A 57671-nucleotide genomic window follows, 5' to 3' on the forward strand; every position below is an offset into this window, starting at 1 on the left:
AAGTGGCAGCATCAACAGCCGTAATCTGGTTCACATAGCGAGCGGCCTTACACACCACCCCACCATATTGCGCGATGAGTTTGCCCTGTACGAGCCAAGGGCGCAGTTCGTTGATGAGCCACGGATTTTCGGTATTGTTGAGCAGGAGGTCGCAGGCAGTGCCGAGTTCAAAACACGTTTGGGAGAGTTCTTGAACAGCCTCTCTGTCCACTTCTCCATCGGCAACAGCCTTGATGCGCTTTTCGAGGGCTTCAAGTTGTCGGCTTTCATCGCGTCGGAAACCATGGCCGTTCGGACCGAGGTCTTCGTTGTAGGAAGCAAAAGTAAGCAGCGCGATGGAGTCGGACGGCAGCAGGTCAATAATGGCACGCCGCCACGATGCTTTCCAATCGTAGTGCTTCATGTTCCACGTATAGTCGGCAATACTGAACAGGGCTATCTTCGACGATTCGGCATACTGCATCGGATTGCTCACAAAGCCGCTCAAATCGTCGGCAATGTCCAAGCCATTACCATAGGTCGGGCCGAGGAGGATGTGGTCGCGCACAAAGTCGTTGACGGGGAAGTTAAACCAAATGTAGCCCTTGCGTTTGATGCGTTGGTTGATCCATTCCATACCCTCTTTGTCGATGGTATGCACCACGGAGTTGCCCGTCCACATTACTTCGATGCCTTTGTTCAGCCCATTGCCCAGTGCGGCAAGGTAGGGGCTGTCATTGCGGCTCCAAGCGCGGTTGTACTCTGTAGGACAGAGAAGGAGGGGGGCAATGTCGCCATGTTTTTTGACAAACACGGAGTCGACATAGTTAAGCAAGGCGGCTTGCTTTTCGCCTTTTGCCCCTTCGCCCCAGATATCATCGAAGAAGACGGCAAAGGAGCGAATGCCGAGGCCGTACATCCGTTCGAGTTTCTGAACAAGGTTTTGGCGGTCCTCGTCGTTCCACTTGATGTCCACCCCGGGGTGAATGGCCCAGTAGAAATTGACGCCCCGCAATTTCGCACGCTCATTGAGCTCTTGCAGTTGCTGCGCTTCACGCGTGGGGTAAGGATCGCGCCAGTGGTCGCGGTGATAGGGGTCGTCCTTCGGGCCATAGATGTAGACATTCATCTTGTTGTGGCCGTAGAAATCGAGTTGGCGGAGGCGGTGCTCATGGCTCCAAGGCTGTCCGTAGAAGCCCTCAATCGCCCCTCGGAAAGGCACATCCGGCCAGTCTTGGAGCGTGCACGTTTCGAGTTTGCCCTTGGCAGCCATCCGGCGCAGGGTCTGCACGCCGTAGTAGAGGCCGCGCTCATCACGACCGGCAATGACGATGCCCTTAGGACCCACGGCCATATAGTAGCCTTCGGCCTTCTCCGGCACCAGTTTTTGCACTTTGCTCACCGACTTGTCGCCCACCACGCCCAGCGTGACGCGAAATTTGGCACGCGGCGTCAATTCTACACCCAATTCGCTCACAGCCGTGAGGGCATAAGAACTTGTTCGGGCACGGTCGGACGTAATGCGCCACTGTTTGGGCGCTTCAAAGAAAGTGCCGGTGGTGGTTACGCTCTGCGGGATGGGCGACACGTTGGCCACTTGTGCCATCACCCCCATCGTCAGGAGAGAAAAGAGGGAGAACGTGAGAAATCTCTTTTTCATGGTCATCATTTTGAGGTGTTTGATGCGCAAATGTACTCAAAAATGCGCGAAAAGCCAAAAGAATGTAGTATTTTTGTCGTTGGAACGCCTTTCTGCTTATGGCAGTTCCACTTTTCTTCACACCCCAAAAACCAACTGCAACATGACTTCCATTGTAGACCGCTTTCTGAAATACGTGAGTTTCGACACGCAAAGCAACGACAACAGCGATAGCTGCCCCAGTACCGACAAGCAATTTCGCCTTGCCGAATATCTCGTACAAGAACTCCAAACCCTCGGTCTTTCCGAGGTGGAAATGGATGCGCAAGGCTATGTTTATGCCACCCTGCCCTCGAATGTAGCCCACGAGGTGCCGACCATCGGCTTTATCGCCCACATGGACACCAGCCCCGACTGTTCGGGAGCCAACGTCCGTCCGCGCATCGTGCGCAATTACGATGGCACAGACATTGTGCTCGATGCCGAAGCGGGCATCGTGACCCCTGTGGAGAAATTTCCCGAACTCCTCCGCCACAAGGGCGAAGACCTCATCGTTACGGACGGACACACTCTCTTAGGCGCCGACGACAAAGCCGGCATTGCCGAAATCGTATCGGCCATGGAGCACCTCCTGTCCCATCCCGAAATCAAGCACGGCCGCATCCGTGTCGGTTTTAATCCCGATGAGGAAATCGGCCGCGGTGCACATCGGTTCGACGTGCCCAAATTTGATTGCGCCTGGGCATATACTATGGACGGCAGTGAGTTGGGCGAACTCGAATATGAGAACTTCAACGCTGCCACGGCACGAATCGACATCACCGGCGTGAGCGTCCACCCCGGCTATGCCAAAGACAAGATGATCAATGCCGCCCTGCTCGCCACTGAACTGGCACGCCGCATGCCGCTGGAAGAAGTGCCTGAAAAGACGGAAGGCTATGAAGGCTTCTTCCACCTCATCGGCATAGAAGGGGGTGTGGAGAAAGCCGGCCTTACCTACATCATCCGCGACCACGACCGCACGCGCTTTGAAGAGCGCAAGACCATGCTCCGCAGTTTGGTGCGCGGCATGAATGCCCAACTCGGGGAGGAGCGCATCCGTGTGGACATCACCGACAGCTATTATAATATGCGTGAGAAAGTGGAGCCTCAGCAGCACATCATCGACATTGCCCACGAAGCGATGCTTGAAGTGGGAATCACTCCCATCGTTCGCCCCATTCGTGGCGGAACGGATGGAGCGCAACTCTCGTTCATGGGTTTGCCTTGTCCCAACATCTTCGCCGGCGGCTTGAACTTCCACGGCCCTCACGAGTTCCTGCCCATTCCCAACCTCGAGAAGGCTGCCGAAGTGATTGTGCGCATCGCCCGTCTCACCGCCGAGCGCTACGCAGTTTCTTGAGGCAGCGCCGACGTCCCGCGGTTTCTCCTCGCGCGCGTATACACTATTATAGGTCGTGCTTTTTGCCTTCACTCCTTCACCATCCGTTGCAACCTCCTGAAAGATAACCTTTTGCGGGTGAAGGCAACCGTCCCTTTTGCCTTCACCTCCGGCAGGACCTTCGAGGACACACGGCACGATGTTGCCTTCACCCACAACCCTCTGAGGATGAACACTTTTCCAACAAAGGTGAAGGCAATGAAGGAAAAAATAGCAACATATAGTGTAGGAGAATACGCGCACGAGGCATTTTCCGGATGATTTCGGATGATTTGCACGTCCTCACTCAATCTCCTCATCCGGTCAGAAAAAACTCAGAGATAGTTTCATCTGCATGGGAGATAGAAAAAACCACCTCTGAGATAGATTTGCTTTCTTCCCATCTTCGTCCCTCTTTCTCCTCTTCGTCCTCCGAAGTGTTAAAGTCGTGTTAAACCCGAGGTCAAGTGGCGGATTTTCAGGGTGAGATGTCTATATACTATTGCCCCCCAGCACATACAACATTTTTTAGCAAAAAATCTATCATTTAGGTTCAAATGATTGGCATTCAATAGCCTAATGAGTTATGAAATGCAGTAGGTAATGATTTAGCGACCTATCTTCAACAATGATATACAACGCTTTGCATAACTCGAATAACCTGTTGCAAAGATAAGGGTATATCGTGAGAAAAAAGAATTTTCTCCAAATTATTTTTGTAGAGCCGTCCGTTGGGGTGGCTTTTTGTTTTCCGAGTATTCTATTCTTATGATGAAATGCAGTCTCCGAAGACTGCGTTTTTTGTTCTCGCCCTGCTTCTCTCCTTGCACATCCTCCACTTATGCCCGTGTATCATGTCGGGATCGGTTGTTCGTTGTCAGCGGCAAAGGTAGTTCCGGGCTTTTACGGACAAAAAAGGTCGGGGCGGCAAGCCGTTTAGACGACAATCTCCACACTTCCATTTCATTGCAGGTAGTATTCTCGCCGTAAAACCTTGTTTGTCCTAAGCCCTACCTTTTTACGCCACTGAAACGAAAACGACCGACCCGACGGAAAGACGCATAAAAAAAATGTCGGATATGCGAGAAGCAGGGAAAAAGAAAAAGTTGAAACTCAAACTCCCTCACCTCTGGAATCCGCATAAAATCAAAAAAAATCAGACAAGATGAAACTGAGATACAAAATATCAATTTGGGTGGCACTTGCACTTGCAGGCTCTCTCCTTTGTGGCGGAAGCGTTTGGCTTTGGCTGGCAGGGATATGTGCAGGAAAATTCCTCGTTCGGTTACTCCTTACCATCGCTTTGGCTATCGCAGTGTACATTCTGACTTATGCCCTCATCATCGGGGCAATACTTTGGTTACTCATTTCTTAAATACGCTCATATATGAAAAGAAGAAGCAAAACTATCGCACAGCAATGCAGATACTATGAGGTGGACAATATCTTCGAGTATATGGTATCGGTTTACCTCAACGGAAATATCTCCGCCTTTGGAGAATTATTCAAGGAACTCAATCGGAGAGACAGAAAGGAATTTATCTCCTATCTCTTTTCAGAGGTCGAACCTATTCATATCCAAGAAATCATTTTAGCAACCATCTAAAAGTAAGAATAATGGAAAAATTCAATTTTTATCAAGACAGAAAGGTTACTTGTTGGGAACGTACCCACTTTGATGTAAAAGCCGAGAGTTACGAAGAAGCCGTTGCCATTGTCAAGTCGTGGCAGGGAGAGGACGTGCTTTGCTTTGAGGATGATGAGAATATCATCATCACAGACGGAGAGACCTTGTATGACACCTCCGAAAGTCTATCCGTAGAGGAAAACGGAGGGAAACCGACTATCGAGGTGTTTACGGACAATGGAGAAGACATCATCAACAATAAACCCGATAACACTGAACAGATATGAGAACGGAAACAAGAACATACGAGGTATATAACCTCCACGAACTGACAAGGGAGGTACAAGCAAAGGCACACAGCCATTGGGCAGAACATTGCGACTATGCTTGGGACAGAGAGAACCGAGCCACATTGCAAGCCTTTGAACGGATTTTCAATATCAAGGCGGAAAGATGGTCATACGACAGTTGTACCTACACCTATCGTTTCATTTCCCATTACAGCGAGGAGGAAAACAATATGAAAGGGACAAGACTTCTGAAATACCTTGTCAATAACTATTGGAACGACTTGTATCCACCCAAGACTTATTGGAGCGGAAACTACAAGAAGAAACGCAAGAGCCGTGTGTTTGTTTCGGACGATTGTGTGCTGACTGGCTACTGCATAGACTATGAAATCTTAAAACCCATATATGATTTTCTGAAAGCCCCCGATGACACCACCCTTTACGAACTTATGGACAGGTGCTTGGACGGATTTTTCAAGGCTTGCAGGGACGATATGGAATATCAATTCAGCGAGGAAGCCTTTGCCGAGAGTTGCGAAGCAAACGATTATGAGTTCCTATCAGACGGAACATTATTCAACTGATTAAAACATAAAAGACAATGAAAGGTACAGAACATTTCAAAAGCGTAATCCAATGTTATTTGGAGAACCGAGCATCATACGATGAACTCTTTGCAGAGAGTTTCCGTAAGGAAAACAAGAACATAGACGAGTGTGTAACCTATATCCTCAGCGAGGTACAGAAAAGCGGTTGTTCGGGATTTTCGGACGATGAAATCTATTCTATGGCAGTGCATTACTATGATGAAGACGACATAGAGGTCGGCAAGCCCAATTCCTGCAAAGTGGTGGTAAACCACACCATCGAACTCACGGAGGAGGAGAAGGCGGAAGCCAGACAGAGAGCCGTAGAGCAGTACCAGTGTGAGGAACTTTCTAAAATTAAAAGCCGAAACGCAAAACCGAAGAAAGCGGAGACAACGGAAATCGCATCACAACCCTCACTATTCGAGTTTTAACTCCTTAAACAACGAAAGGAAAATGGAAACAATGGATTTAAGCGAAGCACGCATCTATGTAGGCACTTATGCCAAGTACAACAACGGCTCATTGCAAGGCGAATGGGTGGAACTTTCGGACTTTTACGATTTGGATGACTTTATGGAGCGTTGTGCCGAGATACACGAGGACGAGGAAGGACCCGAATATATGTTCCAAACGTGGGAGGAAATCCCCGATGGTCTGATAGACGAGGGGTATTTGGAGGAAAACTTCTTTGAACTTCGGGACGAGTTGGACAGACTGAACAACACAGAGAAAGATGCCTTTTGGGTATGGGCGGACGGAAACAACATCAAACTAACCCAAGACGCATACAGCCTTGTAAAGTCTTTCCAATCCGCCTATATGGGCAGTTATGCAAGCAGGGAGGATTTTGCGGAGGAAATTGCAAAAATGGAGAATGAATTATCTGATTTTGCACTGATATACTTTGACTTCTCAAAATATGCCGATGACCTTTTCGACACGGACTTTTGGTATAAGGACGGCTATGTATTTCGCAACGAATAAAACAAGGAGGATAGATTATGAAACCAAGAAATAAGTTTGAGAAGGTAGTCCTTGCCGAGAGCAAGCACCTTCGCCCGATAACCAAGACACAGAGCAAATGGGCATTCCGTGAGTGCATAGACCATTTCGCCTACCGACTGCCCAAAGGTCGCACAACGTGTATGGATTGTGGGCATAGTTGGACAATGGAAAAGGCAACGGACACTTGTACCTGCCCCCATTGTGGGGCAAGATTGCAGGTCAAGGAAACCTTTGAACGCAAGATTAGGCAGAAGCAGTACTTTACGATACTTACCGCTTGTGGAGAATACCAAGTACTAAGAATGTTTCTTCTTTCTGTGGAAATGGAGAAAGGCTGCAAGGCTATGCCCTATGTTATAGAAATCGGTCAATATTGGTGGAACGCACAAGGACGGCAATCAGTAATAGCCGTTCAACGAACATTAGGCAGATACATTGACACCTTTTCTTTCTGTTCGCCTATGGCAGTACGCAACGATAACGAAGCCTACCGCCATATATCGTACTCACAGATATATCCCAAGTTCAAGGTTACAGACACACTCCGCAGGAATGGATTTGAGAATGATTTTCACGACATAGCTCCGACAATCTTTATCCCCTCCATATTGTCCGACAGCAGAGCAGAAACCTTGCTGAAAGCAGGCAGAACCGAGCGTCTGAAATACTTCCTCAACAATTCAAGGACATTTGACACTTGTTGGCAGTCCTATAAGGTTGCCACTCGAAACGGCTATGACATAGAGGACATTTCTATATGGTGCGACTATGTGGATATGCTCCGCAGATTGGACAAGGACACACACAGCCCGAAATATGTTTGCCCCACCGACCTGCATAGGGAACACGACCGCAGACAAAGCGAACTTCGCAAACAGAGAGAAAAGGAGGAAATAGAGAGGAAACGCAAAAAGGCAATGGAGGACGAGGAGCGTTTTCAAGAACTCAAATCCAAGTTCTTCGGTATCCGTTTCACGGACGGCATAATCCAAGTCCACGTATTGGAGAGTGTACAGGAGCATTTGGAGGAGGGAACGGCAATGCACCATTGCGTATTCTCCAACGAGTACTACCTCAAAGAGAACTCGCTGATACTTTCGGCAACCATTGAGGGCAGACGGATAGAAACGATTGAAGTCAATTTGGATACGCTCAAAGTGGTGCAAAGTCGTGGCGTGTGCAACAAGAACACGGAATATCACGACCAAATCGTGAGCCTTGTCAATGCCAACCGCAAATTGATAAGGCAGAGAATGAGGGCGACAGCATAAGCAACAATCACCAAAACATCACAGATATGAAAGCAGAAATAGAAAGCATCGTATGCAACTGGGCGGACGAGATACCTAATATCCTTGTAAGGGTAATCAATGCCATTACCCTATCCGCCAATGAAGAGGAACTGAGGGCTGCTGTCAAGAGGATAGCCGAAGAAACGGAACTTGACAAGTTCTTTGCCTATGGTTACGGCACACATCATTTTTGGCTTACCCACCGCAGGTTATCGAATGGTGAGCCAATGGAACACAGATTATTAAAGGTTGAGTTTTGAGAATATGAAGAAGAGAGTTTACAGAGTACGGACACAATACATTTTCGAGGGAGTGTTTGAGGTGGTTGCCGAGAGCAGGGAGGAAGCACGGCAAAAGGTCATTCAAAATTGCGGATTGGTAATGGGTGGAAACATTCACAGCACCCTGCCCGATGAGGAGGTAAATTGGGCTTTCTCCACTCACCCCGAAGTCAGGACGGGATGGATAACTGTTCAAGAAAAACTGACGGAGTAAAGCGGTCGGCAGATTTGCCGACCGCTCCTTTCTTTCGTGAGCTTCGGGCGGACAAAGAAAGGAGCAAAGAAACCCTAATGAAAAACACCTCGTTACTTTTGACAGTGAGTTGAGACGGCTCAAAAGTAACAAAAAGCCATTTCTAAACGAGATTTATTTTTCGTTATTAGTGTTTATTTTTTTCTCCTTTTTCCCATGCTTTTGCAATATCCTTGTATGCTGGAAAATCATCAGATGGATTTTGAATCCAATTCTCAATGAACTTTGGATTATTACTATTGGGTCTGGGATTAGCTGTATTCATTCGAACTTGTACAGGAGTTCTTACTGCATCTCCCATTATAATCGCATGTTGTTGTGGCAATATCGGCAATTGTTGTAAAATATCGTTATTAGCTGCTGAAACTAATTGTCGCACATAAGTCTGGTCATCAGGATTTTGTAAGCGATGTACGACAAAAGAATTACATTGCGATAATACTGTTTTAGATAATTCTGATGGTCTTTGACTTGAAATCAATAATGAGACACCATATTTTCGTCCTTCACGAGCTATTCTTTCAAAAACTTTTTTAGAAATAGACTCCTTATCTCCTCTATTCCTTTCTGGGATGTAGTTTTGCGCCTCCTCTAAAGCTATAACTATGGGCATTTTCCCGCGTTCTTCTTCGGGAAAACGAGAAACAAACTCAAGTATGAGTCTCCCTACCAATCCTGTTATTGTTTCCAATACATCAAAAGGCAACAATGACATATCTATAATGGTGATTTGATTTGCCTTTTTGGTGTCATCCGCCTTTGTTTTGTCCTTGTAAAATAGCGTAAAAAAGTCATCATCTTCTTGTGAATACACTTTACAGAAATCTCCAAGTACAAAAGCTATAAATTTTGCAAGAGAGTTTTCTATTTCTGCAGTTTGATCCATCATTAAAGGTTGACACAACCTTTCGTCTCCAAGGTAAGATTGTAAACGTAATCTTAGAGTGGATACAAACTCTCGTAGTTTATTCCCTGAATTTTCTTGTTCAATGATTGCTTCTTCAAAATAACGATTTATTAATTCCTCAAAGTTAAAATAAATCGGCAAATCAATATTACGTTCTTCAGCTGTTTCTTGTGAACGGATTGTTTGATTGTAAGTAGACAATTCTTTTTCTATGTTTTCGCTAAACTCCGATAAAACCTGTGAACTTACACAACCATTTAAATAGTTGCCATTTTTACTAAGTTTAGATTTCTCCTCTAATAATCTCTGCAATGATGATATGATGTTATTTTTATCAAAATCTGTTTCTAAAGAGCTGAACTCATTTATAAAATCCTCAAGCTCTGAATATATCGTGTTTTTTATCACGAAATTATTAGTTAAACACTCATTCCTAATAATCTCCAGTTTTGATAGATATGTTTGTGGAATATTTCTTTTTATTACAGCGACACTTTGATTCTTTGATAAGGATAGTGCCCTCTTGAAAATCGGTGTCTGCGTACCGGCAGTAGGAGTAAACAAATAATCAAAATCTGAAAAGTTCATAAACCAAAAAGGAACTTTCAATCCATCCTTATCTATATGAAATGGATTTACCTCTTTTAATTTGGCATAAGGAACTTCTTTTGTCCCCATAAAAGCTTGTTTATATTCTCCATTTGTATCAAACACAACGAAATGAGCACTCTGTAGCAACTGTCCATTGTATTTAAAACTAAATAAACTTTGGATAATAGATGCAAATGTACAGGACTTTCCTGAACCAGTATTGCCTAAAATGGCTGAATGTTTCCCAAAGAATTTATCAGGATTAATTTTTATTTTATAGTCGGTGAAAGATGGTGAGGTCCCTATCGGGAGATAATAATCTTCAGAAAAATCTATATTATCCTTAGGTTGCTGATCGAAAATAGCATCTAAATCTTCTCGAACTACATACCAGACAGGATTATCAAGAATAGGATAATTATAAACTCCTTGAATATACCTTCCGTCATTTTCTATAGTTCCTATCATTGTGGCAATAAGAAAACGAGAAGATTTAGTCAAGAATATAGCTTCTTTATTTTTTCCTAATTCTGTTTCATCTATAGCCCTTACGCTTGTTACCATAGCAACAATTCTATCTGCTCCAATAGGTATTATCACATAGGAATTAATACGAGCGACTTCGTAGATGTCCTCATATCCACTTTTATATAAACTTTTTAGGTCATCATCTAATCTGATGAATACCCTAAAGCTATCTACGGAAATAACCTTTCCTATATTTCTGTCTGACATTTTTTTCAGATTTTCATTTTGTTGTTAATAAAGAATTCAAGGTCGTTGCTATATTTTCTGCGGAAGTATGGGAGTAGAAAGCAGAAAATGGCATAAAACTCATATCTGACTGAAATACAGCGGATATTGCTTGTTTCTTCTTAGGGTTGCATCATAGGAAACAGGCAGAAAAGGGAGCGAAAAGGAGGGAGTTCAGTTACCAAATCGTTCGAAAAACGATGAAAGGAAAAGGACGGCTGAAAGTGGTAACTAAAACGGAGTTTTCTCTTTCATTATCAATGTTTTGCATCGTTCAAAGTTCCTCAAAGAAGTGTAATTTTGCAAGTAAAAAACAATGGAAAAAGAAAAATTCAAGCTGCTTTTCTACCTCAAGAGAGGTACGCAGGACAAAAACGGAAAAAGTCCCATCATGGGACGCATCAGCGCAGGACGCTCTATGGTACAGTTCAGTTGCAAATGCTCGTGTACTCCTCGTTTGTGGGACAGTCGCAAAAACCGACTGCTGGGCAAGAGTGCCGAAGCCGTATCGGTAAACAAGGAACTTGACCGCCTTCAGGTGAGCATACACAAGGTTTATGAGTCTCTTTCGGGTAAATCCGATGCTCCCATCACGGCAGAGCGAGTACGGGAGCTTGTATTCGGACTGAACAGTGAGTCACAAGGACTGCTGCATCATACAGACGAGTATATCGACCGCTTCCGTGAGCGTGTGGGCATAGACCGCAGCGAACGCAGACTAAAATGCCTGTTGCTCTTTCACAAGCATCTGGCAAACTTCGTCAGGTATCGCTACCGTGTGGAGGATATTCCCGTGCAGAAAGCCGACATCGCCTTTATCAAAGACTTGGAGGACTACTTCGCCAAAGAAAAGGGATTCAAGCTCAACACTTCGGCTGGCTATCTCTCCATGCTGGCTTCCTTGCTCAAAGACCTGCATAAACGGCACATCATTGACACCTATCCCTTCATCAACCATTCCATTCGTTGGGAAGTGGGTACTCCACGTTACATCACAAGGGAGGAGGTAGGTCTTATCGCAGCCTTGGGAGAAGATAAATTGCAAGGCTATGAAAAAGTGTCGAGGGATATGTTCCTTTTCTCCTGCCTGACGGGGCTTTCCTATACCGACGTGTATCACTTGACGGAGCAGCACGTCTTTCACGAAGCGGGAATGACTTGGATACGCAAGCCGAGAATAAAGACGGGCAACGTGTGCCACATCCCCCTACTTCCCGAAGCCACTGCCATTATCGAGCGTTATCGGGGCATTCACACGAGGGCTTTCCGACACGAACCGCCCAAGGGGTATCTGCTGCCCATACCCGGATGCGACACGGTAAACATACACCTCAAAAAGATAGCACGGCTTTGCGGTATTCAGAAAACGCTGACCTATCACATGGCACGGCATACCTTCGCATCTCAGATGACACTGTCGGAGGGCGTGTCCATTGAGAGCGTTTCCAAAATGCTCGGACACAGTCAAATCAAAACCACGCAAGTGTATGCGGAGACATCTCCCGAGCGTGTCTTTCTGGACATAGAGAAAATACTTCCACAACTCGCACATTATCAACTGACCAACTAAAACCGCAGAACAATGAAAAGTACATTTGCCATACTATTCTACATAGATAGAAGCAAGACCAATGAAGACGGACTATGCGTAATCCGTTGCCGTATCACCTGTAATGGAACGTCCTCATCGTTTTCCACGCAGTTGCAAACTTCCCCCGACGAGTGGCTTGCCCGAAAAGGGTGCATCAAGGCGACAACAGGTAATTCAAGCGGCATCAATCTGCAACTGAACTCAATAGAAGAGTGCTTGCATTCACTCTATGAACGTACATTAAGGGAAGAAAACTATATCACGGCGGAATACCTCAAGGAGCGTTATATGCAGCAAAGTCGCCCCATGCCAACACTTACGGAGCTATATCAATCCGTTTGTGAATACAAGGAGGAATTGCAGGGCAGAACATTAAGCAAGGCAACTGTCAGGGCTTTTAAGGACAGCTACAAGAGTTTTGTTCATTTCCTGCAAGTAAGGGACAGGGCAGACTGTATGCCCACAGAGGTGGACAAGACTTTGCTTGAGGACTATCGCCTTTTTATGCTTCGGGACTTGGGAAACAAGGAAAGCAGTGTCGGCAACCGCCTACGCCACTTGCATCAGGTCATTCGCAAGGCATTGCAGGAGCGATACGTTCGTGAAGACCCTTTTGAACTCATAGACATAGAAACGCCTACCTACGAGCGCAATGCACTTACGGCGGACGACCTGCAAAAACTCTTGGCTTACCGTCCGCACCGCTCGACAGATAACCATTGCAGACTTATTTTCCTCTTGGGATGTTTCACGGGGCTGGCATTCTCAGACTTAAAGAAACTCCGAATGGACGATGTTTATACATTCGGGGATGGGCGTAGGTACATATCGCTCTGTCGAACAAAGACACAGAACAGAAGTATTGTCCCGTTGCTGCCCGTTGCCGAGAAAATACTCGCCATTGTGAGCCACGGACGAAGGGAGGGGCTTTTCTTTCGAGAGTTTCCCAGCAACAGTAATTTCAATAGAACTATTCAGGAGATATGTATTAAGGCAGGACTGCCACCGCATACTCAAGCGACCTCGCACACCGCACGGCACACCTTTGCCACGACCATCTGTCTGGAGAACGGACTTCCGATAGAGACGGTGAGCAAGATGCTGGGGCATCGCTTCATCTCCACGACCGAGATTTATGCACGGGTGACCAAGAGCAAGATTGCCAAGGAAATGCAACCCCTGATGGGTAGTGAGCATACAAGGGTACTGCGTAAAGCCTTACGGCTGTGTCCGTCAAGAACACCGAAAAAGTCAAGTCCCATAATTGGGATGTAACAGCCGTAATGAATGATTCAAAAAAAAGAAGTCCAACTTTTTAACAAGAAAAACAATGAAACAGAAGAACAAAAAGGAACTTTCCTACTTCCGATTGAAGTTAAGAAGTTACATGAGTGAGCATCACCCCGAAAAGTTGCAAGATACGGAGTTTATCACTGCACGGGCAGATATGGCTCTCACAGTTTACTGCGATGCTGTAGCACAAGGCTTTACACACATTGAAGCGGAGAGCATGGCAAGCGAGGCATTGTATCAAGGCTTGCACTTTTCCAAGTACGATACGCTTATATCCGTGTTGGAAAACGAGTTTGAAAGGGAACTTCCTGCACCGCTCCCAGAGAAACTCGTACCTATACTGTTGTCGAACAAGGCTGTTCAAGCCACATTCGACAAGTTCGGTTTGACGGACACATTGGCTTCTGACGAGCAATACGGCCGTCTTTACACCGAACTGACAGGCACGATAGTGCTGCTCATCGAGAGCAACAATCTGCCAACGGTCAGACTGACGGAGGAAGCAAGCCTGAAGGCGTTGTAGGCAAAGGCGGCGCACGCAAAGTTCCTGATGCCGTTTCTTATCGTGCAAAGGTACAACGGCAGCCTGTCTGCCCTGACAAGGTCGAGTCCTGCGGATGGAGAGAAGAATCTCCACCGCAGGATTTCTCTGTTTCAAGGTGGTATTGCCATTTTCTATATCCATGCGGTCGTATTCATCTCTCCCAACCTTGCAGGGCTGGGCTGCCGTAGAGAGTATAGGCACGACAAGAATACGGCATACTCAGGCTCTTTGGACGCAAGGCGTAACAACTAACAACAGATAGGACTGACGATAATACGGACAATCTATTGTTTGTACAATTTGTTGTCATGACTATCTGTTGTCAAAACTATATATCGTCAAAATAATCTATCGATAAAACTATCTATCGACACTTCGACATCTCGATTTGTCGAACTATCGAATTATCGATAAAACAACAAGATAATAAAAGGAACGAGCCGGCACCTCATCTCATTACCGCAATAACACAGACGGATTTCCTTTGTTTTTCTATTGCTTTCTCTCTATTTCCCTGCTTATCCTCATTTCTTGCAGTGGTGCTTCCGAGGGGTTACTTTTGCACCCGAGAAGTACGGCAATGGACTGCATAACAGTTTGTTTGCTGAGTAACAATAAAGTAATCAAAACAAAATTAAGGCAATGAAACTCATTATCATCGACCGCAAAGCGTGGGAGCGACATCGCTCCGAATTTGCAGACTTTATCCATCGTGTGGAAAAACTCATCGGTAATCCTCCCAAGACCGAGCAATGGCTCGACAACGAAGCCGTGTGCAAGCGTTTAGGCATCAGCAAGCGTACCCTACAATCATACCGAGATACGGGCAAAATCCCTTTCTCCATGATTGGACATAAGTGTTATTACAAACAGACCGACATCTGTGAAATGCTGAATGCAGTCAAGGATTGAAATCAAAGAATGAATGAATTATGGCAGAGAATGAAATCATTACGCGGGAAGACCCTCAGATGCAGTTGTTTTCACAACTGATGGAAGGCACTTTGAAGAAGTTGGAGCGGTATTGCTCTACCGCCCGTCCGATGCTGAATGGTGAGGTTTACCTTTCGGGTGAGGAGGTTTGCAGCCAATTACGGCTCAGCACACGCACGCTCCAAGAGTACAGAAACTCAGGAACGCTTCCTTTCTACAAAATCGGAGGGAAGATACTCTACAAGCAGAGCGACATACAAGCCATGCTTGAAAAACACTATAACCCGATACCCAAGAAATTATGGCAAGAATAGATGAAAAAAGGAAACAACGCTTGGAACAAGCCATTAGAGATATGGGAAATTATGGCGTTAAGCTCCGCAAGCCCGAAGAGTTACCCGATTTTGACCAGCCCTTCGATTATGAAGAGGAAAAGAGAAGGTTTGAGCCTGTTGATAAAGTTGAGGAACAAAATGACAAGGAGAGTAACAAGGATTTTTCTCAACCGTCCTATCAAGAAACAGCGTTGTCGCCAACAGAAAGGGCTACTTCTACCGAAGAATTTCATCAAAGAATGGGAAAAACAAAGGACAGAAAGCAATTATCCGAGTTTCAGGGGAAATATCTCCAGCCCTTTCGCAACAGCCACCGCAAAGCCGTGTATGTATCAGAGGAAACCCAACGAAAGTTAGACTTCGTGGTGCGGAGAATCGGTGAGCATGGAGCGAGCGTTTCGGGATATGTCGAACAGGTACTGCGGGAACACCTCGACCAATACAAGGAAGATGTGGAAAGATGGAGGAAACTCTGAATTACTGCATTCCTCGAATGCAAGCCTACGCCGAGTTACTGTATTCAATGAATGCAGTAACACAGCAGGGGCTTATAATCCCATTTTCTACATCAGCAAGGTGTGTCTTTGTACCACAAATTGCCATTTGTACCACAAAGACCCTTGCCCCGAAAGGGGATTAAATCACTCCAAAGTCGTGATTAGAAAGCAATGAAGAAGCAAAAACAAAAGAAGCCAGACGGCAGATGTGCCACCTGCCCACGATGGGACAGATGGCACATCAGAATACCTAATTCCGAAGACCAGCAGAAACTTATCAGACTCTATCGCAAGTCGGGAGCAAAGACAAAGAGCGACTTTGTCCGAGCAAGGCTTCTTGGTGAATCTTTTAAGGTCATCACCCAAGACCCTGCAAAAGAACCTTACTTGGAGAAACTCTCAGAAATCGTTGCCTTGGCTCATAAGATAGGAGTTCTGTACAACGAAGTCGTGAAAGTCCTCAATACTTATCATTCTGTTGCCACTGCTCAACAACTGCTCGGCAAACTCGAAACCTATTCCCAAATTCTCATCAGACTACAACAGCAAGCAGTACAACTGACAAAATCCTTTGGGAGTAGAGAAGAATGAATGCTGATAAATCATAACACCCATACTCGTATCGTACCGCGAATGTCCAATCCCTCTTTGGATGATACAAAAGGGTCACTTTGAACGATTACATAGGACCAGTTTCAACGATTTTTCCACTCTGCCCTAATACTTTATCTTTTGGAAAGTACATTGATAATCAGATAATTATTTCAATAACTCCCGATTTGGAGTATTACCCCACATTTATTATTTTTTTATTTTGACAATTCCCGATTTGGGGCATTACCATGACCATTAACAAACACAAAGTCTGTATAATCCCCTATAACTAACGTATCTTTTGAAATTTTCCGTATTTTGTAATCAACATATGGATAGAGCTTTTCCACAGGATGTGGAAGTTTCCAATAAATAAAAACTCGCATGCCATCAACATCAAACACTTTAGGGAATAAAATGTCCTGTTGGGAAGTAAATTCTTCATCTCCTTTCTTATTATAAGCTGAATTCAACTTGCAAATGCAACAGAATTCTGATTAATAATTTGTTTAAATTTTTCGTTTGGCGTGAGGTATCCAAGTCTTTTACGAGGTCGATTATTGAGTTTATTTTCAATCCACTTAATCTGTTTGTTGGTTACTTCACTAAAGTCCTTACCCTTTGGGATATACTGCCTGATAAGCCCGTTGGTGTTTTCATTGGCACCACGTTCCCATGAGTGGTATGGTTTGCAAAAATAGAATTTTATTTCCAATTTTTGCGCAATTTCCTCGTGCTTTGCAAACTCCTTTCCATTGTCAGCCGTAATTGTGTGTATTAAGTTTTTCACTTTCCGCAGTGCCCATACTGCAATCTTAGCTACCGGGATGGCTTCTTTTCCCGACAACTTGCGTATCCAGACCCTGCTTGTTGCTCTGTCGTTAATGGTAAGAATGGCACCTTTGTGGTTCTTACCAATAATTGTATCTATCTCTAAATCACCAAATCTCTCCTTCAGTTCCACTATCTCGGGACGCTCATCAATATCCACCCTGCCTGGGATAAATCCTCGCCCTGCATTTTTAGAACCACGTTTGGCATACCTGCGACCTTGTCTGCGAAGATATTTGTGCAGTTTGCCACCCCGCCGCTTATCCTCCCAAATCCAGCGATATATCGTTTCGTGAGATACCATCGCAATTCCCTCCAAGCGGCTCCTGCCGACAATCTGCTCCGGGCTGAATCCTTTCTTCAACAGCTTTATTATCCGTTTTCTCATTGCCGGTGTAAGCACTTCCTTGCGATGTTTTTGCTGCTTGCGCCTGTCTGCTTTTCGCTGGGCAAGCTCCATGCTATAGCTACCACTTCGGGCGTCGCAATTGCGCTTTATCTCCCTGTAAACAGTGCTTTTATCTACTCCGATAGCTTCCGCTATTGCTTTTTTGCTCATCGGTATTTGCAACATCATAGAAAATTGCATACCTTTGTACCTCGGTTATATGTTTGCTCATCTGCAACTTTTTTTTCTTTGGACGGACAATTAAAGCAAAGATAGCAAACTTTATCCATTCAGAGTGAGAGAAAGGGGGACATTGTCTCTCTTTCCTCTCTGAAAAATAAATGTTTTTATTGCTTATTATCCGCACCCAAAAAGTTGCATTTATAAGTTGAACTCAAGAAGTATTCACCTGTAAGAAGTTACTAATGACAAAAAAGAAATTGCCCGTTCGTTTTACGGGTCAGCACTTTACTATTGATAAAGTGCTAATAAAAGATGCAATAAGACAAGCAAATATAAGTAATCAGGATACGGTTTTAGATATTGGGGCAGGCAAGGGGTTTCTTACTGTTCATTTATTAAAAATCGCCAACAATGTTGTTGCTATTGAAAACGACACAGCTTTGGTTGAACATTTACGAAAATTATTTTCTGATGCCCGAAATGTTCAAGTTGTCGGTTGTGATTTTAGGAATTTTGCAGTTCCGAAATTTCCTTTCAAAGTGGTGTCAAATATTCCTTATGGCATTACTTCCGATATTTTCAAAATCCTGATGTTTGAGAGTCTTGGAAATTTTCTGGGAGGTTCCATTGTCCTTCAATTAGAACCTACACAAAAGTTATTTTCGAGGAAGCTTTACAATCCATATACCGTTTTCTATCATACTTTTTTTGATTTGAAACTTGTCTATGAGGTAGGTCCTGAAAGTTTCTTGCCACCGCCAACTGTCAAATCAGCCCTGTTAAACATTAAAAGAAAACACTTATTTTTTGATTTTAAGTTTAAAGCCAAATACTTAGCATTTATTTCCTGTCTGTTAGAGAAACCTGATTTATCTGTAAAAACAGCTTTAAAGTCGATTTTCAGGAAAAGTCAGGTCAGGTCAATTTCGGAAAAATTCGGTTTAAACCTTAATGCTCAAATTGTTTGTTTGTCTCCAAGTCAATGGTTAAACTGTTTTTTGGAAATGCTGGAAGTTGTCCCTGAAAAATTTCATCCTTCGTAGTTCAAAGTCGGGTGGTCTACATCAATGCCACTGTTTATCTTCCATTGCTTACCCTTATAATCCATTCTCAGGGTGAGTTCCTGCCCACATATAGATAGTGTGTTCTCATAACTTAGGCTATCTATGTATGGTCTATTCGGTATAGTATAGTCGTAAGTGTTGCTTGTGTTTCTATCCTCTTCGTGATGCAGTCCGTACCCTGTCTGCAATTTCAACTGTTTGCCAAAAGGATGGGTATATTGCAATGATATTCTGCTTTCGTTGCGCAGGGTGGGCAGTTGTTGGCAAAGATTGCGCAACAGTAGTGAATCTCCGCCCACAGCGTTGCGCAGGTGGTGGAATTTCGTCAGTGAAAGGCTGGTATTATTAGTTTCATTCGAGTTACCGCCAAGTGTCGCCTTCACGGTAAATGATGCCCCAGCCTTGCCAATCCGCCGTGTGAGGTCGGCAGATACATGGTAATTCTTTCCATTGCTTTTTGTGTTATTTCGCAGCGTTCCCGAGGTCAGCGTGTCCGCAGCCGTATTGCGCTCATATAGGTATGTTGTGTTGTCAGTCAGGTTGTCTGACCGTCCGAAGTTTCCATTTGCACTTATATTCAGCAAAGTCTTTTTGTCTATGTTATACTGCAGATTTATGTTTGCGGCATTACTGTGATTCTTGCTCAAGGAAAGCAGCATTGATTCCCGATATTTTGTTCCCGATGAAAGATATTGCTCATCATAGTCATGATTCTCGCTTCCATTGTGGAAGGCATTGAGTGAGAGGCTTGCATTGAGCGTAATTTTCTTACCAAATTTCTTCACGATATTGCCCGACAATATGTTTTGGAAATTGTTTCCCCCAATGTTCATATTACTAAGATTGTCAGAGCGCAAAGTCAGCGAGGTGTTTTCGCCATCGGCATTGAATAGATTGCCCTGTACCTCATCCCTGCGTCTGTCGCGATTGCCGTGTTCAGCCGTTAGTGTTCCTGTCAGGCTGCCATTGTAGGTAGATTTGGTCTTGATGTCCAGCACATAATTGTCGGCACCATCATCTACTCCCGTCATTTTCTCCAATGCGCTGAGCATGTCATACAGTTTCAGTAGTTCCACTGCATCGGTTGGCATATTCTCCAACGCTGCGATAATGTCGTTGCCCATAAAGGTCTCGCCATTGATGTTTACGCCGTTCAATGGCTTTCCTTTGAATGATAGTTGCCTGTTCGCCTTGTCGTATTCCATGCCCGGAATATTCCTGATTAAGTCTTCCAAGTTAGCACCTTTCCTTACTCGAAGGCAATCAGTATTGATAAACGTGGTGTCTTTTCTTATGGAAAACAATTTCCGCTGTCCAATAACTTGAACTTCATCGAGTTCTATCGTTTTATGTAATGAAGAAACATGTTTTCGAGTAGGGTATATAGTATCACCCACAACTAAATTCAAAATAGTAGCATTAGCAGTGGGAAACAGCAGAAGTAGAATGATGAAGATTAAAAGAATTCTTTTGATTATCATTTTGCAAAATTACCATTGTTCATAGATATATGCAATACCTTAAAATGGCGATTTTATAGAATTAGAAATGTCTAAGGTTGATTTTCATTGAAAAAACAACGTAAATACTTTGCTTATATGAATTATATCGCTATCTTTGCAACATCAAACAGAGAGTTCTTTGAGACTTTGCAGAATAAAGAAAGGGAAAGAAACTCGCTCGTTTCTTAGTCGTTCACCTTATCAGATTATATATTCTGCTTTTTATTAGTAATCAGTCGATTACATTCACCCCCATTACTTTTATGCGGAACTTCCTTCGTTAAAATTGGGCATTAATGTATCTGCAAAAGTCAGAAAGTCACCAAAGAACTCGCCCTCAAGGATGATAATCCGTGGGTCATTTAAGTCCTTCAGTCGTTGTATTTCCAAATTCTTTGTCCCTGCAAAATCTACAATAATGAGTGTAAAAGTAGGATTTGATAAAGCTTGATATATAATATCATTAAAATGCTCATCATAAAATGAGTATCCTACTGTGATGAGCACAGATTGAGGCTGTGTAATAGTTGTTGCAAATTGCCTAAACAATTCAGAGTAAGGCAAATCTAATGTGTAGGTTTTTTTTACAGCAGATGGGTAAATGATAATCTCGCCTTTCTTATCCAACTTATCAATAACATCTAATGTTTTTTCTTCAATGCCATATAGGTTGTTAGAATCTCTTTGTATAGAATTTATCCAAGAAAGAGAACCATGCAATTTGATGTATCGAACTACCTTTTCAATTCTTTGTACTTTTCCAGAAGTTGTTGAACCTGGATAAAAAATATCATACTCAAAAGTCTCTGGCTTGAAAAATCTTTTATGGAATCCTGTAAAACCATCAATATAATGAATCCCCAAATTATCAAAAGCATACTCAAAAGCCAAATCATAATTTGATGTAAAGATATTCGCTCTCCTCAAATTAAGAGGTCTTTGCAACAAAGATTTTAAGAATAATTGATGAAAATGATATTTGTTTTTTAGGGCACTCTTAAAAGCATTCTTTTTACCTCTTTTGATAATTCTCCGTAATTCAGAAATAGGAATTTTGCGCTTATCTACATTGCAAACCTCAAACAATCCTTCCTTGATAGTACTTATAAGCTCTCTTGTCTGTTTGGCTTCTTCTGCCATATTAGTCAAAGATTGAAGAAATTCTGTAGCCGTCAGATAATTGAGTACGCTTTCATACTCTGTTGCTATTTCTCCAGATAGACTATCTCTAATGATAGAGTCCTTTATTATAAACTCCCATCCTTTTTTGTCTTTAAAAGTTGAGCCTTCTTCCTTATCCTTCAGTTGCTCTTTCTGCAACTTTTTTATCATCGAATAAAAAGCATCACCTCTCTCTCTTCCTAAAATATATTTTTCAACTTCAATAGGAAAGTTTCTAATAGAAACTGCCCCAAGATGAATAGAAGTACCTGAGCCAAATAGAAAACTAACATTGTCCAATTCCATATAATTTTTCAATGTCATTTTTATTTTTTCTATGATTTTTGCTTGCGATATTTTGCCATCATTCCAGTCGTGTAATTTATCAACATTTCCAAAGAACAGCTTATTCTTCGTTATATCGAAAATCGCATTTTTTTCTTTTTCTTCCATATAGAATCTGTTTTTTGCAAAGTTACTCATTCATAACGAGAAAAGTGAATAAAACGGCAAGAAAACGCCCCTTGTGAAGCACAAAAATGTCGCAAGGAGCGTATCTGATAATCAGGGTATATAAAACAGGGTAAACTCTACATTTCGTCGTTTGACAAGTCCTCGCAGGACTTTGCCTTTGTATCGGCAAAAAGAGACAAATTCACGGTAGAAATCCCTGTCGCCCGACTCTATCTTTCGTAGCAGTCGGCTCTTGGGATGCTTGCCATATCCCAGCAACCTACCCGCTCCAACATTGTAGGACAGAACGGCAAGCAACAAAGCATCCTTTCCGTAGTCCTTGAACATCATCAGACGCTTCATCAAGTCGGCACGCAATAGGGAGTCCGCCTGCCTTTCCGTCATCGCTGCCGTAAACTGTTCGCCCGGCAAGAGCTGATGCCCGTATCCGACATAGGGAGCATCTTTGAACCCGTGTAAGCCCTCAAAATGCTTAATGCAGACGACGGCACGCTCAAAAGGTGGCAACGAAAGAAGTACATTTCTTCTTTCCTGAGCGGAAAGCCGTAAGCAGGAGAGGCAGACAAGACACAAGACGACAAGCTTACTTCCTATCCTCATCCTTCTTCTCCTTTTCCTCGTCTTTCTGACTGTTGAACTCAAACGAGAGCTTTGCTGTCTGCCCGAAGTTGTCCTCCACATACACATCTATTGTCTGTTGGTCTGTGGATGCGGAAGTATAGTATAGCCTGAACTCTTCTTTCGTGAGCGGATAACGGTCGTTTGGCTTGAAGACCATGCCGTTATCCATCTTCAATCTCCCCCTACCATCGGGTTGGAAATAACGGATGATATAGCGTGCATCTTCAAATCTCCCCTGCCGTTTGAGCGTGCAGCGTATTTCCGCCGTCTGCCCCTTGGCGATATGCTTCTGCACCGGCATTGTCTCTACCGTGAACGGGTACGCCTGCTGAATATCCAACTCGTGATCACAAGCAGATAGACAAAACACGGCAAAGGAGAGCACCCCCATTACCCAAATCGTATTCAATATTTTATTCTTCATTTTTCGTTACATTTTAATATTATACTCTCACACCTGCCTTTGAGATAGCAGGTAGTCATTCAAATCTTTGTAGTCGGCATATAGGGAGGAACGGTCGATGACCTTCTCTCCGAAGCACTCGTACAACCTCTGAAAAGTCCTTCGCCCCGCCTCGTCGTTGTCGAGAAAGCATTCTATCCTTTCATAGCCCTGCAAGGCTTTCACAGCTTTCTCCACATTGGATACGGAATTAAGCACAAGCCAATCCGAAACGATGATGCCTAACTGTATAGCCGAGAGATAATCCATAAAGCCCTCGAATACGGCACATACGTCCGAGCCGTTATGCTTCAAGGATATGTCCTTCGGTGGAATGCAGCCCTTGAAGAAGCGGTTGCGAAGCTCCAATCCTCCTGCATCGTTACGAAAGCCGATGGCATAGTATCGTTTGCCACGCACACGGTATCGAACCTCCTCGCAGTTGGGTATGGCTGTATCGGCAAGAATGCCCCGTTTCTTTAAGTAACCCAGCAGTTTGGCATCCTGCAACGGTCGCACCCAAATATCCTCAAAAGCGGGTTCTTTCTTTTCGCTTCTTTGCGGTTGCTCCAAAATAGGTAACGGACACGTTCCGCTCTTTGCAATGAAAGCTGCCCGCAGGAGAAAATCACCGCTTCCGATAAACTCTCCCGCCAAGTCGAAAATGTCGCCCCCTTTGCCGATGCCAAAGTCGAACCATACATTTTTGTTCGTATCGACCTTGAACGAGGGTGTCCGTTCCGTGCGGTAAGGGGCATTGTACCAAAGAATGCCGCCTTTTTGCTTTTGGGGCTGAATCCCCATCGCGTTCAGGAAGTCCGCAATGGGGATTTCTCTCATCTGTCGCACGTCCATCAGTCCAGCATGATTTTCAGTCCGACACCATACTGGGCATGGAAACGCTCCGTAGAGCCACCCCACAGACAACGTTCCCTGCCATAGAACAGCAACACCAATCTATCCGTCAGATAGGTCTCCGCCTGCAAGGTAACGGCACCACCATAAAGAAAGCCATCCTTGTTGCGTAGCGTCGAGCCGTCAAAGAGCAGCTTCTTTCCACCATTGACCGTCTCATATCCCGCCACGGCGGAAACACCGGCGGAGAGGAAGAAGGTCTTGCTTCCGTCAGAAAGCACGCCAAAGAAGAAACCTCCCTCGCCCGTGAACTGCTCCACAGGGATACGGCTCTCCCGATAAGGGTGGTATCTGCGGAGATACTCCGCCCCGAGTACCCATTGATGTCCTCCTTTGGTATAGGTGGCAAGCGAAGCCCCGAACGAATAGCCCGTGTTGTTATTTGCAGACTTGGCATAAAAACCGTCCGCCATGCCTGAGGTCAGACGTATGCCCCTCATCTTGGGCAGACAGCGTTGGGCGTGTGCCTGCCCTGCAAAGAGGGCAAGCATCACGACAAACAGGAAAAACAGAGACTTTCTCATATTACTTCACTTTGAGTTCGTCAATCTCCCTTGCACGCACAAGGTCCTCATTCTCCACGATGAAGGACTGATGTCGTCCACCGTTCTTCTCGTGCATCTCCACAACGAGTTGCTTGTCATCGGGGATGGTGAACTTCTGGAGCGTGAACACCGTGCGACCGCTCTTCTGTCCAGACACACAGGTAACATAGTTGTAGGCACGCAGCGGAAGCAGTACCTGCTCCTGCATGGCGGTCTGCTTGGCAACCTTCTTATCCACGATTTTGAACGTAATGAAGTCGATGTCGAACGGCACGTTGGACTTGTTGCGCAGTTCGGTGTGGAAGTACAGCAACCCATTGTGCGAGTAGAGACCTCGAAGCAGGTACTGAATACCGAACGCCTTATTGCCGATGTGCTTGACGGTACGCCTATTCTCCTTATGGATGGACTTCATGATGAGCCTTACCAGCATCGGACTCTCGCTGCCGAGTTCCTTCAGATAGACCTCCATCGCATTGTTCGGGCGGTTTACGCTCGCACCGTCATGAATGAAGTCCGTCATCTCCACGTTCAAAAGCAGCGGCTCATCGGCATACTTGACATTAAAGGTGTAAAAAGCACCGTCCTCCGTGATCACACTCATGTTTGTCTCCTCCTGGAAGTTCTTGACCGTCGCTTTCACACGGATGACGTTCTCCGCTCCATCTGCCTTTCCTGCAAAGAGGTTGGGCGAACCCAGATCCACATAGCGTACAGCGGAGGGGAAGATGATGTGCACCGTCTTGTCGTAGGTGATTTCTAACCCATGGGGCGGTATCATACGCTCAAAGGAGATTTTGCGTGTCAGACCCTCATAGAGATCTCCGCTTGAAGTTGTTTCCTGTGCGTTTGCACAGACTGCGCCCAGCATCAGGGCGATGGCTAAAACTGTTCTTTTCATTTTACTTTGGATTAAAGTGGTGAATAATAAATGTGAATTACTTGTTCTCGGGCTGATAGAGCAGCACCTTATAACCTGCTTTCAGATGCACCTTGACAGTACGCATCTTCTCGGCAAAGTATTGACTCGTCCCCTGTATCAGCCCCTTGCCAAAGTCGGAGGCAAGCTGCGCTTTTGCGTCGGTGGAGATGTTCACGCTGCTGCCCACGGATGTCCCCATGTTAGCGGCAATCTCTTTGGCGGCACTGCGCTCCATCGAGCCGGGAATGAATATCCCCGCCTGTCCGTCCGTATCATAAACCGATAGCTCTACGGGAATGATGTTTCCCCGATACTCCAATGAGGAAATGACAATGGCGAGCCGTTCGCCCTGTAACTTTGCCGCTCCCACGACAAGGGCATTGCGTGGAATCTCCCTGCCCGATACCGACATCGGCTCCAAGAGACGGAAACGCACCGTCTGCCCATCCATAACCGTCTGATTGTTATACACACAGGCTGATATGGTGTTTCTCTCCGTCTGCGAGATTGTCCCGATAGCCGTTTGAAACATATAGTTCCTCTCCTTGACATATTCGGAGCGGAAAGTCGAGTCGCTCATCGGCTGTGCCAGAGCCGACACCACTTGACCGCTCACCTGCCTGACAGGAAACGCCATTGCCTTTCCATTGCGACTGGAAGAGACCGCTTTCCTTTCGGAAGCCGTCTCATTCCCTAAAGTCGAAGGGCGAGCAGCGGGAACAGATTGTCCATTACCTCCTGCGGGCATATACTTGGCTGCCAGCTGATAGGATTTTTCGAGCAGTGCCATCTGGTCGTTCACGGTTATAGCGGGCGACTGCTGCTCGCTACTCATACGACTTTCCAACTCCTTCAAACGGGTACGCATTTCCTCCTTTTCCGGATCTTCTCTCGGCATCTCATAGAAACTGCCGAGCGTGCGGTTGATGTCCTGGTAAGCGGAAGCCGAAGCATGGAATCCCTCTTGCGGAGCAGTAGTACGAGAGCCGAAGCCGTTGTCTCTTTCCGACAAATCCGTCTTCAAAGCCAACTCTTCGGAAGCCTGATCTGGTTGTCCTCCCGTCATCTCCCCGAACATGGAACTGAGGCTTTGCATGGCACGGCTTCGTTCCTGTTCCTTCTGTTCCATCATCTCCTTTTCGTAGGCTTTCTTCTTGTCGCCGATGAGTTCCGAGGCTTGCGGATCCGGCACTTCCGTATTGAAGCCTTGGCTGTCCTGCTCCTCCTCTTTCTTCGATGGGGCAAAGATGAGCCACATACAGCCTGCAAAGAGCAGGAACATCAAGGGATAGATGACAAACTTCTTTCGCCTTTGTTTTTCTTCCTCCGTCAGTTCAGGCGAGGTACTCCCGTCGGAGGCTGTCTTTCTTTTGAATGGGTACATAATCGTAATACTTTAATGGGTTGATACTGTCGTTGGGATAGAGCCGCTTTACTTCAGGCGTTTCTATATGCTTGATAGCCGGTATGTTCCCCTCATTTCCCCTTTCCTCGAAGAAGATGTGGTATATCCCCTGAAAGAAAAGGTAATTGGAAAGAAGAGCGAATACCGCCAGCATTGTCAAAACGACATAGAGCCTTGCATGAAGTGGAATACGTCCGCACAAATGGCGAAGCCTCTCATTGACCTCTTCCCGAACCTTTTGAAACACACGCTTCTTTTTCATCGTTTACGGGTATTGATGTCCTTGTTTTCCATAATCTCAAATCCCTCGATGTTGAAACCGTTCGGGTTGTCGTCGCTTCGGTTCGTGTTCAGCAGGCGGCACTCCGTAACGAGGCTACGTTCCGTGACGTTGCTGGCACGGATAATCAGCTGTCGGGCATACGTCCTTGCGGAATACGGATAGCGGTCGAAGTTGCATACCACGCTGTCCACCTGCACCACTTGGTTGATGTTGCCCGCAATGATACGGTTGTAATATCCCTTCTCCGAGAAATCCCGATAATAGTTGTAGGCACTCTTGTCCGCCAAGAGCAGTGCCCGTGAGATATTGCTCTCAATGGCATTCTTGTCGGGTGAAAGCGTGAAGAACAGTTCGTGGAAGCGGCGGATATGTTCCTTGGCTTCCGCCGGTCTGTTCTGCGACAAATCCTGCGAGAGTGCGAGCATGAGCGACTTTCCGCCGTCCAGCACATAGATTTTCTGCCGCTGGGCTTCGGCAAAGGAGTAGGCACTCCACACCGAATAGCCCGCAAGGGCGGTACACAGGCAGACGACCACCAACGTAAAGAGCCTTATCTGCCTGAAACTTGTTTCGATATTCTTTAATGACTTAAATTCCATAGCTTTTTAATTTTGTTCCGATGGTTCGGAGGATTTGTTTCCTCCCCGATGAAATAACTTCCCGGCTATCTCCTTGCCCTTGCTACCCGCATAGTTCATCGCATTTCGTGCATGTCCTCCGGCGAAACCGCCGACGGCTCCGCCCACGGCACCTGCGATACCTGCACCCTTTGCAGCAGCAAGTCCCACATTCTTGCCATAGTTTCCTGCACCTCCCGCTTGGATAATCCAACCGGCAACGGTAGGAACCGTAAAGTATCCGATGATACCGATGATCATAAAGACCAAATACACACCGTTCGAGGCATCTATGGAATAGGTCGGGTCGTTCTGTAACTGTGTGATGTCGTGCTTGAGCATCAGTTCTTGGATTTTTGCCAGCATCGAACTGAACAAGTCCGCCACGGGCAGCCACAGATAGATGGAGACGTACCTCGTAATCCATTGCGTGAGGGTACTCTGAAAACCGTCCCATACGGAGATGGCGAAGGCTATCGGTCCCAAGATGGAGAGGACAATCAGGAAGAAAGTCCTGAGCGTGTCGATGAGCAGGGCGGAAGCGGCGAAGAGCAGTTCCAAAAACTCCCGCACCATATTGCGGAACCATTTCTTGAAGTTGTACATGCTACGTTCCACATACATACCCGCCATTGTTGCCATATCCGAAGGCGAGAGACCGAGTTCATCTAATTTTTTATCGAACTCCTCGTTGCTCACCAAGTAGGCGGTCTCCGGGTCACGCACCATTGACTCATACTCTATCTTGTCCCGCATCTTGCGGTATTCGTCCATCTTGAAGGTCTGTGTCTCCATCATCTTGTGCGTTCCCTGTACAACGGGACTGAGCACGCCGTTGATGGTGTCCAAGACCATCGGGAAAAAGAGAATGCAGAGACCGAGGGCGAACGGACGGAGCAGCGGATAGACGTCGATAGGCTCGGCACGGGCAAGCGTCTGCCATACCCTGAGTGCCACATAGAAGAGAGCACCCAAGCCCGCAATCCCCTTTGCAACGGCAATCATATCGCCGCACATGGGCATCATCTCCGTATAAAGCGAACGGAGTACCTGATGCAGATTGTCAAATTCCGCTCCCATGACTACCAGTATCTTTCGTTGTCCGTCCCGTACAGGTCAAGTACCCTGTCCGCATCCTTCTTCGCCTTGGCTCGGAGATAACTCACGGAGATGTTCTTGTTGGTGTAGTAGCGCACGAGGTTGCGGTAGTCCCTCACCTCCTTGTAGCAGCGGTCCACCACGTCCATACGCTCCTTGTCGGTCATCTTCAGCGTGGTGATGTTCACCACCTGCTTCAGTTCCTTGAGCAGGTTGTTGCTCTCGCCAAGCAGTTTGGTATAGCCGTTGGCAATGGCAATCAGCTCCTCCGGTCGGAAGTTCGGGTCAGAGAGCATCTTCTTGTAGTTGTTCACATAGATGTCGGAGATTTCTCCGACCATCAGAATGGTCTCTTTCACTCGCTGGGCGTCCCTGACGAGGTCGTTCACCTTTTTCAGGGCATCGTAGTATTTCTTGCTCTCATTGTAGAGTTTCTCTACCTCCTTGAAGTTGTCGAGCGTGTTCTTGACCGTCTTCGAGGTCTGCACGATTTCCTTGGTGGTGTTGATGATACTCTGTGCAAGGTTGGTGGGGTCTGTGACCACCCACTGGGCGTGTGCGCTGCTTGCCAAGAGGCAACCGCACGTGATAAGCATTAAAATTTTCTTTCTCATTTTACTTTGGATTTTAGTGAATGTTACTGTTGTCTAATTCTCTTCGGCGAGTTGCCTGACGGCAAGCTCCATGTTGCCGCCAAGTTTCTCGGCTCGGGCAAGCACGCGCATCTTCTCCGTCTCTTCCGTCGTATAGGTGAGGTATTCGGCTTTCGACACTTCCGTGGCATAGACGGCGGACTGTACGCCGCCCAGCCCGATCCACACCTCCTTGTATGACCTTGTGGCATCGTTGCTCTGGTTGATGGAGAGTATTTGCCCCCGTTCCTTGTCCGTCAGTCCCAAGAGTTCCTGTATCTGATCGAACTTGTTCATGTACTTGCGCTGGTCGAGCAGTATCTTGCAGTCGGAATTGTTGATGATGCTTTCCTTGACAATGGGCGACTGGATGATGTCGTCCACCTCCTGAGTGACCACAACCGCCTCACCGAAGAACTTTCTTACCGTCTTGTAGAGGTATTTTATATAACCCGCCATGTTTGCGGACGCAATCGCCTTCCATGCCTCCTCGATGAGGATGACCTTCCGTATTCCTTTCAATCGTCGCATCTTGTTGATGAAGAGTTCCATAATGATGATGGTCGTGATGGGGAATAGGATGGGATGATCCTTTATCGCATCAATTTCGAAGACGATAAAGCGTGCATTCAAGAGGTCGAGTTGCTTGTCCGAGTTCAGCAGGTAGTCGTATTCGCCACCTTTGTAGTACGGCTCTAGCACGTTGAGAAAATTGGCCAAGTCAAAATCCTTTTCCCTGACCTTTTTCTCATGGAGCAGAGCCGAGTAGTCGGTGGTGAGATACTCATAAAAGCTGTTGAACGAAGGTACGATGCCGTCGTCCGTTTTGATCCGCTCGATAAAAAGTGACACGGCATTGGAGAGGGCTACCTCCTCCGAGCGTGTGGCAGGCTCGTTGTCCTTCTTCCACAGCGTGAGCAGCAATGTCTTGATGCTCTCCCGTTTTTCCACGTCGAACACCTTATCCGGCGTATAGAACGGGTTGAAGCTGATGGGGCTTTCGTCCGTGTAGGTAAAATACACCCCGTCCTCGCCCTGCGTCTTGTGGCGTATCATCTCGCACAGCCCCTGATAGCTGTTTCCCGTGTCCACCAAGACGATATGGGTATTCTGCTCCCAGTACTGCCTTAAGAGGTGGTTGGTAAAGAACGACTTGCCACTGCCCGACGGTCCCAAGATGAACTTGTTGCGGTTGGTGATGATACCTTTCTTCATCGGCAGGTCGGAAATATCCAAATGAATCGGCTTGCCACTGCGGTCTGCCATCTTGATACCAAACGGCGAGAGCGAATCTTGGTAGTTGGTCTCCTCGTTGAAGAAGCAGACCGCCTGTTCGATGAAGGTATAGAAACTCTCTTCGGCGGGGAAGTCGGCTTCATTGCCCGGGATGCCTGCCCAAAAGAGCGTAGGCACGTCCACGGTGTTGTGCCGTGGCTTGCACTCCATCAAGGCAAGCTGACTGCCCACGTCGTTGCGGATACGTCGGAGTTCCTCACCGTCCTCGCTCCATGCCAGCACGTTGCAGTGGCAGCGGACGGAGGTAAGTCCAAAGCTGTGCGCCTCGTTCAGATATTCGTCAATCCATTGCTTGTTGATCTGGTTGCTTCGGCTATAGCGGGAGAGCGAGTGCATGTTCCGTGCGTTCTTCTCAAAGCGTTGCAGGTTCTCCGCACTGTCGTCAATCAGCACATACTGGTTGTAGATATGGCTACACGGCAGCAACAGTCCCACGGGAGCGGCAAATGAAAGACGGCAGTCGCTGCGGTCGGTGGACAGGCGTTCGTAACGCATATCCGTCCCTACCTGTCCCGGCAGGTCTTCCGTGTCGGAAAGCGTATGCAGACAGAGCCGCTTATCGCCGATACGCATCCGGTCGGCTCTCAGGTCGATGTCTTCCAATACCGTCGTGTCGGAGAGGGAAAGCGAGAAGTATTTTTCTATCAGTCCCGGTTTCTCTTCCGTGCCGACAATCTCTTCGTCGCTCAATCGCCTCAGGCGGACAAAACCGCACTCGTTCATAATCCGCTCAAACTGCTCGGTGGCTTCGAGGAACTTGCGAGCGGTATCCTTGTCGCGTACTTCCTTGGGAATGATATGCCCGCGGCAGAGCGTGGAAAAATTGCTCTGTTGTCGGCTTCGGTTCTTGGTTGTCTTGGTCAGGAACAGGTAGCAGGCGTGGTTCAGGAATGGACGCTCGTTGAAGTGCCGCTCGAAGCTGCGGGAGAGAAAACTCATCTCCTCCTTCTGCAAATCCGGACGGTAGCCCTCCCTGACAAACCAGTCCTGCTTGTGCACGACGCTGTAAGTCGGCAAGACCTTGATCGCCTTCACCCAAGCTGAGTGGATGGCGGCATACTCCGCACTCGTCACCGTATAGAGTTCGGGCAAATCCACACGGAAGGCGACCGTGATGTCGGCGTCCTTCGAGAGGATGCACCCCTCTTCGACGGCAAGCAGCGGGAAGCGGTTTTCCAGCGTGGTGGCTTTCAGTACGTTTCTCATTCTTTGTCCTCCTTTTCTTTGTTTGTTTTTTTACGATCTGTTCTCTTTCGTCTTGGCAGCTCCTTGTGCCGCAGCAGACGGGGAATGCGTCGTCGGTTGATGAGGTATCGGGGATGGCTGTGCAGCGCGGAACGCTTCATCAGCCCGTGTTCCCCGTACTTCCTGTTCAGGGAGAAGGTTTGCCACACCAAGATGGCTGCGGCAGTACCTCCGAATCCGATACAAATCCATTGATTGACGCCCGCCATGTAGAGGATGACAAACAGTACGAAGAGGGCGAGCAGCCCTCCTGCGAAGATGAACAGGTATTGGCTTTTGAGTCCCTGAAACTCAACCGAGCGACCGATCCCCTTGTTGATGGGATAGGTCTCCATAGGCTTAGAGGAAGAAACTTCTTAAAATGGTGGCTGCCACGATAAGGAAGATACAGGCTCCAAACCAGCTTGCAGCGGTCTTCGAGGTGTCCGGGTCGCCGGACGAGAACTTTGAATAGACCTTTACCCCACCGATGAGTCCCACGACTGCGCCGATGGCGTAGATGAGTTTCGTGGCAGGGTCGAAATAGGACGTTACCATGTTGGTGGCTTGGTTGATGCCCGACAAGCCGTTGCCTTGGGCAAAGGCGGAATAGGCGGAAAGCAGCAGAACGGCTGCGATAAGAAAATGTCTTTTGGTCATAAATCTTTGTTTTGTGCCGAGAGAATTGGATAGGTCCTCCCGACGGGTGAATACTGTTGTTACTTTCGGATTTCAGTAGTGGCTTCTCTCGTATGTCAGCCGTACTCTTTTTCTTTCATCGTCTTTGACTGTTTAATGGGTTTGTTACTGTTTGTCCCTGCCGTCAGAGGGAACATAAAGTTCTTCAAAACGGCTGCGGACAATATCGTCTATCGTGGAAGAACGGACAGTATCGCTTCGGAGTGTTTCCATCAGACGAGTGCCTTCCAATTCGGTCAGTGTCTCACCGGCTCTCTGCCGTTCTCCTATGGAAGAGGCGTTTCGGTGTATGACCGACAAGGCTTCCTGCACCCGTTCAAAGTCAATCCCTCCGTCGTATGTTTCCTTTTCAGCGTGCGGCACTGCCACTTCGACTTCTTCCTCTTCTCCTGCCGTAGCCCCATCTGTTTCATACTGTAGGGGCACATCGTCGATTTCAGGAAGTCCTTCCGTATCTCCGGAGTGCTCGTTTCCGTTTTCCGTGGCAAATGTAGAACACTTTTTCTCCGTAGAATCGACTTCTGGATAACTGCGTACTTGTGGCTTCGAGTGGCATACCTGAAAGCGACTTTTACCGATGATTTCAGCCTCGGAAACCTCTTCTGTGAGATCTTCCCTTTGGGCTTTTCGCCTTGCCATTCTCTTTCTTCGTTCGTACCCAAAGAATAGAAGCAGCCATAGGAGATAAAGCACGAATGCGATAAAAACTACTCGGAACATAGGCGGGAGATGATTTCGTGAAGTTCTTTCCCCAAACTATCGGCAAGCCGACCTAATGTTCCGCTACGGGGATAATGGAGCGTACAAATACCCGCCTTGCCGTCAGCGAAAGAGGGACGGAAATGTTTGGAATATGGTAAGGAGGTCTGCATAAGTACTGCTCCCGTTTCGTCGGCAAGCGTTCGACACCGTTCTTGAACTTCTTCTTTTTCCCAAGAGCCGACCATATTGCGAAGCAGGCAGAGTTCCTTGATGCTTCCTTTGCCCATGGTCAATATCTGTTCGCCTACAATCTCAATGAAGCGGCGGACGGCATCGGCATCCATCGGGTTGCCCGTAACGGGAAAGATGACTGCATCCATACGGGTCAGCAATTCCACCGTCCCTTCGGTTCGCATCAATGACGGCAGATCGAAAAAGATACACTTGGGGTGAATTTCCGCTTGGAGTCGCTCTGTTTCCTTCCATGCTTTTGCTATGGGGACACAAACGATTGGATAGGGTTGAAGCCATAATGGTTGCCGCATCATATTTTTGAGGCACTTATCGGAAAATCCTTGCTTATTTTGTCCCTCAGTTTCTTTTCCCCTTAGGTAAGCCGTCGTATAGAGCGGATAATTGCAGTCTATTACCGCAACGCTGTATCCTAAATGATAGTGAAGGGTACTTGCCGCAAGTACGGTAAGCGTGGTTTTGCCGACACCTCCCAAAGGGGACGCAATGGCGATGTGAATCGGATTGCTCATGATTTTTCTTTTGATGGGTGAATACTATATCTTGATAAATTTGCTGTAATCGAAGTTCCCGGACTGAACCGCCTTGGGAGCTTGATTCATGACACGTTCCAGCAGTTCATGGACACGTCCGCCGGCAACTTTCTCTATCTCTTGGAGCATCGGTGAATCGTGCAGCTTACAGATGGTTTCTGCCGCTTTGACCTCTTCCTCTATGGGAACCTCCTTACGGGACAGGACACTTCCCATGTGGTGCAGTTCTTTCGCAGTGATACTTTCTGAGAGAGAATGGCTTTCTCCCTCAAACTCCACCTGAACGTACTCCTCTTCACTCTCCATATCCAGAAGTTCCGAAGATTCAGCAGGTTCACTATTCTCCTCGTCCTCCTCTTCGGGTGTTATGGGAAGTTCGGCCAACAGGACATTCTCCTCTTGTGCGAACTCCCGCTTGGGAATACGGATGGTAACGACGACTTTGTCTTTTCCCCGTTCCTTGAAGAAGAGTCTTAGGTCTTGATAAAGTTTCTTGGCTTTTCGATAGAGGGCGTACAGGAAACGCACGACCTGCACGCTGCCGAGATAGGCTAAGCCGACCAGCAGCAGAATGAAAAATGTCTGTTTCATGTCACAATAATTTCTTGAAATTCTGTTCGCTTAACCGGTTGATTTCTTCCTTGTAGTCCTCTAAATGTTTGAGGAGGATATTTTCGACATACATTCCCAGCGTCATTTCCCGCTTCCTGATGAAGAGGACAATCTCCGCCAGCTTATCCTGCAATTCTTTGGAGATGTAGATAGCCTTTCGGTCAAACAAATCATTGCGGTGCATGAAGAGTGATACATAGTCTCCCTTGGCGACATTCCTGCGACGGGTACGAATGGGAGAATGAAATTCTTCCGCCGTTTCTTGGGGTACTTCAGTCATATCGTTTTTCTTTTCCTCGACTGTGGCTGATGCAGCCATCTCACTCTCTTTCTTTTTCATCGGGATCCCCTGTGAAATCAGTTCCCGGATAGCGACGGGATCTATCGCCCCTTTATTCTTTCCTGCCATATGCTTCAGGTTTTACGATGGACAAGATTTCCTCCACAAGCTCTTTCAGACGACTGCCTCTAAGCAGCGTGCGAGAGGCGGGAAAGATGGTTGAACGGAAGAGGGTCGTACCCTCCTCCATTACCTCCTTTTTGTAGCGGGTCGTATTGGGGACTGCCGTTTTTAAGATGGGAAGTCCCAAATCGGCAATGACCTTTTCATACATCGCATAGAGGGGTGTCTTCTCTCTGCCGTCCACCATGTTCCAAAAGAGGTAGATCCCTTTGTTGGCAGTGTCTGTATTGTCGGTTATCGCCTCCTTGATGATGGCTGAAAAGCTCAGCGTGCTTTCCAAGGATATACGGTCGGCGGAGATGGGTGTGAAAATATAATCCATACCGGAGAGGGTGGTCAGCACACCGTCATTGTTGATGGTTCCGGGCAGGTCAAAAAAGACGAAATCCGTATCCGGCTCGTGCGTTTCCAGATATTCCCTGACCGTATCCACGGCTGCCTCTGCCGTGGCACAAAGGATGGTGTACGTGGGCTTTTGCAACTCGGAGAATTGGGTGGCTGCCAATTCTTGCAGCGCGGGGTTGCGATCCACGCCCTGTGCGTCACGCTGACGCATGGCATTGATGCTGAATTGCGGATAGTCGCAATCCACCACAATAAGGTTGTACCCGCAGGCATAGTGCAGGTAACTTGCCGTCAAGACCGTAAAGGTCGTTTTGCCGACACCGCCCTTTTGGGTGGAGAAGGCAATGAAAACAGGTTTCTTTTTCATTTCATTTTCTGTTTAATGGTTCTACATATATGTGTGGAAAGGCGCATGCACGCCTTGGCTTGTTTCCTTGAAAAGGCGGATGTGGAAATAAGTCCGTGAGGGAATAAATCCCCGGACAGGCATACGGAAAGGTATTCCAACAAGGGAATATGGACCCGCCTTTCGGGATATGTCCCTCCCTATATAAGGGTGGGGCTATATGATGGGAGTCATACTTACCCACGTCCCCCCATCCATACGTCCACACTTGTACCCTTGCGCAAGGGTGCGAGGGGCGACGGGTGCAATAACTTGTACATATTCTCATTCCTATTTCCATTTCCGTAATTGTCTGTTCAAATGGCTGCGGACTGGTTTTTAGACTTGGGCAGGCAGGTATGTCCACCGACCTGCAAACACCTGTTCGACGGGGCAAATATAGAAGCCTTTACCCCCTTGTTTCTGCCCTTTTTGCTAACTGCGTACTTGTGGCGTCGATTTGCGTATTTGTGGCTTCGTGAGAGGTAAGTGCTTTAGGCACAACGCTTAGTAACTTTGCACCCAAGCGGTAAGCCGAAGCCTTCGAGGCATAAAGCGTTCTTTTTTGAGGGACTCGACTTCCGTCCTTCGCGGACGGATTTATTTGCGCCGGAGCAAATAGCAAGATATGTCCTGCGTTACTCGAAATAAATTCGGTAACTCAGAACTCTTGCTCTTGCAGAGGGCTGAAAAAACTCCGAAGTCGTTTTTTCTTGGAAGAGAGAATGCCTTGTCTTGAATGCCGGTGATGCCGTGAAACACTAAAATCCAAAGTAAAATGACAAAGAGACATGTGGGGAGACCCTTGAAAAAAGAGAAAGCCAGCCATTGTTGCATGGTTCGGTTTACGGACACGGAGTTTGCGCGTTTCCTGACGCTTTATGAACAGTCAGGTGTCCCGAACAGGGCTGTTTTCATCAAGGCAAGGGTCTTTGATGAGACTTTCCGAGTGATAAAAGTAGATCGTTCACTGCTTGATTACTATCTAAAACTGACGACTTTGTACGGACAATTTCGCAGTGTCGGGGTGAATTATAACCAAGCTGTGGTCGCCTTAAAGAGCAATTTCACCGAGAAAAAAGCCTTTGCGATGCTTGCCCAATTGGAGAAACTGACACTCGAATTGGCGGCTGTCGGAGGCGAAATCGTACATCTAATCCGTGAATTTCAAGAGAAATGGTCGCAAAGATAAACTATGGCAGTTCCCTTTTCGGGGCATTGGCGTACAATGGAGAGAAGGTAAACGAGGGCGTTGCCAAGATTCTGGAGACCAACAAAGTCTTCTCTCCGGCTGATGGGACACACGATATATCCGCCTGTATGCAGGACTTTATGGCATATATGCCGAGTCATGTCCTCACTAAGAAACCGGTTATACACATCTCCTTGAATCCGCATCCCGATGACAGCCTCACCGATGAGCAGTTCTCTGCCATCGCATGGGAGTATATCGAAAAGATGGGCTACGCTAATCAACCCTTTATCGTTTATAAGCATGAAGACATAGACAGGCATCACCTGCATATTGTCACCTTAGCTGTCGATGAACGGGGAAAGAAGATTAACGATGGTAATAATTTCTATACCAGCACCCGTATTCTCAAAGAACTGGAACAGAAGTACGGTTTGATCCCTGCGCAAATGCGGAAGGAAAAAGAAGTGTTTCGCCTGCAAAAAGTCTGCTACGGCGATGGAGAGAATCTTAAAAAGCAATTGGTTTCGGTCATCAGACCGGCAGCGAAATTCTACCACTGTCCGAGTTTTAAGGAATACCGTGCTTTGCTCTCCACCTATAATATATGTGTGGAGGAGGTTAAGGGAGAGATACGCGGAAAAACCTATATGGGACTTCTCTACTTTGCCACGGATGACAAGGGGAATAAAGTCGGAAAAGTATTTAAATCCTCTCTCTTTGGGAAGTCTGTCGGATATGAAGCTCTGCAAAATAGATTCAAGGCGTCAAAGGAGAAACTGAAGGAAAAGCATCTTGCTCCTAAGACCAAAGCAATCGTAGCCGGAGCATTGAAGCGTTCTGCCACAAGAGAGGATTTCAGGGGGGAACCTGCATCACAGGGGTATTGATGTCATCTTCCGAGAGAACGAGGAAGGGCGGCTCTATGGTGTCACCTTTATAGACCATAACAACGGCTGTGTCATCAATGGCTCGAGATTGGGCAAGGAATTTTCGGCAAACGCTATTGCCGAGTGGTTCGACCGTCCGCATCCCGAACTCTCTGTTAATACTCCTCAAGGTGAAAATCAGTCTGCATCTCATACGCTCCCGTCGGAAGAAAATTCCTTCTTGGGCGGTCTTCTTGATTTGCCTATGGAAGCCAACGGAACGGATTGGGAGGAAGAACAGTTCCGTAGACGGATGCAGAGAAAGAAGAAACAGAAGAAGCCTCGGTTATAAACCGTATTTTCCATCTCTAAAGTGTAGAAAAAAAACGAAGATTGTAAGATGTTGATTATCAGGAATTATCAGAGGTGTCAAATTCTCTTATAAGGGAATTAAAATTGTCCTATAAGACAATTTGAAAAGTCTTATAAGACAATTTCAACAATCATAAAAGTAAGAACGAAATTAAACGAAAAACTATGCAACAAGAAGACGATTTGAGAGCACTGGCGAAAATCATGGATTTTCTGCGTGCCGTAAGTATTATATTGGTAGTAGCCCACCTCTATTGGTATTGCTATGAAGCGATACGGTTATGGGGAATGAATATCGGTGTGGTGGATAGGATTCTGATGAACTTCCACCGCACAGCGGGACTATTTGGTAATATGCTTTACACCAAACTCTTTGCATTGGTACTGATGGGGCTTTCCTGTCTGGGCACGAAGGGCGTTAAAAAGGAGCATATCACGTGGTCGAAAATATGGGTATTTATGGGCATTGGCTTTGTCTTTTTCTTCCTCAATTGGTGGATACTTGCCTTGCCGCTACCCATTGAAGCCAATGCAGCGCTCTACACCTTTACGATAACCATAGGGTATGTATGTCTGCTGATGGCGGGACTCTACATGAGCCGCCTCTTGAAGAACAACCTGATGGAAGATGTCTTCAATCAGGAGAACGAATCCTTTATGCAGGAGACAAAGCTTTTGGAGAACGAGTACTCAGTCAATCTGCGACCCGATTCTATTACCGCAAGAAGTGGAACAGAGGGTGGATAAACGTCGTGAATCCTTTTCGTGCGGTCTCCGTCTTGGGGACACCGGGCAGCGGTAAGTCCTATGCCATCATCAACAATTTCATCAAGCAGCAGATTGAGAAAGGTTTTGCCATCTACTGCTACGACTTCAAGTATCCCGACCTCTCTACGATTGTTTACAATCACTTGCTACGTCACTCGGAAGGGTATAAGGTTAAGCCGAAGTTTTACGTGATCAACTTCGATGACCCTCGTCGGTCACACCGCTGTAACCCGATACACCCCGACTTTATGAGCGACATATCGGATGCTTACGAATCGGCTTATACGATTATGCTCAACCTCAATAAGACGTGGGTGCAGAAGCAAGGGGATTTCTTCGTGGAGTCGCCCATCGTACTCTTCGCCGCCATCATTTGGTATCTCCGTATTTTCGAGGGAGGGAAATACTGCACCTTCCCGCATGCCATAGAGTTTCTCTGCCGCAAGTACAAGGATATTTTTCCGATACTCACCTCATATCCTGAATTGGAGAACTATCTTTCTCCTTTCATGGATGCTTGGCTCGGAGGGGCGGCTGACCAGTTGCAGGGACAGATAGCCTCCGCCAAGATACCCTTGTCAAGGATGATAAGTCCGCAGCTCTATTGGATTATGACAGGAGATGATTTTACACTGGATATCAATAATCCCCAAGAGCCTAAAATCCTGTGTGTAGGGAATAACCCTGACAGACAGAATATCTACGGAGCAGCATTGGGGTTGTATAATTCGCGCATTGTCAAGCTCATCAATAAGAAAGGAATGCTGAAAAGTTCCGTGCTCATCGACGAGCTGCCCACCATCTATTTCAAGGGATTGGACAACTTGATAGCCACCGCACGAAGCAACAAGGTGGCGGTATGCTTGGGCTTTCAGGACTTCTCACAGTTGAAGCGGGATTATGGAGACAAGGAAGCTGCCGTGGTGATGAACACTGTCGGAAACATTTTCTCCGGTCAGGTGGTCGGCGAAACGGCAAAGACGCTCTCGGAGAGGTTTGGCAAGGTGCTTCAGAAACGGCAGAGCATGAGCATCACCCGAGGCGACAAGACGACCTCCATATCCACGCAGATGGACAGCCTGATTCCACAGAGCAAGATTTCCACGCTCACACAGGGAATGTTCGTGGGAGCGGTCGCAGATAACTTCTCCGAACGTATCGAGCAGAAGATATTCCACTGTGAGATTGTAGTGGATAATGCAAGGGTGGCAAGGGAAACGGAAGCCTATCGTCCGATACCTGTTCTTACTGACTTCACAAATGAAAACGGAGAGGATATGATGGAACAGGAGATTAAGGCAAACTATGACCGTGTGAAAACGGAGGTGCGGGAAATCGTGGAGCGAGAGTTGCAACGGATAGCCGATGATCCTGAACTATCGAAGCTCTTAACTACCAAGAAATCATAAAAATAAGTGGTGTTTTTCTTGGACAGAAAAGCGGTTTTTTTGTATTTTTGGAGTCGTAAAACTTGAATCAGATGAATTGCTTTAATCATATAGATAGGGCTGCAGTAGCCCAGTGTTCCGATTGCGGGAAAGGACTTTGTGCCGAATGTACCGAAAAGTATGAGCCGATACTTTGCACGCCTTGTTTTCAGAAGAGAAGACAAGGCGAGAAGTGGAGGAGCGTATGTAGTTTGTTACTCTTGGCAGCTCTGTTTGCCATAGGTTTCAGGTGGAACTTTTTGGCAACCAAAGGTTTTGAGGATATGCGATGGATGTCAGGATATACGCTGATGGCGATATGGTCGGGCTATCTCTTCGTGGAAAAGTACATTCCTTATAAAATGGTGGCAGGGACAAATGGGCAGTGGATAGTTTATTACATATTCAAACTCCTTCTCTTTGTTGTCATCGGAATCTTTACCGCTCCTTTCACCTGCTTGTGGACTGTGTTCAGGGTAATAAAGGCATTTCGATAGAAGATCGTAAATTCTCCAACTAAAGGTTGGAGAATTTCTAATCTACTTGTGCAAGACTCGAAGAATTTCTGCGACCAATAGTTGCAGAAAATAAATCAAGGGAGATACTCCGAAACCGGAATACCTCCCTTTTGATTTGCAGCATCTTGTGTTCTCTTCATTTCGGCTCCTTTATAAAATGAAGAACGCCCCTCAAATATGCTGTCTTTCGACGCGCCTGAGAGGCTTATTGACTTTTAGTGTTATATTCAGCTGTCGGAATATGAGATTATCCCAACAACAATTCCATGTCGCTTCTCAGAAAGTCTTCCAATGAGACACCGCCCGAACCCACGACAAAAGACTTTTTAGGGTGGAATGCCTCCACAAAGGCAGGAAGACCCGAGTTCATGCCACGACGACCGCTTTTCACCTCAATGGCCGTCACCTCTCCATCGTTTACGATGACGAAGTCCACCTCTTTGTCTCCATCTACTCTGTTCCTTGCAGGCTCTCGCCAGTAATACACTTGGTAATCCGCTTCCTCTGCCATGCCCAGCAAATGAGTGCCCACTGCACTCTCCACCCATCGTCCCCAAAGTGTTGTGTCCGTTCTGTCCGTAAGAAACGCCCTGCCTTTGTATGCTGTCAACAAGGCGTTGTTATACACTTGGTATTTGGGAATGGAGCCACGCTTGCGGGCATCATCATTGGCATATTTTTGTAAACCTGTCAGCAATGCACACTGGTCGAGTATCTCCAAATACGAAGCTAACGTAGTTACGTTTCCTGCATCTTGCAACTGTCCCATCAGTTTGGTCAGCGAAAGTATCTCGGCAGAATAGCCGCAACCTAACTCAAATAACTGCTTCATAAGGGCAGGCTTGTAGATGTTGGAGGTCATCAGCACATCTTTCTCGATGGCAGGTGCCACCAACGAATCCTTGATATACTTACGCCAACGCTTCTCGTCGCCTATCATGTGCGCGGCACCGGGATAGCCGCCAAAGTAGATATACTCGTCGAGTGTCACTCCGAAAGCGTCGTGCATTTCTTGATAGCTCCAATGCCCGAGGCGAATAAGTTCAAAACGCCCCGCCAACGACTCCGTAAGTCCTCTTTTGAGCAACAGACGACTGCTACCCAATAGTACCACTTTCAGATTGATATGCTTGCGTGTGTCCTCGTCCCATTCTCTTTTGACAACCTCGCTCCAATTGTCAATCTTCTGAATTTCATCGATCACAAGCAGGCGTTCAGTCTCGCTGCGGAGTATCATGGTGGTTCGTACTCCTTCCCACACGCGGCGTATCCAGTCGCTGTCTTTCGGATTGACAGCATCTGCCACTTCTACCGAATAGGGAATGGCTACCTCTTGTAACACCTGCCCCACGAGGGTCGATTTGCCCACTTGCCTCGGACCTGCCAATACTTGAATAAAACGCCTTGGCTCCAGAATGCGTGCTTTCAGCGTGTGATATTGTTTGCGAATATAGTTCATGCTCAAATCCAATGATAGATTTACTCAGTTGCGATGAGTATTTTACTCAATTCTGCTTGCAAAAATACTCAATTTAATCTATTCACACAAATAAAATCGCTGTAAACTTCAGGTAATCGACAAGTGAGAGTGTCAGGGGGATAAGTCGGAGTGCTTCTCTTTGTCTTTATCGCTTCTTGAATTTACCTCCTTTCAGGTCGCTTTCCACCATACGCTTATTGAGTTTCTCTCGGAGTTCATCAAGGAAATAGGTGCGGCTGTCATCTTTGCGACGCTTCATATTCATATATACGTTGTAGCAGTTCTTTATCTCCACCCCGAAGATTTCAGAGAGAGCATCTGCCAACTCCTCCACACCTATTTCTCCGTTGTTGATACAGTCGCAGGTGTCGAGAGCATAAAGGAGTTCCACTAAATCTGTCGCTTTGCCTGTCCAACGGAGATTGCTGACAGACTTCTGCGGAGCAGGGAACAATCCATGCAACCGCATATCCAGCAGTTTCAGTTCTGTGTCAATGACAAAGAGTAACTCCGATACATTTTTCCCCCATTTCGACTGTTAAGGCAGGACTCGCATGGATAATCTGCAATTGAAATCGAGTGTAATGCAAGGTTCGAAATAATGCCTCCAATTTTTTCTCTGTCTCTACAAGCTTTAAGATTTCTCTAATTAAGCAAGCAGTAGCTTTCGTTGTATTTTCAGAGAGTAGCATTTTAAAAGAGTTCTTTTTTACGAGTCTTTTCATATTCCTAATCTATGAATGGTTTTACTATTCTTCTGAAAGAGTAAATACATCTGAATAACATTGAATAGTCAAAACAGATGATAGAGCAAGAGATATGAAAAGAAGATTCTCATCAGGTGTTATCTTCGTTGCCCTTTTAATTTACGGGCAAAGTTCATATGTTTTATTGAGACAAAATATCCGTAAAAAGTATAGTTGTACCCCTGTTAAGTTGAATTACAACGAATCAAGATATTGCTTGGGTTTTATCCTGTGATATTTGCAGAAAGCCTCCGTGAAATGACTGAGATTGGCATATCCAACTTTATAGCCTACTTCTGACACCGAGTAGAGGCGAGTGGAAAGCAGTCGTTTTGCCCATTCCATCTTTTCGGATAGGGCATATTCGGCGATGGCTTTTCCAATAACCTGCTTGAAGCACTTTTGTAGTTTGGAACTGCTCATATTGGCTTCACGTGCCAATTTGGGAACACTCGGTACATTACTGAGACTTTGAAGAATCTGACGACGAACACGGAATACTGATTCAACATCATTCAAGTTTAGGTTGGCAAGAGATTTTACTTCCGAACGCTTTTCGAGCTTTTCAAAGTACATCGTCAGTAATTCCATAGTTTTTCCATGCAAATGAAGCATTGAAAAAGGATTGCCTGTTTCAGTTATTGACTTAATGTTATCCAAGACCTGTTGCATTGCAGGTGTAATGGTTTCAAACAAATAAAAAGCCTTGTCCGATTGGAGAAGACGACCGATATAGGTTTCATGTGCTGCATCAATCTTTTCAATCCAATCCTTATTGAAAGTCAGTGTAATATTTTCGTATCGTTTCTTTGGAGGAAAACTCCACTCAGTCGGGATGCTACTTGAAGGCATGAAAATGCCATCGAGCGTGTCCACTCCGACCGTTTTTGTGCTTGTTCCAATTATCTGCTCGTGCTTATGCTCATTGATATAGAACATCACAGGAATCCATTTCGAGTTTTCCACCGAGCGACGTATCATAGTTATCGGCTCGTATGCTATGAAACTGATGTAAGTCAATGTGAGCCATGGCAGAGGATAATATTGTTTGAAGAATCCACTACCCATAGAAGAAGGAATGGTAAATCCATCGTTTATTACTGATGTACCAAATTGCTCGGCAACCATCTCCATCCAATCTTCGGGTTTGTTGATGGCACAAAATTCTATAGTCATATTTTATGTCTTTTTGCAAAGTTACAAACAAATACGGATAAAAACTCGAATTATCGCAGGTTTTTATCCGTATTACTCTCAGAAAAGGACCAATAGCTCCATGAGAAATGTTTTTAATGGGAGCTTACTCAAATGCGACTAAACTTGAAGGTACTCCTATGGCAGTAACAACCGGTCTTTGCGAGCATTCGCCTGTCTTGGTATTGTAGGTGTAATAGCCCGTACCATTGTTACATGTCATTCCAAAGACGATGAAATCCTTGTAGCGAGTTATGGCAAAAGAGCCGTTGCTGTCAGTCATTGGCAAATCAAGTTTTTCGATGGTTTTGTTCCAAATGTCGATTTTCACGGGTTGGAAGTCTTTCTTGAGTATTCCAAATTCTGTATCCGTTACTTTCACACAACTATACACAATACCATTACCTGCATAGAAAGACTTAATTATATACTGCCCTGTTTTGCCTATTCCTTTTATGGTTGTCTTCGATAGGTTGAACAGATAATCGGTATCCCATTTGTCGCTTCCTTTGCGGATACGCAGGAAACCTTCCTTATTGGCAACATTGAAGTTGTTACCCGCACTGTAAAAGTAGATGTCACCCCGCTCGTCTATGAATGCGTCAGAATGGCGGAACAATCCTACAACACTTGTGCGGTTATCTTTGATAACTTCAGTCTTTTTCGTCTTGAGGTCAATGATAGCTACCTCTGCTCCAGTACCCGGTACGGAGGTGTGGGGAGAGTTAAGTTGATTGAGAGCGACATACATCTTTCCATCTCGAATGACATTGCAGCCGGGATCAGGATTGTTGTCTTGAACCGCATAAGACGAGAGGTCAATTTCATCTTCCTTTTGCAATGTTGAAGTATTGATTAACGCAATTTTTCCACGTCCGTGCAAAGCAACGTATGCCCGCTGTTCATCAACGAAGTTAATTTCTCCGGGTTGAGCCATCTGTTCAAATGTCATAGTACCTGCTTTTATCAGTTCTCCATGGGCACCTCTTGTAAACTTATGTATCTTATCCCCGAATTTCCCTTCGGGTACAAGCACTGTATTACCCTTAGCAAAGAGATAGCAACCGAACCCGAATTCAAATGCTTTCTTATTGTCGGTTGCTTGAGGAGTCAAATCACTGAATGTCCCTACATAAGCACTTTTGTCCACATAATGCACAAAGGTGAAATGTTGCTGAACCTCTTGAGGAGTAGGCGTAGGTTCATCATTTTTGTTACAAGATGTCAGCCCTATGAAGCCGACCAGCATAGCAGAAAAAGCTATACGATTGAAAATTGTTGTATTCATCTTTTTATATTTGTTAAATTAGAAAATTCCTTTTGAGAAGACATATCTGAATTTGAGGTGAAGTGTCCGTCCTGCCAATGGTTGGCGGAATTGGTCCCAAACTTCTTTGTTCATTATATTATGGCATTCCAAGGCTACGGAATATTTGCTTTTGTAGGTCAACAATAGCCCTATGTCATTGACGAAACTGCGGGGAATACGTCGTTTCTGTAATTCGGTAAGTTCCCAGAAGTAGAAGAACTCCTCAGTAAATTTGCCGTCCCAGAAAGCCTTGACATACCAATTCTTGAATAATCGGTTGCTGTGATACTCCGCCCCGAAGTTGGCGAACAAATAGGGAATGTTCGGTAGTCGCAATCCTTTTGTCGGATTGGGGGCTTGGGTACCGGGTAAATAGTTCAAGACATCACGCACATCCTGATAAGTTAGATTTCCGTAGGCATAGACCGTTGGCGATATGTCCAATTTTATTTCGGTTTCTATACCTTTAATATGTACCTTTTCTGCGTTTACATATCCGGCTGCCATGTGTTGTTTCATCAATTTTATCATATCGCTTACCTGCATATAAAAGCTGTTCACTTCAAACTGCAATCGCGATAAGCCGAGGACATCATTTTTGTCTATTAAGAACCCCAGATTGAAGTTGTGGCTTTTCTCTGGTCTCAATCCGGCTGCAGGAAAGGTGATGATACCATCACCGAATAGTTCTTGTGAATTGGGAAGGCGTATTGCCCGCTGGTAAGATGCTTTCAAGTGAAAACCTCTGAAGGGCTCGTATTTTATTGCCTCTATCCAGCCTATTTGTGAGGTCGTATTGTTCTTTTTCTTCGGAGCCTCAATCAGCTCGTATGAAGTCAAATCTTCTATCTCGGAATGGAGGTGGAAATACTTTGCGGAAAGCATATTCGTCAGTTTCTTATCAAAGAGTTTTGACTCCCAAGTCAACCCCGAAATGACACTGGTCTTTTTACTGGGAAATCCTCCGATAACAAAACCTGCATGCTGACTTGCAATGTTGTCGCTCGGTTGTTTTCTGGCGTAGTTAATAAGTGTGTTCAGATTCAAACTGTGATTGGCAGACAACTTGTAATCAAAATTGATACGTTCATTGATTTCCAAGCCTTTGTCATTTGAGTTGTGAGGAACATCTCCTGTTTCTCCCTGCCCATTCGGACTCGGATATATGTTTCCTTCGAAATCGTGATTAACTCGTGCCGTATCCACAAAATTGTTTGTTGTATGTGAAAGGGAGAAATGGGACTCAAGATTAAGGCGGTCGTTCAGCATTCCGCTTTTTATCAGTTTGTTTTCCAACATAAACATTCCTGATTGGTTTTCGGCATGTTGTATGTTTTTTAAGATACCTTGGATTTCATTGAAACGATTGTAATACCCGAACTCGGTACTAATCTCATCGAACCAAAGTTTCGTGAAAGCAATTTTTCCCTTCAACATATACGAACGAAAACGGTCATGGTCACGTCTTACCAACAGATTTTCTCTCTCGGGAACTCTGAAAGAGTAGTCATTCTTTGCAGATGTATAATAGCCTCCCGCACCGAGTAGAACGCCACTCTTTGGAAAGTTCTTGCGAGAGAAGACGCTTCCTTTGTGTGTTTGGTAAGACCCGAATTCATACGAGGCATCTAAATAGTCCGTACTAAACTCTTTAGTAACGATATTGACGGCTCCCCCCAATCCATCACATCCGAAACGGGCGGGTATGATACTCTTATAGACTTCTATTCTTTCTATAATGTCTATCGGAATTTCATCAAGAGAAAAAGCCCCGTCAGAAGTACTCATTGGTATTCCGTCCCATAAGATTTGAATGCGGTTTCCTTCCAATCCATGAACAATAATTCTCGAACTGCTTCCCAAACCGCCGGTCTGCCCAACTTTCAAACCTATGGTTTTATTCAAAACGGTTTCTAACGAAATAGATCTGCCTTGAAGTTCTTTCGCATTTATTACAGAAACTGCTTCAGGCGACTCTCTGAGAACTTGTGCTTTTGTTTTTCCGAAGACCACTACATCTGCTAACTCTGTTGATTCCGGGAGTAGTCTTATGGTATAACGCTTCCCATTTGCAGTAATCGTATCGGTAATGGTCTGATAACCGACATAACTTACCATAAGCATAAGTTTTTGATTACTTGATGCACTTAGTTTTGCAATACCTTTCCTGTTTGTAGTCGTACCATTTGTGTACGTTGGAGCATTCAAACCTTTCCAATGTACGGCGGCAAATTCTATACTGTTCCCATTTTCTGCATCAATAACTTTTATTTCTGTTGGTTGCAGTTGTGCAAACATAGGAAAAGACCACAACAATAGAAAGCCGACAATGAGCATTCTTTTGTATAAATGGACTATTGAGCTGATTGACATATCATATTTGTTTGTGAGATTCTGTGCAAAGGTACTTACCTGCCGAGCAAATAAATAACCCTATTATCCACGCTTATACCCCTATTGCGTTTATATGCGAGCAAATTGTTGTTTTGGGGCAGTGTAATGCTTATCGGGGTTATTTTATCCCTGTTTGTTGCCGTACTTTTGCAGCAGAAAAGATCAAAACGACACATATATGGATAAACAAAAAGTCGGACCTCTTGATGAGGAACGGGAGAGCCGTAGCCTGCTCTCCAATGCTGTGGTTATATTGCACCTTATTTTAGGCACACTCCCTATACTGCTTGTAGTGTGGGCTGTGGACAAGTTGATAAATGGCACACTCTCTCCCATAATAGTTTGGGGTATTGGAGGAATAATGATACTATTTGCAATGCTTCGAGGCGTATTCTATGGAACCTCAATTTGGCGGGCACACCGGTCGGCTTACAATGCCCTTACACGATTGAGGTTGCGTATCATAAGTCATCTGCAACGCTTGCCACTCGGTTTCTTTCAAGAACGGAAAGTTGGCGAATTGGTGAATATTATCAACCATGATGTGGAACAAATTGAAATTTATTTAGCGCACGGATTACCCGAAATCCTTTCGGCTACGCTTTTTCCTGTCTTACTCTGGATAATCATTATGGTGTTGGACTGGCGTTTGGGGCTGTCGCTCATTTCTCTTTTGCCTGTGGCATTTCTCCTGCAAATGGCTGTCAAAACACTTTGGGGAAAGAACTTTCAACACTTTATGGAAAGTACGCAAAAAATGTCGGAAGACCTTTTGGAATATGTGGCTACCATATCGGTAATCAAGGCTTTCAGTAACGAGGAAAACAGAACGGTACGGGTACTTGGCGGTATGCGCGATTATATTCATTGGGTGAAGCGGAGCATGTTCTGCGTTACTGTTCCGATGGCGCTCATAACGATGTTCCTGGAAGGTGGTATCGTGGTAATGACCCTTGTCGGGCTATGGATGATGACTTCGGGCGAACTGACGGTGGCTCGTTTTATCCTTGCCCTGATATTGGGCGGACTGTTCTCGTCCTCCTTTGCTAAGTTGGCAACATTCCAACATTTCCGAATCGTCTATGGTCAGTCGTTGGCAAAAGTACAGTCCATTACAGAGGTACAGACAAAGGAAACTGCGGACAAGAAAACCGATACGACACAGACGGATGTTTGTTTCGAGCATGTTACATTCTCCTATCCAAACAAGAAAGACAATGCGCTGAAAGATGTATGTCTTCAATTTCCGAGAGGAAGCCATACTGCAATCGTGGGCGAATCCGGGTCGGGAAAAACCACGCTGGCAAGTTTGATGATGGGGTTCTGGCAACCCCAAACAGGTACTATACGACTGGGAGGAGAGAATATTACGGAACTCTCCGAACGTAATATCGCTGATTATTTTTCGATGGTACAGCAGGAGGTTTTTCTCTTTAACACAACCATTCGGGATAATATCCGTATAGGAAGACCAACCGCCACACAAAAGGAAGTGGAAATGGCAGCACAGCGTGCTCGTATTCATGATTTTATCATGGGCTTGCCGAATGGTTATGATACGCTGGCAGGCGAAGCCGGCGTAAAATTCTCCGGCGGAGAAAAACAGCGTATTTCCATTGCCCGAATGTTGCTCAAAGACTCTCCAATAGTTATTCTCGATGAAGCTACTGCCGCATTGGACGGAGAGAATGAGAAACTAATTCAAGAAGCTCTTGATGAATTGCAGCGTAACAAGACCGTCATTACGATTGCCCACCGTCTCAATACCATTCAGGATATGGAGCGTATTGTTGTGATGCACAAAGGGCAGGTTGTGTCGAAAGGAACACACCAAGAACTGATGAAAGACTGTTCTCTGTACCGCAATATGACGGAAACACAGGAACAAGTAAGTAAATGGCAATTAAAAGATGAGGAGGAATAAGAATGGTACGCAATATACTGAATGAATTGACCGCTCGCGGAGTGCGGCATCTGATTATCTCCGCACTGTTTTTCGTGGTTTATGCCCTTTGCGGCACGGCGATAATGCTCACAGTCTTGTTTCTCATCGACCGTCATATACAGGGAGAAAGCATTTCTTTCATTTCGGCAGCATGGGTACTCGGCAGTCTGCTGGTCTTGAAAACCATATCCAATGCCATTGCCGATATGAGTAAGCATTTTGCCGGATTTGATCTTGTGAAACGTATCCGCGAGAAAATCATATTGAAACTGAAAATGTTTTCACTCGGTTTCTATACCAATGAGCGTCTGGGAGAGATAAGTACAGTCATTCACAAAGACGTTGATAATATGGAGATGGTTGTGGGTCATCTTTGGACGCGAATGTCCGCCGATTTCATCGTGGCGCTGATACTTGGCATCGGGCTGTTCTGTGTGGACTGGCGCATGGGATTGACGATGGTTGCCATTCTTCCCATTGCCCTATTTTCTCTGTATCGGGGCATTCGCTCGGGAATGAAAGCACAAGAGGAATCACAGGATAATCTGGCGGATATGGTTAGCCTCTTTGTTGAATATGTTAAGGGCATCCCAGTTTTGAAAGTGTTTGGAGGAAAAGGAATGTTCCGTGACAGACTCGACCACTCTGTCAGTGAATTTGGAGAAAGCAGTAAGAATATTTCCCGTTTGGCTGCTGTAAGTGTGGGCAGATACACTTTTTTGATAGAATTGGCTTTCGCTCTGATGGCTACAATCGGTCTTTGGTGGACACAGCAAGGGGAACTTTCTCTTTTCGCTTATCTGATGTTCGTCATCGTCTCAAAAGAATTCTACAAGCCTTTTGTCAATATGGAAAGTCATTGGCTGAATTACATCAAGGTAAAGGACAGCTACGGACGCATTTCCCATTTGTTGAATGCCCCTGTTATCACCAATCCTGAACAGCCGAAAACAGCAACCCATTTCAATCTTTCCTTTGACAAAGTTGGTTTCCATTATGAGAAGGAAGGTTTTGAGATGAAAGATCTCACGTTCCATGTTCCCGAAGGAACGGTAACGGCACTTGTTGGCTCGTCAGGTTCTGGTAAAACAACCATTACCACCCTGTTACTTCGTTTCTGGGAACCGCAGACCGGCAGTATTCGTATCGGTGGTATAGACATTCGAGAAATGGACTATGATTATCTACTCGGCAAAATCAGTGTGGTGATGCAGAATGTTATTCTCTTTTCAGATACCATTGCCAATAATATCAAAGTGGGCAATCAACATGCTACGCAGGAAGAAATCGAGGAAGCGGCACGACGGGCGATGATACACGACTTTATCATCAGTCTGCCAGAAGGTTATGAAACAAAAATCGGAGAAAATGGTTTGGGACTGTCCGGAGGTCAGAAACAAAGGCTTTCAATCGCCCGTGCGTTCCTCAAAGATGCTCCCATCATTCTTTTGGACGAGATAACGAGCAATGTCGATCCTGTTAATGAATATAAGATACAACAGGCGATGTCCGCCCTTATCCGAAATCGTACAGTTTTGGTCATAGCCCATCACCTGCAAACCATTCGCAATGCTAATCAGATTATTGTGATGGACAAAGGACGTCTTGTAGAGAACGGGACGCATTCAGAACTTGCAGCCCATGACGGAATGTACTGCAAATTGCTGGCGATGCAGTAATTTAATCAATAAAAATATGGAGGTATGGTTTGAGCCATACCTCTTTTTTTGCCACTTCCATCCATATCAACGCCACAAGTACGCAGTTATTTCCAACTGCTAATATGCACAGTTTCTTTGATTTACCTTTGCCCATGCACCGCTGTTGGTGTCATTAAATACATTGTAATATGGACGAAAAAATCAAAGATCAAGAAGTCCTTTTGGTGAAAGATTCCAAGGACGAGAATCTCAAAGCCGTCGCAGGGACGGACGAGAAAGGCGGACTGAAGACAGTACCGCCCACCGCCGAGCATGAACAGAGTTTCCTGAAGTTCGACAAGCACAGCAATGCCTTGGAGAACTTCCTCTCCAACTTCATGCGGCAGTTCAAGAACCCCACACAATTCCACTTTTTCAAAGTCCCCTTCGAGGGTGTTGTTGCCAGTGCACGGGTTCTCTCCGAGATGCTCAAAGCACCGGATGTTCCCTCTAACAAAGAGATGCTGGACTCTGTCCGTGTCAATCCTTCGGACTATGCAGGAGAGCAGAAACAGACCTTTCAAGGGATAGACCCCGAGAAAATCGACTGGGAGCAGTTCTCCAAGATGGGCGTGAGCCGTGAGAGCCTTGAAAAGGGCAAGGAGCTTGAAGCCATGCTAAAATACCGAAAATCACCCCACCTTGTCCCCATCAGCGTAAAAATCGGAGACGTAGCTCTCCATACGGACGCACGCCTTTCATTGCGTGAGACAGAGGACGGCAGATTTATCCCCGTTGTCCACGCCATCCGCAAGGAGCCTCAGTTGGAGCGGGAGTTCTTCGGACACACCTTCACCGACGAGGACAAGAATGCCCTGAGAGAAACGGGCAACCTCGGACGTACCGTGGAACTGACCTTTCCCAATAGCGATAAACCCACCCGCAGTTTCGTGAGTATCGACCGACTGACCAACGACATCATCGCTTTGAGTGCCGATAAAGTTCGCATCCCCGATGAAATCAAGGGCGTAAAACTGAGCGAAGATCAGAAGAAGGATTTGTCGGAAGGCAAGAGCATCTATGTGGAGGGAATGACCGCCAAGACGGGAAAGAGTTTCAACGCCAACCTCCAGTTCAACGCCGACAAGCGGGCGATTGAATTTCGTTTCGGCTCGCCCAAACAAAGCCAAGGACAGCAGCAGGAAAGCCGTAAAACAGAAAATCAAGAGAAGCGGCAAGGAGTCCGCATCCCCAAGAAGTTGTTGGGAAGGGAGGTCTCACCGGAGGAGCAAGCCAAGCTCAAGGAAGGAGGAACGGTCTATATGGAAGGCTTGAAAGATAAGCAGGGACAGCCGTTCAACGCCTACGTCCGTGCTAACTTCGAGAAGGACAAGTTCGATTTCTTCAAGTGGAATCCCGACAAGTCCCAAACGAAAGAAGTCGTTCCCGACAACGCCTCCAAGACACAGGTCGCCGTCAATTCCGAAGGCAAGACCAACGAAGCGACGAAGCATGTGAAAGAGCCTCTGAAAGAAGGACAGACACAGCCCATCGCCGAGCAGAAAGAAGAGAAACAGGAACAGAAGCGTTCCAAGGGAATGAAAATGTAATCCGCCACCACTAACATCCAAAAGTAAAATCGTATGAAAGTCATCATAGCAGAAAAACCGAGCGTAGCCCGTGAGATAGCCCGCGTCGTTCGGGCAACAAACAGAAAAGAGGGCTATATAGAAGGCAGTAACTACACCGTCACATGGGCATTGGGACACCTGATAACGGCGGCCATGCCCGAAGCCTACGGGTTCAAAGGTTTTCATCGTGAAAATCTTCCCATCCTGCCTCCCATCTTTACCCTTATTCCCCGACAAGTCAAGAGCGGAAAAGGCTACAAGGCAGACCCGAGTGCCGTTGCCCAACTCAAAGTCATTGAGAAACTTTTCAAAGTGGCAGAGAGCCTCATCGTAGCCACCGACGCAGGACGTGAGGGTGAGTTAATATTCAGGTTCATCTACGAGTATCTCGGCATCGCCAAGCCTTTTGAGCGACTCTGGATCAGTTCGCTCACAGACAAAGCCATTCGGGAAGGACTTGCCCATCTCAAAAGCGGAGCCGAGTACGACAATCTTTACTATGCCGCCCGAGCACGCAGCGAAGCCGACTGGCTTGTGGGCATCAATGCCACCCAAGCCGTTTCCATAGCGGCAGGTTATGGCACCTACTCGTTAGGCAGGGTACAGACTCCGACGCTCTGCATGGTCTGCTCCCGCTTCTGGGAAAATAAAAAGTTTACGCCACAACCGTTTTGGCAGCTAAGCCTTTCCGTAAAGGACGGCGATGAGAGCTTCCGTTTCTCTAATCCCGAACGCTGCTTCAACAAGGAAGAAGCCACCACCCGGTATGAGAAGATCAAAGCCGCCTCTCACATCACAATAGAAACGATAGTCCGCAAGGAGGCGAAGCAGGAACCGCCTCTTTTGTACGACCTGACCACCTTGCAGAAGGAAGCCAACAGCCGACACCGTTATTCGGCAGAACAGACCCTCACGCTGGCACAGAAACTTTATGAAAGAGGATACATTACCTATCCGCGCACCGGAAGTCGTTATATCTCGGAGGATGTCTTCGAGGAAATCCCCGCATTGATTGCCTTCCTGCACGACCATCCCGTATGGGGTATCCATACCCGTAACCTTTCCGTCCTCAATGCCCGGTCGGTAAACGGGAAGAAAGTGACCGACCACCACGCCCTGCTCATCACGGGCAAAAAGCCGATAGATGTATTCGGAGAGGAAGCGGTCATCTACAATATGATTGCGGGGCGTATGCTGGAAGCCTTCTCCCCTCGGTGTGAGAAAGACGTTACCACCGTAACCGCCTTGTGCGAAGGTGTAAGGTTCACGCTCAAAGGAGAAATCATCAGGCAGGAAGGCTGGCGTAGCATCCTTAAAAACGAGAAAGGCAAAGACAAGGAACAGCTCGAAGCCGAAGAGCGAGAAAGCCGTGAGAATGGCGAAGGAGTCCTCATTCCGGAATGGAACGAAGGCATGCAACTTGCCATCTCCGCCTGTTCGTTGGCACAAGGGACAACCAAGCCCAAACCGCTACACACGGAAAGTTCCTTACTTTCTGCAATGGAGACGGCAGGCAAGGAGTTGGAAGACGAGGAACTGCGTGCCTGTCTGAAAGATTGCGGCATCGGCACTCCTGCCACCCGTGCCGCCATCATCGAAACGCTCTTTACCCGCGAGTATATGGTACGTAAGGAGAAGTCGCTCGTGCCTACCGAAAAAGGACTTGTCCTCTATTCCATCGTCAAGGAAATGAAAATCGGCAATGCCGAGATGACCGGGCAGTGGGAGGCAGACTTGGCGAAGATAGAACGTGGAGAGATGAAGGAAAAAGATTTCCGCAAGGACATCGAGTCTTATGCCACGCAGATTACGGACGAACTGCTCTCGTCCAAAATCCTCTTCCCTCAAAGGCGAAGTGATATCCATTGTCCCAAGTGCGGCAAAGGCTCATTGGTCTTCTATCCCCGATGTGCCAAGTGTTCGGATGCCGATTGCGGATGGACGCTTTTCCGCACCGTTGCGGGCAAAAGCCTCACAGACGAGCAGCTGACCCGATTGGCTGTAAACGGAGAGACCGACATCATCAAGGGCTTTACCTCCAAAGTCGGCAAGCGGTTCGAGGCTTCGCTCTCGTTAGACGGGGACTTCAAAACGGTTTTTGTCTTCCCCGAACGCAAGAAAACGGGCAAATCCCGAAGATAAATCCCCGTAAATTGCTAATTTTGCCACTGAATGATGCGGTCATAACAATCTTATTGTTTTACTGCGGATTTTAGTGGTGGCACTCGGCGGGGACGTCGAGTGCCTTTGCATTATAGGGTTATGCCTCAAAAAAGTATTCTTTAGAGAAGTTTTTTTCAGAGCCGATAAACGGTCGTTCAAAAGATGTCGAGTAATCTCCGAAAAGATCCCGAGTAATAACAGAAAAGATACCGAGCAACCGGCTGAAAGCTCATTAGCTTTCTCTTGATTACTAATTAGCTTTTCGGGCAATCCATAACATTCACTAAAATCATTCATATGACAGTCATTCATTTTTCATACTACGAACTTTCCCTGCTCTCATTTCTCAGGGAGAGCCACCCCGAGCTGGCGGACGACATTCCTTTCGTGAAGGAGCGTGCCGAAGCCGCCTCGCAAGCCTATACCGAAGCCTTTGACAACGGCTTTTCCGTAGCCGAATGTATCGGCATCGCCAACAAAACCCTTTATGCGGGACTGCATTTCTCCCGACACGACACGCTCACGTCCGTTCTGTGGAACGAGTTCTCGGCCGATGTACCACTCGAAGCGGTACGCGAGACGGCAATACGGCTGCGTCCGTCTGCGGAGGAAGTCTTCTCCAAATACCCGATTTCGGACGACTTCGCCTATACCCCCGAATACAATGCCCTCTACACGGAATTGACGGGCTTTATCCAATTAAAACTCGAAGAAGATGGCAAGCTATAACAAGAAAGAGCATCTTCGGGCAAATATAGATGCCATCCAAACGGTTTTTACCCTCCATCGGGAGCATCGCACGGCTACGGAGGAGGAAATGAAGGTGTTGCGGGCTTATACGGGTTTCGGTGCCTTAAAGTGTATTCTTTCACCGGCAAACTCGATGGAGGACATCGCACGCTGGAACAAGTCGGAAGTGGAACTCTTCCCCTTGGTTATGGAACTGCATCGGGTCATTCGGGACAACACCGCTTCGGAGACTCAGTACAAAAGCTATATGCAGAGTCTGAAAAACTCGGTGATGACCGCTTTCTATACACCGGAACCCGTAGTACGGGAGATTGCTGTTTCCTTGCAAGAGGCAGGTATTGCCCCTGGCAAGATACTCGACCCGTCGGCAGGAATGGGCGAGTTTATCCGCTCGTTTTACGGTATCGCAACCGAAGGGCATACCACATTCGGCTTTGAGAAAGACATTCTGACGGGACAACTGCTTTCCGCCCTGCATCCCGACGACAAGATACGCATCCGTGGATTTGAGGAAATTGAGTCCAAATTCGAGGGCTATTTCGACGTGGTGAGCAGCAACATTCCTTTCGGGGACATCGCCGTCTTCGACCCGGTCTTCAGCAAGACGGATGAGCCGGCACGCAAGGTGGCACGCATGTCCCTGCACAATTACTTTTTCGTCAAGGGCGTGGATATGCTTCGTGAAGGTGGCGTGCTGGCATTCATTACCTCCCAAGGCGTTATGAACGCTCCCTCGAACGAGCCTGTTCGGGAATGGCTGATGAGCCATACCCGCCTTGTCTCAGCAGTCCGTCTGCCGAACAATCTCTTTTCGGAGAATGCCGGCACGGAAGTGGGCAGCGACCTGATTGTATTGCAAAAGAATAGTAACAAGGCATGCCTTACCGAAGAGGAGCAGCGTTTCATCAAGAGCGGGAAGCGTCCCAGCGGCGTAATGTTCAACACCTATCTGCGGAGTATGTCGCAAATCGTGCATACCGAGTGGAAGCAGGACACCGATCCTTACGGGAAACCTGCCATCCTGTTCCACCACAGCGGAGGGGCGGAAGGCATTGCCAATGATATGGGTAAAATCCTGCGGGCAGATTTGGAAAAGCGGTTAGACCTGTCATTATACCAACAACATATCCCCACACAGCAACAGAGCGAAGTTATTCTCCCTGCTCATTCTGAGGAAAAACAGACCGTGCAAAAGCCTCTGTCTTCTGATGGTGCACACACAGAAGAAAAGCCCGCGACTACGGAACCCATTCAAACGAATGTAT

54 protein-coding genes and 4 pseudogenes (2 of these 58 only partly in view) are annotated in these 57671 nt (G+C 46.4%); 28 read left to right on the forward strand and 30 right to left on the reverse strand.

Going from position 1 to position 57671, the window contains the following annotated elements; translation table 11 throughout:
- On the reverse strand, positions 1-1639 hold the 5' portion of the coding sequence (locus H8527_RS01540; protein ID WP_187545033.1) for a beta-N-acetylglucosaminidase domain-containing protein. Its footprint begins 599 nt before the window's first position; 1639 of the gene's 2238 nt are visible here — the first part of the coding sequence; the start codon lies at positions 1637-1639; its stop codon lies beyond the left edge, outside the window.
- Positions 1640-1781: 142 nt separating this feature from the next.
- Here H8527_RS01540 and pepT point away from each other — a divergent pair, with 142 nt between their 5' ends.
- The 10 genes from pepT (at position 1782) to H8527_RS01585 (ending at position 8337) form a co-directional block, all read left to right on the forward strand.
- Positions 1782-3020 (forward strand): peptidase T, encoded by a 1239-nt coding sequence (gene pepT / locus H8527_RS01545; protein WP_187545034.1) that lies wholly within the window; start codon positions 1782-1784, stop codon positions 3018-3020.
- Between the two features lie 1183 nt (positions 3021-4203).
- Complete coding sequence (locus H8527_RS09995; protein WP_370539212.1) at positions 4204-4413, forward strand: hypothetical protein; 210 nt, start codon at positions 4204-4206, stop codon at positions 4411-4413.
- A gap of 12 nt (positions 4414-4425) precedes the next feature.
- Entirely contained in the window at positions 4426-4644 is a 219-nt protein-coding gene (locus H8527_RS01550) for a hypothetical protein (protein WP_187545036.1), read from the forward strand.
- Between the two features lie 11 nt (positions 4645-4655).
- Positions 4656-4952 carry a hypothetical protein gene (locus H8527_RS01555; protein WP_187545038.1) on the forward strand — a complete coding sequence of 99 codons (297 nt, stop codon included), beginning with the start codon at positions 4656-4658 and terminating at the stop codon, positions 4950-4952.
- Positions 4949-5539, forward strand: a complete 591-nt coding sequence (locus H8527_RS01560) for a hypothetical protein (RefSeq protein WP_187545041.1) — start codon at positions 4949-4951, stop codon at positions 5537-5539. Before H8527_RS01555 ends, H8527_RS01560 begins: the two co-directional genes overlap by 4 nt.
- Before the next feature lie 17 nt (positions 5540-5556).
- Positions 5557-5976 (forward strand): PcfK-like family protein, encoded by a 420-nt coding sequence (locus H8527_RS01565; RefSeq protein ID WP_187545043.1) that lies wholly within the window; start codon positions 5557-5559, stop codon positions 5974-5976.
- A gap of 22 nt (positions 5977-5998) precedes the next feature.
- The gene (locus tag H8527_RS01570) at positions 5999-6529 is read left to right on the forward strand and encodes an antirestriction protein ArdA (protein WP_187545045.1); all 531 of its coding nucleotides are present in this window, start codon (positions 5999-6001) and stop codon (positions 6527-6529) included.
- Between the two features lie 17 nt (positions 6530-6546).
- Positions 6547-7821 carry a PcfJ domain-containing protein gene (locus tag H8527_RS01575; RefSeq protein WP_187545047.1) on the forward strand — a complete coding sequence of 425 codons (1275 nt, stop codon included), beginning with the start codon at positions 6547-6549 and terminating at the stop codon, positions 7819-7821.
- Between the two features lie 26 nt (positions 7822-7847).
- Positions 7848-8102 (forward strand): hypothetical protein, encoded by a 255-nt coding sequence (locus H8527_RS01580; RefSeq protein ID WP_187545048.1) that lies wholly within the window; start codon positions 7848-7850, stop codon positions 8100-8102.
- A gap of 4 nt (positions 8103-8106) precedes the next feature.
- Positions 8107-8337, forward strand: a complete 231-nt coding sequence (locus H8527_RS01585) for a hypothetical protein (protein WP_187545050.1) — start codon at positions 8107-8109, stop codon at positions 8335-8337.
- 166 nt (positions 8338-8503) lie between these two features.
- Here the strand turns inward: H8527_RS01585 and H8527_RS01590 are convergent, their stop codons facing one another.
- Positions 8504-10609 carry an ATP-binding protein gene (locus H8527_RS01590; protein ID WP_187545052.1) on the reverse strand — a complete coding sequence of 702 codons (2106 nt, stop codon included), beginning with the start codon at positions 10607-10609 and terminating at the stop codon, positions 8504-8506.
- 334 nt (positions 10610-10943) lie between these two features.
- On the opposite strand from H8527_RS01590, the gene H8527_RS01595 reads away from it, so the two are divergent.
- The 7 genes from H8527_RS01595 (at position 10944) to H8527_RS01625 (ending at position 16411) form a co-directional block, all read left to right on the forward strand.
- Positions 10944-12197: a site-specific integrase gene (locus tag H8527_RS01595; RefSeq protein WP_004359018.1), complete on the forward strand. Its 1254-nt coding sequence runs from the start codon at positions 10944-10946 to the stop codon at positions 12195-12197.
- Between the two features lie 12 nt (positions 12198-12209).
- Complete coding sequence (locus tag H8527_RS01600) at positions 12210-13493, forward strand: site-specific integrase (protein ID WP_004378883.1); 1284 nt, start codon at positions 12210-12212, stop codon at positions 13491-13493.
- Positions 13494-13548: 55 nt separating this feature from the next.
- Positions 13549-14034, forward strand: coding sequence for a DUF1896 domain-containing protein (locus H8527_RS01605; RefSeq protein WP_004359020.1), 486 nt, complete (start codon positions 13549-13551; stop codon positions 14032-14034).
- A gap of 663 nt (positions 14035-14697) precedes the next feature.
- Positions 14698-14967: a helix-turn-helix domain-containing protein gene (locus H8527_RS01610; protein ID WP_004359021.1), complete on the forward strand. Its 270-nt coding sequence runs from the start codon at positions 14698-14700 to the stop codon at positions 14965-14967.
- Positions 14968-14987: 20 nt separating this feature from the next.
- Positions 14988-15302: a helix-turn-helix domain-containing protein gene (locus H8527_RS01615; protein WP_004359023.1), complete on the forward strand. Its 315-nt coding sequence runs from the start codon at positions 14988-14990 to the stop codon at positions 15300-15302.
- Positions 15290-15799, forward strand: a complete 510-nt coding sequence (locus H8527_RS01620; protein ID WP_004359024.1) for a DUF3408 domain-containing protein — start codon at positions 15290-15292, stop codon at positions 15797-15799. The genes H8527_RS01615 and H8527_RS01620 overlap by 13 nt, the downstream gene beginning before the upstream one ends.
- Positions 15800-15991: 192 nt before the next feature.
- A complete protein-coding gene (locus H8527_RS01625; RefSeq protein ID WP_004359027.1) occupies positions 15992-16411 on the forward strand; it encodes a hypothetical protein in 420 nt (139 codons plus the stop codon).
- A 218-nt stretch (positions 16412-16629) separates the two neighbouring features.
- On the opposite strand, the gene H8527_RS01630 is transcribed toward H8527_RS01625, so the two are convergent.
- Entirely contained in the window at positions 16630-16887 is a 258-nt protein-coding gene (locus H8527_RS01630) for a hypothetical protein (RefSeq protein WP_004359029.1), read from the reverse strand.
- Positions 16884-17865, reverse strand: a pseudogene (locus H8527_RS01635) (IS30-like element IS4351 family transposase). The gene H8527_RS01630 and the pseudogene H8527_RS01635 overlap by 4 nt, the downstream one beginning before the upstream one ends.
- Before the next feature lie 193 nt (positions 17866-18058).
- On the opposite strand from H8527_RS01635, the gene erm(F) reads away from it, so the two are divergent.
- On the forward strand, positions 18059-18859 hold the full coding sequence (gene erm(F), locus H8527_RS01640; RefSeq protein WP_002682030.1) for a 23S rRNA (adenine(2058)-N(6))-methyltransferase Erm(F): 801 nt from the start codon (positions 18059-18061) through the stop codon (positions 18857-18859).
- Here erm(F) and H8527_RS01645 read toward each other — a convergent pair.
- The 20 genes from H8527_RS01645 to H8527_RS01740 all read right to left on the reverse strand — a co-directional run bounded on the left by H8527_RS01645 (position 18847) and on the right by H8527_RS01740 (position 35990).
- Positions 18847-20361, reverse strand: a complete 1515-nt coding sequence (locus H8527_RS01645; protein WP_004378882.1) for a hypothetical protein — start codon at positions 20359-20361, stop codon at positions 18847-18849. The genes erm(F) and H8527_RS01645 overlap by 13 nt on opposite strands.
- A gap of 282 nt (positions 20362-20643) precedes the next feature.
- Positions 20644-21996 carry an SIR2 family protein gene (locus tag H8527_RS01650; RefSeq protein ID WP_187545054.1) on the reverse strand — a complete coding sequence of 451 codons (1353 nt, stop codon included), beginning with the start codon at positions 21994-21996 and terminating at the stop codon, positions 20644-20646.
- A gap of 111 nt (positions 21997-22107) precedes the next feature.
- Positions 22108-22617 carry a lysozyme gene (locus H8527_RS01655; protein ID WP_187545175.1) on the reverse strand — a complete coding sequence of 170 codons (510 nt, stop codon included), beginning with the start codon at positions 22615-22617 and terminating at the stop codon, positions 22108-22110.
- Positions 22601-23062 carry a DUF3872 domain-containing protein gene (locus H8527_RS01660; RefSeq protein ID WP_187545056.1) on the reverse strand — a complete coding sequence of 154 codons (462 nt, stop codon included), beginning with the start codon at positions 23060-23062 and terminating at the stop codon, positions 22601-22603. The genes H8527_RS01655 and H8527_RS01660 overlap by 17 nt, the downstream gene beginning before the upstream one ends.
- A gap of 27 nt (positions 23063-23089) precedes the next feature.
- A complete protein-coding gene (locus tag H8527_RS01665) occupies positions 23090-23935 on the reverse strand; it encodes a toprim domain-containing protein (protein WP_187545057.1) in 846 nt (281 codons plus the stop codon).
- Complete coding sequence (locus H8527_RS01670; protein ID WP_187545059.1) at positions 23935-24519, reverse strand: conjugal transfer protein TraO; 585 nt, start codon at positions 24517-24519, stop codon at positions 23935-23937. Before H8527_RS01670 ends, H8527_RS01665 begins: the two co-directional genes overlap by 1 nt.
- A 1-nt stretch (position 24520) precedes the next feature.
- The gene (gene traN, locus H8527_RS01675; RefSeq protein ID WP_187545061.1) at positions 24521-25441 is read right to left on the reverse strand and encodes a conjugative transposon protein TraN; all 921 of its coding nucleotides are present in this window, start codon (positions 25439-25441) and stop codon (positions 24521-24523) included.
- A 37-nt stretch (positions 25442-25478) separates the two neighbouring features.
- On the reverse strand, positions 25479-26846 hold the full coding sequence (gene traM / locus H8527_RS01680) for a conjugative transposon protein TraM (protein ID WP_187545063.1): 1368 nt from the start codon (positions 26844-26846) through the stop codon (positions 25479-25481).
- A complete protein-coding gene (locus H8527_RS01685) occupies positions 26797-27129 on the reverse strand; it encodes a TraL conjugative transposon family protein (RefSeq protein ID WP_187545064.1) in 333 nt (110 codons plus the stop codon). Before H8527_RS01685 ends, traM begins: the two co-directional genes overlap by 50 nt.
- Positions 27126-27749 carry a conjugative transposon protein TraK gene (gene traK / locus H8527_RS01690; RefSeq protein WP_036867874.1) on the reverse strand — a complete coding sequence of 208 codons (624 nt, stop codon included), beginning with the start codon at positions 27747-27749 and terminating at the stop codon, positions 27126-27128. The genes H8527_RS01685 and traK overlap by 4 nt, the downstream gene beginning before the upstream one ends.
- A gap of 6 nt (positions 27750-27755) precedes the next feature.
- Positions 27756-28847 (reverse strand): conjugative transposon protein TraJ, encoded by a 1092-nt coding sequence (traJ, locus tag H8527_RS01695; RefSeq protein WP_036867875.1) that lies wholly within the window; start codon positions 28845-28847, stop codon positions 27756-27758.
- Positions 28848-28849: 2 nt separating this feature from the next.
- Positions 28850-29479, reverse strand: a complete 630-nt coding sequence (locus H8527_RS01700) for a DUF4141 domain-containing protein (RefSeq protein ID WP_052043349.1) — start codon at positions 29477-29479, stop codon at positions 28850-28852.
- A 33-nt stretch (positions 29480-29512) separates the two neighbouring features.
- Positions 29513-31999, reverse strand: coding sequence for a TraG family conjugative transposon ATPase (locus tag H8527_RS01705; RefSeq protein ID WP_187545066.1), 2487 nt, complete (start codon positions 31997-31999; stop codon positions 29513-29515).
- Positions 31996-32373: a DUF4133 domain-containing protein gene (locus H8527_RS01710; RefSeq protein WP_187545068.1), complete on the reverse strand. Its 378-nt coding sequence runs from the start codon at positions 32371-32373 to the stop codon at positions 31996-31998. The genes H8527_RS01705 and H8527_RS01710 overlap by 4 nt, the downstream gene beginning before the upstream one ends.
- 4 nt (positions 32374-32377) lie before the next feature.
- Positions 32378-32677, reverse strand: coding sequence for a DUF4134 domain-containing protein (locus tag H8527_RS01715; protein WP_004365102.1), 300 nt, complete (start codon positions 32675-32677; stop codon positions 32378-32380).
- 144 nt (positions 32678-32821) lie between these two features.
- Positions 32822-33436: a conjugal transfer protein gene (locus tag H8527_RS01720; protein ID WP_187545069.1), complete on the reverse strand. Its 615-nt coding sequence runs from the start codon at positions 33434-33436 to the stop codon at positions 32822-32824.
- Positions 33424-34182, reverse strand: a complete 759-nt coding sequence (locus H8527_RS01725; protein WP_187545071.1) for a ParA family protein — start codon at positions 34180-34182, stop codon at positions 33424-33426. The genes H8527_RS01720 and H8527_RS01725 overlap by 13 nt, the downstream gene beginning before the upstream one ends.
- Before the next feature lie 24 nt (positions 34183-34206).
- Positions 34207-34794 (reverse strand): hypothetical protein, encoded by a 588-nt coding sequence (locus tag H8527_RS01730; RefSeq protein WP_187545073.1) that lies wholly within the window; start codon positions 34792-34794, stop codon positions 34207-34209.
- A gap of 1 nt (position 34795) precedes the next feature.
- Entirely contained in the window at positions 34796-35224 is a 429-nt protein-coding gene (locus H8527_RS01735; RefSeq protein ID WP_187545074.1) for a DUF3408 domain-containing protein, read from the reverse strand.
- Positions 35208-35990 (reverse strand): ParA family protein, encoded by a 783-nt coding sequence (locus H8527_RS01740; protein ID WP_052912168.1) that lies wholly within the window; start codon positions 35988-35990, stop codon positions 35208-35210. Before H8527_RS01740 ends, H8527_RS01735 begins: the two co-directional genes overlap by 17 nt.
- Before the next feature lie 796 nt (positions 35991-36786).
- Between H8527_RS01740 and mobA the strand changes: the two genes are divergently transcribed.
- From mobA to H8527_RS10000, 4 genes and pseudogenes are all read left to right on the forward strand, one after another.
- Positions 36787-37200 carry a conjugal transfer protein MobA gene (gene mobA / locus H8527_RS01745; protein ID WP_222935075.1) on the forward strand — a complete coding sequence of 138 codons (414 nt, stop codon included), beginning with the start codon at positions 36787-36789 and terminating at the stop codon, positions 37198-37200.
- Positions 37185-38421, forward strand: a pseudogene (gene mobB, locus H8527_RS01750) (conjugal transfer protein MobB). Before mobA ends, mobB begins: the two are co-directional and overlap by 16 nt.
- A 185-nt stretch (positions 38422-38606) precedes the next feature.
- Positions 38607-40618: pseudogene (mobC, locus tag H8527_RS01755) on the forward strand (conjugal transfer protein MobC).
- Positions 40619-40929: 311 nt separating this feature from the next.
- Positions 40930-41133, forward strand: a complete 204-nt coding sequence (locus tag H8527_RS10000) for a permease of the drug/metabolite transporter (RefSeq protein WP_370539215.1) — start codon at positions 40930-40932, stop codon at positions 41131-41133.
- Positions 41134-41401: 268 nt separating this feature from the next.
- Here the strand turns inward: H8527_RS10000 and H8527_RS01760 are convergent, their stop codons facing one another.
- From H8527_RS01760 to H8527_RS01780, 6 genes are all read right to left on the reverse strand, one after another.
- Positions 41402-42613: an ATP-binding protein gene (locus H8527_RS01760; protein ID WP_187545075.1), complete on the reverse strand. Its 1212-nt coding sequence runs from the start codon at positions 42611-42613 to the stop codon at positions 41402-41404.
- 166 nt (positions 42614-42779) lie between these two features.
- A complete protein-coding gene (locus H8527_RS01765; protein WP_036870454.1) occupies positions 42780-43103 on the reverse strand; it encodes an RteC domain-containing protein in 324 nt (107 codons plus the stop codon).
- A gap of 22 nt (positions 43104-43125) precedes the next feature.
- Entirely contained in the window at positions 43126-43359 is a 234-nt protein-coding gene (locus tag H8527_RS09690; RefSeq protein WP_036870456.1) for a hypothetical protein, read from the reverse strand.
- A 216-nt stretch (positions 43360-43575) separates the two neighbouring features.
- Complete coding sequence (locus tag H8527_RS01770; protein WP_036870458.1) at positions 43576-44556, reverse strand: AraC family transcriptional regulator; 981 nt, start codon at positions 44554-44556, stop codon at positions 43576-43578.
- Positions 44557-44680: 124 nt separating this feature from the next.
- Positions 44681-45862, reverse strand: a complete 1182-nt coding sequence (locus H8527_RS01775) for a hypothetical protein (protein ID WP_187545076.1) — start codon at positions 45860-45862, stop codon at positions 44681-44683.
- An 18-nt stretch (positions 45863-45880) separates the two neighbouring features.
- The gene (locus tag H8527_RS01780; protein ID WP_187545077.1) at positions 45881-48256 is read right to left on the reverse strand and encodes a TonB-dependent receptor; all 2376 of its coding nucleotides are present in this window, start codon (positions 48254-48256) and stop codon (positions 45881-45883) included.
- Positions 48257-48455: 199 nt separating this feature from the next.
- Here H8527_RS01780 and H8527_RS01785 point away from each other — a divergent pair, with 199 nt between their 5' ends.
- The 6 genes and pseudogenes from H8527_RS01785 to H8527_RS01810 all read left to right on the forward strand — a co-directional run.
- Positions 48456-50201 (forward strand): ABC transporter ATP-binding protein, encoded by a 1746-nt coding sequence (locus H8527_RS01785; RefSeq protein ID WP_187545078.1) that lies wholly within the window; start codon positions 48456-48458, stop codon positions 50199-50201.
- Positions 50202-50203: 2 nt separating this feature from the next.
- Positions 50204-51901 (forward strand): ABC transporter ATP-binding protein, encoded by a 1698-nt coding sequence (locus tag H8527_RS01790; protein WP_187545079.1) that lies wholly within the window; start codon positions 50204-50206, stop codon positions 51899-51901.
- 170 nt (positions 51902-52071) lie between these two features.
- A complete protein-coding gene (locus H8527_RS01795) occupies positions 52072-53472 on the forward strand; it encodes a DUF3945 domain-containing protein (protein WP_187545080.1) in 1401 nt (466 codons plus the stop codon).
- 33 nt (positions 53473-53505) lie between these two features.
- Positions 53506-55635 carry a type IA DNA topoisomerase gene (locus tag H8527_RS01800; RefSeq protein WP_187545081.1) on the forward strand — a complete coding sequence of 710 codons (2130 nt, stop codon included), beginning with the start codon at positions 53506-53508 and terminating at the stop codon, positions 55633-55635.
- Between the two features lie 318 nt (positions 55636-55953).
- Positions 55954-56385 (forward strand): DUF1896 family protein, encoded by a 432-nt coding sequence (locus H8527_RS01805; protein WP_004364082.1) that lies wholly within the window; start codon positions 55954-55956, stop codon positions 56383-56385.
- A pseudogene (locus H8527_RS01810) lies at positions 56372-57671 on the forward strand (DNA methylase) (its annotated part continues 2585 nt past the right edge of the window); the annotation flags it as partial. The gene H8527_RS01805 and the pseudogene H8527_RS01810, both read left to right, overlap by 14 nt.

The organism is Alloprevotella sp. Lung230 (genome assembly GCF_014385435.1).
Lineage (GTDB): Bacteria > Bacteroidota > Bacteroidia > Bacteroidales > Bacteroidaceae > Alloprevotella.

What these genes read in the sequence shown, in the direction of transcription:
- H8527_RS01700 (WP_052043349.1), bottom strand. Translation starts at nt 29,479, where the DNA reads ATGAGAAAGAAAATTTTAATGCTTATCACGTGCGGTTGCCTCTTGGCA.
- H8527_RS01555 (WP_187545038.1), top strand. Translation starts at nt 4,656, where the DNA reads ATGGAAAAATTCAATTTTTATCAAGACAGAAAGGTTACTTGTTGGGAA.
- pepT (WP_187545034.1), top strand. Translation starts at nt 1,782, where the DNA reads ATGACTTCCATTGTAGACCGCTTTCTGAAATACGTGAGTTTCGACACG.
- traJ (WP_036867875.1), bottom strand. Translation starts at nt 28,847, where the DNA reads ATGGGAGCGGAATTTGACAATCTGCATCAGGTACTCCGTTCGCTTTAT.
- H8527_RS09690 (WP_036870456.1), bottom strand. Translation starts at nt 43,359, where the DNA reads ATGAAAAGACTCGTAAAAAAGAACTCTTTTAAAATGCTACTCTCTGAA.
- H8527_RS01705 (WP_187545066.1), bottom strand. Translation starts at nt 31,999, where the DNA reads ATGAGAAACGTACTGAAAGCCACCACGCTGGAAAACCGCTTCCCGCTG.
- H8527_RS01600 (WP_004378883.1), top strand. Translation starts at nt 12,210, where the DNA reads ATGAAAAGTACATTTGCCATACTATTCTACATAGATAGAAGCAAGACC.
- H8527_RS01790 (WP_187545079.1), top strand. Translation starts at nt 50,204, where the DNA reads ATGGTACGCAATATACTGAATGAATTGACCGCTCGCGGAGTGCGGCAT.
- H8527_RS01795 (WP_187545080.1), top strand. Translation starts at nt 52,072, where the DNA reads ATGGACGAAAAAATCAAAGATCAAGAAGTCCTTTTGGTGAAAGATTCC.
- H8527_RS01585 (WP_187545050.1), top strand. Translation starts at nt 8,107, where the DNA reads ATGAAGAAGAGAGTTTACAGAGTACGGACACAATACATTTTCGAGGGA.
- mobA (WP_222935075.1), top strand. Translation starts at nt 36,787, where the DNA reads ATGACAAAGAGACATGTGGGGAGACCCTTGAAAAAAGAGAAAGCCAGC.
- H8527_RS01670 (WP_187545059.1), bottom strand. Translation starts at nt 24,519, where the DNA reads ATGAGAAAGTCTCTGTTTTTCCTGTTTGTCGTGATGCTTGCCCTCTTT.
- H8527_RS01685 (WP_187545064.1), bottom strand. Translation starts at nt 27,129, where the DNA reads ATGAAAAAGAAGCGTGTGTTTCAAAAGGTTCGGGAAGAGGTCAATGAG.
- H8527_RS09995 (WP_370539212.1), top strand. Translation starts at nt 4,204, where the DNA reads ATGAAACTGAGATACAAAATATCAATTTGGGTGGCACTTGCACTTGCA.
- H8527_RS01730 (WP_187545073.1), bottom strand. Translation starts at nt 34,794, where the DNA reads ATGAAACAGACATTTTTCATTCTGCTGCTGGTCGGCTTAGCCTATCTC.
- traN (WP_187545061.1), bottom strand. Translation starts at nt 25,441, where the DNA reads ATGAAAAGAACAGTTTTAGCCATCGCCCTGATGCTGGGCGCAGTCTGT.
- H8527_RS01720 (WP_187545069.1), bottom strand. Translation starts at nt 33,436, where the DNA reads ATGTTCCGAGTAGTTTTTATCGCATTCGTGCTTTATCTCCTATGGCTG.
- H8527_RS01580 (WP_187545048.1), top strand. Translation starts at nt 7,848, where the DNA reads ATGAAAGCAGAAATAGAAAGCATCGTATGCAACTGGGCGGACGAGATA.
- H8527_RS01590 (WP_187545052.1), bottom strand. Translation starts at nt 10,609, where the DNA reads ATGTCAGACAGAAATATAGGAAAGGTTATTTCCGTAGATAGCTTTAGG.
- H8527_RS01665 (WP_187545057.1), bottom strand. Translation starts at nt 23,935, where the DNA reads ATGGACGTGCGACAGATGAGAGAAATCCCCATTGCGGACTTCCTGAAC.
- H8527_RS01760 (WP_187545075.1), bottom strand. Translation starts at nt 42,613, where the DNA reads ATGAACTATATTCGCAAACAATATCACACGCTGAAAGCACGCATTCTG.
- traK (WP_036867874.1), bottom strand. Translation starts at nt 27,749, where the DNA reads ATGGAATTTAAGTCATTAAAGAATATCGAAACAAGTTTCAGGCAGATA.
- H8527_RS01575 (WP_187545047.1), top strand. Translation starts at nt 6,547, where the DNA reads ATGAAACCAAGAAATAAGTTTGAGAAGGTAGTCCTTGCCGAGAGCAAG.
- H8527_RS01560 (WP_187545041.1), top strand. Translation starts at nt 4,949, where the DNA reads ATGAGAACGGAAACAAGAACATACGAGGTATATAACCTCCACGAACTG.
- H8527_RS01645 (WP_004378882.1), bottom strand. Translation starts at nt 20,361, where the DNA reads ATGATAATCAAAAGAATTCTTTTAATCTTCATCATTCTACTTCTGCTG.
- H8527_RS01660 (WP_187545056.1), bottom strand. Translation starts at nt 23,062, where the DNA reads ATGAAGAATAAAATATTGAATACGATTTGGGTAATGGGGGTGCTCTCC.
- H8527_RS01785 (WP_187545078.1), top strand. Translation starts at nt 48,456, where the DNA reads ATGGATAAACAAAAAGTCGGACCTCTTGATGAGGAACGGGAGAGCCGT.
- H8527_RS10000 (WP_370539215.1), top strand. Translation starts at nt 40,930, where the DNA reads ATGTCAGGATATACGCTGATGGCGATATGGTCGGGCTATCTCTTCGTG.
- H8527_RS01615 (WP_004359023.1), top strand. Translation starts at nt 14,988, where the DNA reads ATGGCAGAGAATGAAATCATTACGCGGGAAGACCCTCAGATGCAGTTG.
- H8527_RS01550 (WP_187545036.1), top strand. Translation starts at nt 4,426, where the DNA reads ATGAAAAGAAGAAGCAAAACTATCGCACAGCAATGCAGATACTATGAG.
- H8527_RS01715 (WP_004365102.1), bottom strand. Translation starts at nt 32,677, where the DNA reads ATGACCAAAAGACATTTTCTTATCGCAGCCGTTCTGCTGCTTTCCGCC.
- H8527_RS01770 (WP_036870458.1), bottom strand. Translation starts at nt 44,556, where the DNA reads ATGACTATAGAATTTTGTGCCATCAACAAACCCGAAGATTGGATGGAG.
- H8527_RS01570 (WP_187545045.1), top strand. Translation starts at nt 5,999, where the DNA reads ATGGAAACAATGGATTTAAGCGAAGCACGCATCTATGTAGGCACTTAT.
- H8527_RS01800 (WP_187545081.1), top strand. Translation starts at nt 53,506, where the DNA reads ATGAAAGTCATCATAGCAGAAAAACCGAGCGTAGCCCGTGAGATAGCC.
- H8527_RS01780 (WP_187545077.1), bottom strand. Translation starts at nt 48,256, where the DNA reads ATGTCAATCAGCTCAATAGTCCATTTATACAAAAGAATGCTCATTGTC.
- H8527_RS01620 (WP_004359024.1), top strand. Translation starts at nt 15,290, where the DNA reads ATGGCAAGAATAGATGAAAAAAGGAAACAACGCTTGGAACAAGCCATT.
- H8527_RS01610 (WP_004359021.1), top strand. Translation starts at nt 14,698, where the DNA reads ATGAAACTCATTATCATCGACCGCAAAGCGTGGGAGCGACATCGCTCC.
- H8527_RS01650 (WP_187545054.1), bottom strand. Translation starts at nt 21,996, where the DNA reads ATGGAAGAAAAAGAAAAAAATGCGATTTTCGATATAACGAAGAATAAG.
- H8527_RS01655 (WP_187545175.1), bottom strand. Translation starts at nt 22,617, where the DNA reads ATGAGGATAGGAAGTAAGCTTGTCGTCTTGTGTCTTGTCTGCCTCTCC.
- H8527_RS01595 (WP_004359018.1), top strand. Translation starts at nt 10,944, where the DNA reads ATGGAAAAAGAAAAATTCAAGCTGCTTTTCTACCTCAAGAGAGGTACG.
- H8527_RS01605 (WP_004359020.1), top strand. Translation starts at nt 13,549, where the DNA reads ATGAAACAGAAGAACAAAAAGGAACTTTCCTACTTCCGATTGAAGTTA.
- H8527_RS01625 (WP_004359027.1), top strand. Translation starts at nt 15,992, where the DNA reads ATGAAGAAGCAAAAACAAAAGAAGCCAGACGGCAGATGTGCCACCTGC.
- H8527_RS01725 (WP_187545071.1), bottom strand. Translation starts at nt 34,182, where the DNA reads ATGAGCAATCCGATTCACATCGCCATTGCGTCCCCTTTGGGAGGTGTC.
- H8527_RS01805 (WP_004364082.1), top strand. Translation starts at nt 55,954, where the DNA reads ATGACAGTCATTCATTTTTCATACTACGAACTTTCCCTGCTCTCATTT.
- H8527_RS01710 (WP_187545068.1), bottom strand. Translation starts at nt 32,373, where the DNA reads ATGGAGACCTATCCCATCAACAAGGGGATCGGTCGCTCGGTTGAGTTT.
- H8527_RS01775 (WP_187545076.1), bottom strand. Translation starts at nt 45,862, where the DNA reads ATGAATACAACAATTTTCAATCGTATAGCTTTTTCTGCTATGCTGGTC.
- H8527_RS01740 (WP_052912168.1), bottom strand. Translation starts at nt 35,990, where the DNA reads ATGAAAAAGAAACCTGTTTTCATTGCCTTCTCCACCCAAAAGGGCGGT.
- traM (WP_187545063.1), bottom strand. Translation starts at nt 26,846, where the DNA reads ATGTACCCATTCAAAAGAAAGACAGCCTCCGACGGGAGTACCTCGCCT.
- H8527_RS01765 (WP_036870454.1), bottom strand. Translation starts at nt 43,103, where the DNA reads ATGCGGTTGCATGGATTGTTCCCTGCTCCGCAGAAGTCTGTCAGCAAT.
- H8527_RS01735 (WP_187545074.1), bottom strand. Translation starts at nt 35,224, where the DNA reads ATGGCAGGAAAGAATAAAGGGGCGATAGATCCCGTCGCTATCCGGGAA.
- H8527_RS01565 (WP_187545043.1), top strand. Translation starts at nt 5,557, where the DNA reads ATGAAAGGTACAGAACATTTCAAAAGCGTAATCCAATGTTATTTGGAG.